The following is a 57671-nucleotide window of genomic DNA, read 5'->3' as shown; positions in this document are numbered from 1 at the left end:
TTTGAAGGAATACACCCAAGTCATCATCAAAGAATCAGATCGACTGCAGACCCTGGTGGATCGCTTGCTTGCCCCGCACCGCAAGCCGCACATCGCGGTGATGATGAATATTCACGAGGTGTGTGAACGGGTGCGCTCTGTGATTTTGGCTGAGCATCCAAAAGGTTTGCGCATCATTCGCGATTACGACACCTCGATTCCTGAATTTCTCGGCGATTTTGAGCAGCTCATCCAAACGGTGCTGAACATTGTTCGAAACGCAGCGCAGGCCTTGGCACCTCAAATTTCGGAGGGCACGGCCGAAATCCGTTTGTGCACCAGAGTGGTGCGTCGTGTTACCCTAAATCGCAAGCAACACCGCTTGGCATTAGACTTGCAAGTGATCGACAACGGACCCGGTATTCCGGCGGACATTGTGGACAGGATCTTTTATCCGTTGGTGTCGGGTCGCGAAGGGGGAAGCGGTCTGGGTTTGACACTGGCGCAAACATTTGTGCAGCAACACGAGGGCACCATTGAGTGTGCCTCACAACCCGGCCGAACATTATTCAAAGTCATACTGCCATTGCAATTTGAACACGCATCAAATTGAATGGCTTTGGAGAGCCACTACCGATGCGTCCTATCTGGGTTGTAGACGACGACCATTCCATTCGCTGGGTGCTGCAAAAGGCCATTTCGCGCGAGGGGATTCCTTGTGAAATATTTGCATCGGCCGCCGAAGTTTTAAGCCGCCTTGACCAGGAAACCCCGCAGGTCCTGGTGTCGGATATTCGCATGCCCGGTCAAAGCGGCCTGAATTTGTTGAACAAGGTTCGAGAAAGTCATCCGGATTTGCCGGTCATCATCATGACTGCCTATTCCGACCTGGACAGCGCTGTGGCTGCCTTTCAGGGCGGGGCGTTTGAGTACTTGCCCAAGCCGTTTGACATCGAAAAGGCGGTGGAGTTGATTCTTCGCGCAGTGCGGGAGTCTCAAACTGAAACGTTTTCTGAAGAGCCCGCTGAGGCCGCTCAGGAAATTCTGGGTCAGGCTCCAGCCATGCAGGAGGTATTTCGGGCCATTGGGCGTTTGTCGCAGTCCAATGTGACGGTGTTGATCACTGGTGAATCCGGGTCTGGCAAAGAATTGGTCGCCAGAGCGCTGCATCGGCACAGCCCACGGGCCTCCCAGCCGTTCATTGCATTGAACACGGCGGCCATTCCCAAAGACTTGCTCGAATCTGAATTGTTTGGCCATGAGCGGGGCTCCTTCACCGGTGCGCAGGCACAGCGCCGTGGACGCTTTGAGCAGGCCGAAGGTGGCACCCTGTTTCTGGATGAAATCGGCGACATGCCAGCCGAACTGCAAACCCGTCTGCTGCGGGTGTTGTCGGATGGCCATTTTTACCGGGTTGGCGGGCAACAACCCATCAAGGCCAATGTGCGGGTCATCGCCGCCACCCACCAAAATCTGGATGAGCGGGTCAAGCAAGGGCTTTTCCGTGAAGACCTGTATCACCGACTGAACGTGATCCGACTGCGTTTGCCGCCGTTGCGTGAGCGGCCTGAGGACATTCCGCTATTGGTCCGCCACTTCTTGAGCGTGTCGGCCAAAGAGTTGGGCACAGAGACAAAGCGGTTATCAGACTCGGCGCTGCTCAGCTTGCAGTCGTTCCCTTTTCCCGGCAATGTGCGGCAGCTTGAAAATGTCTGTCGCTGGATTACGGTGATGGCACCAGCCCAATTGGTGGAAGTGCGTGACCTGCCGCCCGAGATCAAGCCTGGTTTGTCGTCAGGCTCGCTCCACGAGCCCTTGGTGACTGCCCGAGGGGTTGAATCCCATCCTGCGCCCGATGTGTCTGCAACCTGGATCCCAGAGGTGGATTTTGCAGCCAATACGGCTTCGCAGCCTGGTGTTTCCGGCTATTCAGCGGGTCGTTATCCCGTCGTTGATGCACTGCCCGTCATGACCGCTGCAACACCGGTGGTCAGTGGTTGGCTGGATTTGCTGTTTGTTGAGGCAGAGAAAGCCTTGGAGCGGGGCGAGCCGCATGTGATGGACATGTTGACCGCCCAATTTGAAACCACTGTGATTCAAGCGGCGCTCAAGGCCACCCACGGCAAACGGATTGAGGCCGCCCAGCGGCTGGGCATTGGTCGAAATACCATCACCCGGAAAATCCAGGACCTTCACATTGATGTCAAGGACCTGGATTAAGCCGTTTTCACTTTTACTGTGATGAACCGCCTTTGACTTGGAAGCGTTTCAAAATCGCTGACAGGTCACTGGCCACACCTTTCAGACCATCCACCGCACCTTTGGCTTGGCGGGCCATATCCAGGTTACTTTCTGACAGGCGAGCCACTACCTCCACCTGCTGACCGATGCTGTTGGATGCTTGGTTCTGGTGTTGCAAGGCGGCGTGGATGTTTTCAACAGCATGGGCCACGGATGACGAGTCGGTGGTGATCTGCTGCATGGCGCTGCCAGCACGGTCTACCAGTTGCACGCCTTTCTCCACGCTGTTCACAGCCAGTTCCATGTTGTTCACCGCCACCTCAGAACTTTTCTGAATGGCTTCAATCATGCCGTGGATGTCATCGGTGGATTTGCGAGTTCGTTCAGCCAACTTACGGACTTCGTCTGCCACCACCGAAAACCCGCGACCCTGTTCACCCGCCCGGGCTGCTTCAATGGCCGCGTTTAAGGCGAGCAAGTTGGTTTGTTCTGCGATGCCCTTGATGATCAGTGCAATTTCCGAAATTTCACGGGACTGTTCACCCAGTTGCTGAATCACTGATGCGGTGCTTTGCACGTTGTCGGAGATTTGATGCATTTGCTGGTTGGCTGAATTAATGGCGCCCAGACCATCGTTGGCCAGTTGTCGTGCCTTGTAGGTGACGTCCTTGGCTTCGGTGGCGGAGTCGCCCACGCTGGCAATCGAAGACGACATTTCCTCCACCGCGGCGGCCATGCCCGATGCGGCATCACTTTCCGACGCAGCGCCACGACTGAGTTCTTCACTGGTTTCGACCAGGTTTTCAGAAGCCGATTGAACGCGCTCTGTGCTTTCTTTCACGGCAGCCAAGGCTTGTTCCATGCTGTCAGCCATGCGGTTCATGCTGCGAGCCAGCAGACTGATTTCGTTTTTGGTGGCAGTGGTGCCATTGGTGACTTGCTCATCGGCTCGGGCGGTCATATCGCCATTGCCCAAACGCAAGGCCAGGGCTGTCAAGCCTTTGGTGGAGGCGGTGAGGGTATTGGTTACCCAGTACAGTGCCACTGCGATCCCAATACTGGCAATCAAACCCAAAGCAATCAATAAACCACTGAGTTTGTAGATGGGGCCAAAAATTTCTGATTTCACGGCAGGGGCGATCACCGTGGCACCAGCCCACATGCTGCTTTTGCTGTAGGCCACCAGCAGGCTTTCCGATTTGTTCGTAACCGGGTTGTTCCAGTCCAGGTCCAGGGTACCGCTGCTGTCCTGCTTAATGCGCTCCATCAGTGCAGCCACTGCGGGTTGGCTTTCGGCTTGCTTGATCAATGCGTTGCCTTGCAGGCTCTCGTGGATCAGCAATTCGCCTGCTTTGGAGCCCTGCGTGTACAGCACGAACGGCACACCAGTGTCGCCCACGCGGGTCGAGAGCACTGTATTTTTCAACTGACCAAACAACTTGTCCATGTCGAAACCAATGAACAGAATCAGATCGTTTTTTCCATCGCTGCTTTTGACCGGCAGGTACTTGGTCATGTACCGTTTGCCGAACAACACGGCTTCACCAATGTACGTTTTGCCAGCCTTTACAGCGGCATACCCGGGGTGTTTGCGGTCCAGCATCGTGCCCACAGCCCTGGAGCCATCCTCTTTCTTCAGGCTCGTGGAGGCACGAAGGTAATCTTCGCCCACTTTGACAAATACTGTGGCAATACCGCCGGTGGTGTCGGTGAAATTGTCCACCAAGCCATATTGTCCGGTGATGGGTTGACCATTGACGACGATTTGCGGAATTTCTTTGCCGCCCAAACTGACGTTTTGCGTCGGATTGACCACAAATTCGCCTTTGAATCTGGATTCAAACAGGTCGGCCAGGCGGGTGGTTGACTCCTCGGACAATTGATAGGCAATTTCCATGGAGCGCCGCAAATTGTCGGCTTGACCAGCCACCGTGCGTTCAGCCGTCAGCTCCGCCTGATGGCTGCTGAACCAGGCTGCAGCGGCAACCAATCCGAAAACGATGAGCGCAACCAAGGCAGCGCCTGCAATGCTGATTTGTTTCGCCAGAGGCAAGGTTTTCAAGTTCATGATGCATGAAGGGGAGGGTGAACAACCTCATCATGCTCCCATGGGCTAGCTCGACCTAATACCTCGAATAAGGGGTAAAACCCAGGGTATTCAATGTCCTTGATTGTTTATTCCTGAATGGTGGCGATGGCGGGTGCGTGATCTGAAGGTTTTTCCCATTTTCGGGGTGCCCGGTCAATGATGCTCGCCGTACAACAGTTGGCCAAGGCCTCTGACAGCAGCACGTGGTCAATTCGCAGCCCTTTGTTTTTCTGGAAACCCAGCATGCGATAGTCCCACCAGGAAAAGGTTTTATCGGGTTGTTCAAAGAGACGGAAACTGTCGGTGAGCCCTAGGTTTAACAGGGCTCTCCACCGGTTTCGTTCCTCGTCCGAGCACAGCACCTGTCCTGCCCAGCTTGCCGGGTCATGCACATCCCGGTCGTCCGGGGCAATGTTAAAGTCGCCCACCAAGGCCAGTTTTGGATAGGTTTTTACCCACTGTGAGCAGTCCTGTAGCAGTGCATCCAGCCAGGCTTTTTTGTATTCAAACTTCTCAGAACCCACTTCTGAGCCATTCACCACATAGGCGCTGATAAAGCGAAGGTCACCAAAGGTTGCGGCAATCACTCGCTGTTGTTCGTCCGGGTAGGACGGCAGGTTCACTTCCACATCCACTGGTGTCGGCATGGTCGACCGTTTGTAGAGAATGGCCACGCCGTTGTAGGTTTTTTGGCCAGCGAACACGGCTCCATAACCGGCCATGGTTAACTCTTGGACGGGGAAGGCATCGTCGGTGAGTTTAAGTTCCTGCAGTCCCAACAGGTCTACCGGGTTTTTCTCCAGCCACTGGAGCAAGTGTGGCAGCCGTACCTTGAGTGAATTCACATTCCAGGTGGCCAGTTGAAGCATGCTCATGGGGTTCACCTCAAGCGATCTGGGGCTGTTCGATCATGCCTGTGTGGCGCAGCAGTGCATCCATGCTCGGTTCGCGCCCACGGAAGGCCTTGAATGATTCTGCGGCAGGCCGACTACCGCCGACAGCCAGAATTTCATTGAGGAACTTTTGCCCTGTGGCGGGATTGGTGACGCCGGTTTCCTCAAACATGGCGAATGCGTCAGCAGACAACACTTCGGCCCACTTGTAGCTGTAATAGCCCGCCGCATAACCACCTGCAAAAATGTGCGAGAAGGAATTGGCGAATCGGTTGTAGCTGGGTGGCGTGATGACCGCCACGTCCTGGCGCACCGTGTTCAGCAGGTCGAGCACGCTCTGTTGACCGTGAGGGTCGAATTCGGTGTGAACCAGCATGTCAAAGAGAGAAAACTCGATTTGTCGCAAGGTTTGCAAGCCGCTCTGAAAGTTTTTTGCTGCCACCATTTTGTCAAACAGCGCTTTGGGCATCGGTGCACCAGTGTCTTCGTGGGCTGTCAGGCTTTCCACCACGCTCCACTCCCAGGCAAAGTTTTCCATGAACTGGGACGGCAATTCGACGGCATCCCATTCCACGCCGTTGATACCCGCCACATCGAGCTCATCCACACGGGTCAGCATGTGATGGATGCCATGGCCAAACTCGTGGAACAGGGTTTGCACATCATCGTGCGATAACTGGGCTTGCTTGCCCGGTGCGGGCTTCGTGTAATTGCAGGTGAGGTAAGCCACTGGCGTTTGCACACCACTGGCTGTTTGTTTGCGTCCTCTGGCATCGTCCATCCAGGCTCCCGAGCGTTTGCTGCTGCGAGCGTAGGGATCGAGGTAAAAATGGGCCATGGCCGCACTGCCTTTGCGCACTTCAAAGAAGCGAACATCGGGGTGCCACAGTTCGGCTTTGGCTGGAACGATCGACACCTCAAATAGCTGTTCTGTCAATTTGAACAAACCATCAAGCACCCGGTCTTCCTGAAAATACTGTCGCACTTCCAGATCACTGAAGGCATATTTTTTTTCCTTCAATTTCTCGGACGCGTAGCTCATATCCCAGCTTTGAAGGTCGTTCAGGCCCAATTCCTCAGCGGCAAATTGACGCACCTCGGCCAGGTCGCGTTGTGCAAATGGCTTGGCTTTGCTGGCCAGTTCACGCAAAAACTGAACCACTTGCTCGGGGCTCTCCGCCATTTTGGGCACCAAGGACAAGTCACCAAAGTGCCGATAACCCAGCATGTGGGCTTCCTCTTGGCGCAGTTGGAGCAACTCTCGAATCAGGTTCGTGTTGTCCAGTTCGGCAGGCCCGAATTCTGACGCGCGCTTGGCGTAAGCCTCATACAGATGTTCTCGCAATTCCCGCTTGTGGGCGTATTGCAGCACTGGGAAATAGGATGGAAATTGCAGGGTGAACTTGAAGCCATTCTTTCCCTCCGCTTGCGCAGCAGCCCGGGCGGCTTCCAGCGCATAACCGGGCAGTCCATCCAAGTCCCCTTCGTCGGTGATCAACAGTTCGAATGCGTTGGTGGCATCCAAAACATTTTCCGAAAATTTCGCAGTGATGGCCGCCTGGCGGTCTTGAATACCTGAAAAACGCGGTTTTAGTTCTGCAGGCAACTCGGCACCACCCAGTTTAAAACCGCGCAAGGAATTGTGGAGAACTCGCTGGCGCGCTGCTGAAAAAGCGGTGGCTTCTGGGCTGTTGGCGATGGCTTTGGTAATGCCGTATAATCGTTCATCCTGACCCAGATTGGTCCAGAATTCAGTGATTTTCGGCAGGCAAGCGTTGTAGGCTGCGCGCAATTCTTCTGTGTCGGCCACGGAATGCAAGTGCCCGATCACCCCCCAAGCCCGGCTCAATTGTTCACAGGCGAGGTCCAATGGCGCTAGGGTCGCTTCCCAGGTGGCCTTTTCAGGGGGTGTGCCGGCAGTTGACTCCAATTGCTGGGTGGCCACGCTTAACAGGTGGTCAATGGCCGGTTCCATGTGTTCGGTCCGCATGGCTTCAAACCGGGGTAGTCCGCTGAAGTCCAGCAGGGGGTTGTTGTGCACACCGTCGTTGATGGAGTTGGGGGTCATGATGCTACACAGTCCTTCAAGTGTTGGGTAACCGCCAGATCGACCCTGGGTGACCATGGGTCTAGTTGGCTTAGTGTTGGCTCAGTCTTCTCTCGACCGCTTCAATCGTGTTTTGAAGCAGCATGGTGATGGTCATGGGGCCCACGCCACCGGGCACGGGTGTAATCCAGCCAGCCACAGCCTTTGCGCTTTCAAAATCAACATCGCCACACAACTGACCATTGGGAAGCCGATTGATTCCCACATCGATGACCACAGCACCCGGCTTGATCATGTCGCCCGTGACCATGTTGGGCCGGCCAACCGCCACCACCAGAACATCGGCCCGCTGGCAGTGCGCTTTGAGGTCTTTGGTTTTGCTGTTGCACAGGGTAACCGTGGCGCCTTGTTGCAAGAGCAGCATGGCTTGGGGCTTTCCCACAATATTGCTGGCCCCAATCACCACGGCTTCTGCACCGCGCAAGTTGATGCCGGTCAGTTCCAGCATTTTCATGACGCCGTAGGGTGTGCAGGGGCGGAACAACGGCTTACCGGTCATCAACAGGCCCGCATTGCTCACGTGGAAACCATCCACATCCTTGTGGGCTGCAATGGCCTCGATCACCGAATGGCTGTCCATGTGACTGGGCAGTGGCAACTGGACCAGAATGCCGTGAATGGTGTCATCGTGATTGAGCGTGTTCACCAACGCCAGCAGTTCGGTCTGCGTGGTGTTGGCTGGCAAGCGGTGCATGATCGATTTGAAGCCAGCCTTTTCGCACGCTGCCACCTTGTTGCGCACATACACCTGTGAGGCCGGGTCTTCACCCACCAGCACCACGGCCAGGCCGGGTTGATGGCCCAGTTCGGTCAGTTCAGCGGCGCGACGGGCAATTTGTTCGCGAATGGATGCGGCCAGTTCAGTACCGCTAATCAGTTGTGCAGGCATGGGAATGTGCGTCGAAAGTTGGGAAGACTGCCGCGCTCAGCCCATGGCCAACGCGGCAAACAGATGCTCCATTTTACAGGAGCATCTTGGGCAGAAGGCATTACGATTGGGCCAGTTCAGGGGATTTGCGCAGGGCAATTTTCAGGAGGTCTGCCACAGTCGTGACCTGCAGCTTGTCCATGATGTTGGCGCGGTGTGCTTCCACGGTTTTGATGCTGATGTTGAGGTCATCGGCAATCTGTTTGTTCAAACGGCCTGACACGATACGCTCCAACACCTGCAGTTCACGGGCGGTCAATTTGGAGTACAGGCGGTTGATGTGCTCATCCAGCCGAGCGTTTTCGGCCACCTCTTTGGCCTTTGCCATGTGTTGGTGGATCAGAGACTTGATCTTGGCCTCATCAAAGGGCTTTTCCAGAAAGTCTGCCGCACCATTTTTCATGGTCTCGACCGCCAAGGTGACGTCGCCATGGCCTGTAATGAATACCGTTGGAATCGGTATGCCTCGGTCATTCAAAATCTTTTGCACCTCAAGCCCCGATAACTTGGGCATCCGGATGTCCAGTAGCAGCACGCTGATTTGAGGCCATTGAAGCTGCTGCAAAAACTGTTCAGGGTCTTCAAAGCAGCGCACCTGGTAACCTTCCGTTTCAATCAGCCACTGCAGGGAATCCCGCACCGCCTCATCATCATCCACAATGAAAACCGTTTCGGGCAGCTCGTCGTTTCGGGTATTGGTGTGCAACATTATGGTTTTTCCGTGACGTGTTCAAGGTGTGACAGGGCATCAGTCTGGATAGCGAGTGGCAATGTGAACTTAAAAACACTGCCGCGGCCTGGTGCCGGTTCGACCCATAACTGACCTTGATGATACTCAATAATTGTCCTGCAGATGTTCAAACCCATGCCCATGCCCTCGCTTTTGGTCGTGAAGAAGGATTCAAACAGGCGTTGGCGAATGTCCTCCGGCACGCCGGTACCGTGGTCGCGCACTTCAACCCGAACAGGGTTTTGCGCTGCATGCACATCAATTTCAATCACCCGCTCATCTTTACTCAGGTGCTCCATGGCTTCCAGCCCGTTCTTGATCAGGTTCATCAACACCTGTTCAATTAAAATGGGGTCAGCCAGCACCTGAATGTTGGGGTCCGGCAGGGCACACTCGATGCGCGCACCCCGGTGGGTGGCTTCCAACTGGGAAAAGCCGATCGCATCGTCCACAATCTTGCTGAGCAAGCAGGGGCTGCGTTTGGGTTCCTGTTGCTTCACAAATTCTCGAATCCGCCGGATTACGTCACCCGCGCGTTGTGCCTGAACATTCACCTTCTCCAGCACCGGTAGCAACTCCTCTGGGCTTACGCGACCGGACTTCAATCGATTAACACTGCCCATGTTGTAATTGCTGATGGCCGCCAACGGCTGGTTGATTTCATGCGCCAGGCTGGAGGCCAGCTCACCCAGTGTGACTAGCCGGGAGGTGAATTGCAGCTTCTCTTGCTGCTGGCGGGTCATGTTTTCGGCCTCCTTGCGAGACGTGATATCGGTGGCCACCTGCATCACAACCGTGGCACCATCCACCCAGGAAATTGAGCGTCGCCGCACCTCATACCACCGTGTGCTCACCGGGTTGAACCATTCAAAAGGCTCGAAGGACGGTTGTTTGATGCGACCGGATTTGGGGTACTTCGGCGGGTAAGCCTTGGCAAACCATTCCCGATGAAGCTTGTTGACGAAAATGAATTCGTCTTCGGCTGATTCAGCAGAGCGAATGCTGACCGCAGCGTCCAGTTCTTCCAGAATGCGCACGAAGCGCCGGTGAGCGGCAGCCAGTTCATCCCGAATGCGACGTGGCTCGGTGATATCCGTCATGGAGGTCATCCAGCCGCTTTGGTTGCCCTCGCTGTCGACCAAGGGAGACACGTACATGCGCGCATCAAAGACCGTGTTGTCACGCCGGCGAACTTGCACTTCAATCCCTTTGGTGGGCGCTTTGCCCGTCAGAATGAGCTCCAAATGTCGGCGCTGTTCCTGCGAATTTTCAGGCCAGTAAGGGAAGGGTGGCGTCATGCCGACCAGTTCCGTTTCCGTGTATCCAGTCATTTTGCAAAATGCGGGGTTGACGTAGGTAATGCGCCCTTGCAGATCGATGGCACGCATGCCGGTCATCACCGAGTTTTCCATGGCGCGTCGAAATTTGGTCTCATCGAGCAAACGCTTTTCGGCGCGGCTACGCAACTTGGCGTGCCGGAACAACAGGCCAAAACTCCAGATGATGACGACCGACAAACCGAGAACTGTCCAGGCCAGCATATTGGAAAACAGTTCACTGCTGGTTTTGTAGAGAACAGCCCGCAGTTTGAGGCCGTGACCCGGTGGCTCCAAGGGAACTTCGTGGCTCAGTTTGGCGTTGTCCACCGAGCGGCTGACGTTGGACGCAATCGGGTTACCCCCCCCATCCACAATGCTGACCGAGTACAGCTTGATGAAGGTGTCCGGAAAAGCGTCTGCCAAGAGATCGTTTAGTGGGATGGTGGCCACCACGGTGCCCTTGAACTCGCCATCCTCCGAAATTGGGCTGTGAATTTCCATGTAGACCGCATTGGACTCTGCCAAAAAAGGCCGTGAAAACACAGGCAGACGGGTCTCCCGCGCCGTGTTGAAGGCCCAGTAACTTTCTGCATCTTCCACGGTTTGATACAAGGGGTGAATGGTGTCGGAGGAGCGCAAGGGTGGCAATGCCACTTGAGTGACCCGGCGCTCGAGATCAATCACCATGACGGAGTTGATTTCCGGATATTCAGCCAACAATGCATTGGCGGCGGTTTTGAAGGTGTCGGGTCCACCTTTCAATCGATGTTCAACTCCCCGAGCAATTTGTGTCACTCGGTCTTGCGTGGCCAGCAAACGGGAGCGAATGTTGTTGCGGGCATTTTCCACATCACGGGTCACCCGCAGTTGGGCCTGACTTTGGTCTTCTGCGTACAAATTGTAAAAAAAGGCGCCCATGGCCAGGATGAATAGAATCATCCCCACCAGCGGGGTAGCCCACACCAACGGGCTGGTACGAGGTTGATCGATCAGGCGCACGGGAACATCATCAGAAGTGGGTATACGCCAGTGTACAAAACCTGGTGACGCTCGTGCCAAGAATTGTGGATAACCCTAAATCATTCCATAATATGAAAATCAACATCGCGATTTGAAAAATTCAGAATTAGGCATGTTACTCTAATTGGAACATGATGGCCGAGCCACAAGCCTGAGCCGTCCAAACAGGAGAATCCCCAAGGAGGAAGGAATGTCTGCACTGCCCAATTTTCCACAATCAAACGATCCTGACTTTCAGGAAACCCAAGAGTGGCTAGATGCCCTGGAAGCTGTTTTGGAGCGCGAAGGCCCCGAGCGCGCGCATTTTTTGCTGGAGCAGTTGATTGACAAAGCCCGTCGCAGTGGGGCTTACATTCCTTTCTCGGCCAATACCGCTTACGTCAATACCATCCCCGTTCATCTGGAAGAGCGTTGCCCCGGCAACATGGAATACGAGGAACGTCTGCGCAGCTGGATGCGATGGAATGCCATGGCCATGGTGGTGCGGGCCAACCGCAAAGAGCCTGCCGACGGTGGTGACTTGGGTGGGCACATTGCGTCATTCGCTTCACTGGCCACCATGTTGGGTGTTGGCTTTAACCATTTTTGGCACGCCGAAGATGACAGCCACGGTGGTGATCTTCTGTATCTTCAAGGCCACGTGTCCCCCGGTATTTATGCTCGCGCTTTCCTGGAAGGCCGTTTGACCGAAGAGCAGTTGAACAATTTCCGCCAGGAGGTGGATGGCAAAGGGTTGTCCAGCTACCCACACCCCAAGTTGATGCCCGATTTCTGGCAGTTCCCCACGGTGTCCATGGGTCTGGGTCCTTTGATGGCCATTTACCAGGCCCGTTTCTTGAAGTACTTGCATGCCCGGGGCATTGCAGACACGTCCAAGCGCAAAGTGTGGGTGTTCTGCGGCGACGGCGAAATGGACGAGCCTGAATCGTTGGGTGCCATTGGTTTGGCTGCACGGGAAAAACTCGACAATCTGGTGTTTGTCGTGAACTGTAACCTGCAGCGTCTGGATGGCCCGGTGCGCGGCAACGGCAAAATTATTCAGGAATTGGAAGGTGAATTCCGCGGTGCTGGCTGGAACGTCTTGAAGGTGATTTGGGGCGGGTATTGGGATCCACTCTTGGCCCGTGACAAAGAGGGCCTGTTGCGAAAGGTGATGGAAGAAATGGTGGACGGCGAATACCAGAATTGCAAGGCCAATGATGGAGCTTATGTTCGCAAAAACTTCTTTGGCAAACACCCCAAGTTGCTGGAAATGGTCGCGCGCCTCACCGATGAGGACATTTGGCGCTTAAACCGCGGCGGCCACGACCCGCACAAGGTGTATGCCGCCTACAAGTCAGCCACGGAGCACCAGGGTCAACCCACCGTGATTCTGGCCAAAACCGTGAAAGGTTTTGGCATGGGTAAAATTGGTGAGGGCAAAAACACCACGCACCAACAGAAAAAGCTGGACGATCAGTCCATTCGTGAATTCCGGGATCGTTTCAATATTCCCATTCCGGATGACAAACTGCCCGAGGTGCCCTTCTACAAACCGTCCGAGGACACGCCGGAAATTCAGTACCTCCACGAACGCCGCAAAGCCTTGGGTGGATATTTGCCCAAGCGCCGCCGCGAGGCTGACGAAAAGTTGAAGGTGCCTGGATTGGATGCATTCCAGGCTGTGCTGGAACCCACCAAGGAAGGTCGTGAAATTTCCACCACACAGGCCTTTGTACGGGTGTTGACTGCACTGGTGCGTGACAAGGAGATTGGTTCCCGCGTGGTACCGATTGTGCCCGATGAAGCCCGCACCTTTGGCATGGAAGGCATGTTCCGCCAGTTGGGCATTTACTCATCCCAAGGCCAGTTGTACGAGCCAGTCGACAAAGACCAGGTGATGTACTACCGCGAAGACAAAGCCGGCCAAATTCTGGAAGAGGGCATCAACGAAGCTGGTGCCATGAGCAGCTGGATTGCGGCAGCCACCTCCTATTCCACCAACAACCGGGTGATGATTCCGTTCTACATCTACTATTCGATGTTCGGTTTCCAGCGCATTGGCGACCTGGCTTGGGCTGCCGGCGATATGCAAGCCCGTGGTTTCATGCTGGGTGGAACAGCCGGGCGCACCACGCTCAATGGCGAAGGCTTGCAACACGAAGATGGCCACAGCCACATTCTGTCCTCCACCATTCCCAACTGCGTGAGCTATGACCCTACTTTTGCCCACGAGTTGGCTGTGATCATTCAGCACGGTTTGAAGCGCATGGTGGAAGACCAGGAAAACGTGTTCTATTACCTCACCGTCATGAACGAGAACTATGCCCAGCCAGGCCTGAAGCCTGGCACTGAAGAGGGCATCATCAAAGGCATGTATGTGTGCCGTGAAGCGGGCATCAAGAGCGACAAGCGTGTGCAGTTAATGGGGTCGGGCACCATTTTGCGCGAGTCTTTGGCAGCAGCCGAGTTGCTGGAGCAAGACTGGGGCGTGGCCGCCGATGTATGGTCTGTCACCAGCTTTACTGAGTTGCGCCGTGAAGGACTGGATGTAGAGCGGCACAATTTGCTCAACCCCGAGCAACCCGCCAGGAAAGCCTATGTGACTGCTCAACTGGAGCAAAGTGCAGGTCCGGTGATTGCATCGACCGATTATATGAAGCTGTTTGCCGACCAGATTCGTCCCTTCATGCCCAAAGGCCGTGAATACAAGGTGCTGGGCACGGATGGGTTTGGTCGATCCGATTTCCGCTACAAGCTGCGCGAGCACTTCGAGGTGAACAAGCATTTTGTGGTGTTGGCCGCTTTGAAGGCACTGGCCGATGAAGGCAAACTGCCCGCCACAGCGCCCGCCGAAGCGATCAAGAAATACGGAATCAATCCCAACAAGGTCAACCCAGCTTACGCATAAGCTCGGGCAACAAGACAGTCGAGAGGAATGCCATGACCATTGAAATTCAAGTGCCCGACATTGGTGACTTTGACGGGGTTGAAGTGATCGAAGTGTTGGTGAAAGTGGGTGACACCGTGCAGGCCGAGCAGTCCATCATCACGGTGGAGTCTGACAAAGCCAGCATGGAAATCCCCAGCCCGCAAGCGGGTGTTATCAAGGAATTGAAGGTAAAGCTGGGTGACAAGGTGAAACAAGGCACCTTGATGATGTTGTTAGACCCAGTGTCTGCCTCAGGCTCAACAGCTGAGCCCGCCGCTGTCGAGACAGCCAAAGCGGTAGCGCCTGTTGTTGCCTCAGCGCCTGCGCCAGCGCCAGCCCAGTCGGCGGCACCCGCTGCTGCTGTGGTGGCCCCAGTCTTGTCTACACCCGCCGCCGTGGTTGAAGCCCACGTACCCATGCCCCCATCGGCCAATGCGCCACATGCCAGCCCATCGGTGCGCAAGTTTGCCCGTGAGTTGGGTGTGGACTTGCAAAAGCTGAGCGGCACGGGTCCAAAAGGCCGCATCACGCCCGATGATGTACGCAATTTCGTCAAGGCCGCTGTGGCGGGTGTGTTGGTTGGCGGTGGAACCTCTGGCTCGCCACAACGTGGCGGCGGTGCTGGGCTTGATTTGCTGCCCTGGCCAAAACTGGATTTCGCCAAGTTTGGTGAAACTGAAGAACTGGAACTGTCGCGGATCAAGAAATTGTCAGGCCCCAATTTGCACCGCAATTGGGTCATGATTCCGCACGTCACCCAATTCGACGAAGCCGACATCACCGACCTTGAGAAATTCCGGGTGGACACCAACGCCGCTTTGGCCAAGCAGGGCGTCAAGCTCACCATGCTGGCCTTTGTGATGAAGGCTTGTGTGGCTGTACTTAAGAAATATCCGGCTTTCAACAGTTCTTTGTCCGAAGATGGCAGCAAACTCATCCTGAAGAAATTCTGGAACATTGGTTTTGCTGCAGATACACCGCAGGGTTTGGTGGTGCCTGTGGTCAAGAATGTGGACCAGAAAGGGTTTTCCCAAATTGCGGCCGAGCTGGGTGAATTGTCTGCCCAAGCGCGGGACGGCAAGTTGAAGGGTGGCGACATGCAGGGCGCGACCTTCACCATTTCATCGCTGGGTGGCGTGGGCGGAACCTTGTTTACACCCATCATCAATGCACCCGAAGTGGCCATTTTGGGCTTGTCCAAGTCCGCCATGAAACCGGTGTGGAATGGCAAAGAGTTTACGCCGCGCTTGATGTTGCCGTTGAGCTTGAGTTATGACCACCGTGTGATTGACGGTGCGCAGGCGGCCCGTTTTACCACTGAGCTGGCGGCTGTGTTGGCCGACATGCGCAAAGTGTTGCTGTAAGGGGGCGAACATGAACAAATTGATTGTTCCCGATATCGGGGATTTCGACTCGGTTGAAATCATCGAGGTGTTGGTGAAAGAAGGCGATGTGGTCAGCAAAGAGCAGTCGCTGATCACGGTTGAATCCGACAAAGCCAGCATGGAAATTCCAGCGTCGACGAGCGGAAAAATTACCCGCTTGTTGGTCAAGCTGGGAGACAAGGTCAGCACAGGGTCAGAGATTGCAGAGATTGACGCGGACGCTGGCTCTGCCGACGCGGCCGCGGTGACTGCATCCCAAGCACAGGCACCTGCAGCCACACCGGCGGCTGTTGCAGTAACCGCCCCAGTGCCTGTTGCTGTTTTAGCATCTGCTGCGTCCAGTTATGCGGGCCATGTGGACATCACTTGCGACCTGCTGGTGTTAGGCGCTGGTCCTGGGGGTTATTCGGCTGCATTCCGCAGTGCTGACCTTGGATTGAACACGGTGCTGGTCGAGCGTTACAGCAGCCTGGGCGGCGTTTGCCTGAATGTGGGTTGTATCCCCTCCAAGGCCTTGCTGCACACAGCCCAAGTGCTGGAAGAAGCACAACACATTGGTGAACATGGCATTTCTTTTGCAGCACCCCAGGTTGATTTGGACAAGCTGCGCGCTCACAAGGCGGGTGTGGTGGGCAAGCTGACCAGCGGTTTGGCCGGTATGGCCAAGGCTCGAAAAGTTCAGGTGGTGCAGGGTGTTGGGGAGTTTGCAAGCCCCAATCACCTGACGGTGACCGCCGGTGATGGCAGCCAGAAGGTCATTCAGTTTGCCAAAGCCATTATTGCGGCTGGTTCGCAGCCTGTGCATTTGCCCTTCATTCCCGATGACCCCCGCATCGTGGATTCCACCGGGGCTTTGGAATTGCGGCAAATTCCCAAACGCATGTTGATTGTGGGCGGCGGCATTATCGGGCTTGAAATGGGCACGGTCTATTCCGCGTTGGGTGCCCGTCTGGACGTCGTTGAAATGCTGGATGGCCTGATGCAGGGTGCCGATCGGGATTTGGTGAAGGTTTGGCAAAAACGGAATGCCCCCCGGTTTGATCACATTCTGTTGAAAACCAAGACGGTGGCGGTGGAGGCCAAGCCAGAGGGCATTCTCGTGACCTTCGAAGGTGAGCAGGCCCCCAAAGAGCCACAGTTGTACGACATGGTCTTGGTGTCCGTGGGTCGAACACCGAATGGCAAGAAAATTGGTGCAGAGCATGCTGGTGTGGCGGTGACTGACCGGGGCTTCATCCCGGTGGACAAGCAAATGCGCACCAATGTGCCGCACATATTTGCGATTGGTGACATTGTGGGTCAGCCCATGCTTGCCCACAAGGCGGTGCATGAAGGCCATGTGGCTGCAGAGGCTGCTGCTGGTGAAAAGTCTTTCTTCGATGCACGGGTTATTCCGTCGGTGGCTTACACACACCCCGAAGTGGCCTGGGTTGGGTTAACGGAAGAACAGGCCAAAGACCAAGGCGTCAAAGTCGGCAAAGCGGTATTTCCTTGGGCTGCGTCGGGGCGGGCCATTGCCAACGGCGCAGACGACGGTTTTACGAAGTTGATTTTTGATGAGGCCACGCACAGGGTGCTGGGCGGCGGTATTGTCGGCATGGGTGCTGGCGATCTCATTGGTGAGGTTTGTCTGGCCGTTGAAATGGGGGCCGATGCCACCGATATCGGTAAAACCATTCACCCCCACCCCACGCTGTGCGAGAGTGTGGGCATGGCTGCTGAAGTGTTTGAAGGCCACTGCACGGATTTGCCACCGGCTCGAAAGAAGTAATTCTTTCGGTCGGGACCTTGAACAAGCCATTCCGCGGTGCGGGTGGCTTGCTTTTTTATAGGCTTGCTGGCTTTACAATACAGTTTTAGCGAGGCGACCATGCGATTGATTCTGGCCATATTCTTGCCCCCGGTGTTGTTTTTCACCATTGGTCGCCCATTGGCGGGCTTGATTTGCCTGGTTCTGCAACTCACGCTGATCGGCTGGGTTCCTGCCGCATTGTGGGCGGTGTATGCCTTGAGCCAGTACAAAACAGACCAACGCATCAAAGAAGCCCTGGGTCACCGGGGGTAATGCTTTCCAGGCTCTGCAACCCATCGGGTTGCGCACGCCACTCGGACCGATTGTTCTCATTCATATTCAGCACATTTCATGGACGCACACAGTCTCAAACAGCAAGTGGCCAAAGCCGCGCTTCAATACGTCACACCCAACACCATTTTGGGCGTGGGCACTGGTTCAACCGTGGACTGCTTCATTGATGCACTCGCCGAGGCGGGCATTGCGCTGAAAGGGGCTGTGTCCTCATCGGTGCGTTCAGAGAAAAAACTCCGTGACATCGGCGTGCCCATTGTCGACATGAACGATGTCACGGAACTGTCGGTGTATGTGGACGGTGCCGATGAAATTGACCCCGCCTACCACCTGGTCAAAGGGGGTGGTGGTGCGCTCACCCGAGAAAAAATTGTGGCCGATATTTCCCGCCAGTTTGTGTGCATTGCCGATGCTTCCAAGCTGGTGGATGTATTGGGGCGGTTTCCCTTGCCGGTGGAGGTGCTGCCCATGTCCCAACAGGCGATTGCACGAAAGTTAACCGCGCTGGGTGGTCAGGTGAAGTTGCGGGAAGGGTTCACCACCGACAATGGCAACGTTATTCTGGACGTATCTGGATTGCGCATTACTGACCCTGTGGCGTTGGAACAGACCATCAACCATTGGCCCGGTGTGGTCACCAATGGCCTGTTTGCCCTGCGCAAAGCCGATGTGGTGTTGATCGGTTCGCCCGAAGGCGTCAGGACGCTGCGCTAAGCTCTGCCAACCGCGTTGCAGCGGGCTTTAATCAGCCTTTCAGTAGCCTGAGGCCACACGCTTGGGGTGTTTACACCCCCCAACGCGCGAGAACGTGGCACAATTAAATCGCGTAACGTGTTGCATGTGACAAATTCCTGTCACACGGCTGTGACACAGTATCAGCGTGGCATTCACCCAAAAAATTGCACCCAAGGAAGAGACAATGACTGAACACACCTCCAAACAATACGACGCCGAGCTGGAATCGCTGCGCTCTCGCGTGCTGCAGATGGGTGGTTTGGTTGAGAATCAGATTGTGTCGGCCATCGAAGGATTGGGCGCATCCGACACGAATATTTTCAAGGAAGTGATTCGCCGCGAACAGGAAGTCAACCAGATTGAAATGGAAATCGACGAGCTGTGCAACCACATTCTGGCCCGTCGTCAACCGGCTGCCGTGGACCTGCGCTCGGTGATTGTGGCCATCAAGATGATTCGTGACCTTGAGCGCATTGGTGATGAAGCGGAGAAAGTGGCCCGCATGGGCATGATGATTGCCGATGCAGGCAAGAACTTTGTTCCCAAAGTGGATTTGCACCGCATTTCAAGCAGTGCGATTGCCATGCTGCGCAAGGTGCTGGACGCCTATGCCCGCGTGAATGCGGTGTCGGCGGCTGAAGTGGTGAAAGCGGACCTGGAAGTGGACGATGAGTTCAAGGCCATTTTGCGGCAGCTCATCACCTTCATGATGGAAGACCCACGAACCATCTCGCGCTCAATTGAAATTCTCTTCATCGCCAAGGCGATTGAGCGGATTGGCGATCACTCCAAAAACATGTCGGAGCATGTGGTGTACATGGTCAAAGGCCGGGATGTTCGCCATCGCGGTCCTGAGGCCATTGCCCAGGAAGCGTCTGACGAATAAACAGCAGCGGGGTTGGCCATTGAGGCCACCCACGGCTTACCAGTAGCCGGGTCTGCCCATCATCCACCAGGCGGTAAATACCCGAATGGTTGGGCTAACAGCCATCACCGACAACACGTAGAACACCGCGCACAGGCTTGAGCCGGTGGTCTCGATACCCATCCCAAGAAGAAAAAGGCTGCTGGTCAGCACCGACCAGCGGCGCATGTAGGTGAGCAAATGGCGGCGATGCGCTTTGTTGTGGGCGATCGCAGCGTGGCGTCTGAAGACTTCAGCCTGATTGACATCCTGAAACAACCAGTCGTAGAGCAGGTATTGTGCGAATCTGGATTTGGGCGCCATGTCCACCTCCGGCTAAATTCACCGAGTCAGTGACCAGTATGCGCCCGCTGGGCGGCCCTGAAAAGGCCGCCAATGCAACCCTGGGTGGATCAGTTGGCTGGCGGAACATAGCCCGCGGCTTGTACGTTTCCGTCACCAAAGAAATGCTTGTCCATTTGTTCCATCAGGTATTTGCGGGCGCGCACGTCGGCCAGGCTCAAACGGTTTTCATTGACCAGCATGGTTTGGATTTTCAGCCATTCCTGCCAGGCCTGTTTGGACACGTTTTCAAAAATTTTCTTGCCCAGTTCGCCCGGTGCGGGTGGAAAATCAAGACCTTCGGCTTCTACGCCAAGTTTGATGCAGTGTACGGTGCGTGCCATGTTGACTCCTTGTTACAGCGGCGCGGCTGTTTTTTCATATGTGACAAAATCGAAACCCCACGGCCGCTCGCCAGCCGGTGGGTTGTGTATGCGATGTGTTTCGTGGAACCGTGATTTTGGCCAGGCTGGAAACTGCGCATCGCCCGCGAAATCTGCATGGATCTCGGTCAGTAGAAGCGTGTCTACCCAGCCTTGTTCCACGGCCTGTGCATATAGGTTGCTGCCGCCAATCAAAAAAACTTGGTCAAACGGAGCTAACCATGCCAATGCCTGTTCCAGAGTGCTTGCGACGGCAATGGCTGTTTCCCCGCCAGCGGGCAATGCTTGTGGGGGGTGAATCACCGCACGGGGGCTGCCGTCTTTTGCGGGGGCAGGAGCCCAATCCGTTTGCTGGGTCAGGACCACATTCAAGCGCCCGGGCAATGGGCGGTTGATGGACTCATAGGTTTTTCGACCCATCAGCACAGGGCAGCCCAGTGTGGTTTGCTTGAAATAGGCCAAGTCTTCGGGCAGGTGCCAGGGCAAGCGGTTCTCAATGCCAATGACGCCATTGCGGGCCACGGCTGCGATCAGACTCACTTTCATTACACGGCCACCGGTGCCTTGATGTGGGGGTGGCTCTGGTAATTCACAATGTCGAAGTCCTCAAAGCGGTAGTCAAAAATGCTGTCCGGCTTTCGGTGAATAACCAACTGTGGCAATGGCAATGGTTCCCGCTGCAGTTGAGTGTCAACCTGCTCCATGTGGTTGCTGTAGAGGTGGCAGTCGCCACCGGTCCAAATGAAGTCACCCACGTCCAGGTTGCACTGCTGCGCCACCATGTGGGTGAGCAATGCATAGCTCGCGATGTTGAACGGTACGCCGAGAAAAATGTCGGCACTGCGCTGGTAGAGCTGGCAGCTCAGCTTGCCGTCGGCCACGTAAAACTGAAACAGGGCGTGGCAGGGGGGCAATTTCATGTTGTCAATTTCAGCCACGTTCCAGGCGCTCACGATGTGACGGCGGGAATCCGGGTTGTTGTTGATTTGTTTCATCAACTGCGAAATCTGGTCGATGTGTCGGCCATCGGCGGTGGGCCAACTGCGCCACTGCACACCATACACTGGGCCGAGGTTACCCTGTTCGTCGGCCCATTCATCCCAAATGCTCACCCCGTTTTCTTTCAGGTAGGCAATATTGCTGTCGCCTTTGAGGAACCACAGCAGTTCATGGATGATGGAGCGCAGATGCAGTTTTTTGGTGGTCACCATGGGGAAACCATCTTGCAGATTGAACCGCATCTGGTAACCAAACACCGAGCGTGTGCCTGTACCTGTTCGGTCCATTTTGTCGGTGCCGTGGTCGCGCACGTGGCGCATCAGGTCGAGGTATTGTTTCATGGGCGAAGTCAGCGGTCAGTGAACAGACGATACGTGGGTATACCAATGAATGATTTACCCACCAATGCCTCCAGTTTAACTGTTCAATCCCCCAGTTCGTTCAGGCAAGCAGGTGTTTTTCGGCCTTTTGGTCGATGAACTGCAGCGATGCCAGTTTTGCATACAGGCCTTGTCGCGCCATCAACTCCCGATGGGTGCCCATTTCCACGATTTGTCCTTCGTTCATGACCACAATCCGGTCCGCGGCCATGACGGTGGCCAAGCGGTGGGCAATGATCAATGTGGTACGCCCGTGGCGGGACTGCTCAATGGCCAGCTGCACCAAGCGTTCACTTTCGGCGTCCAGGCTGGCGGTGGCTTCGTCCAGCAGCAGCAGGCCTGCGTTGCGCAAAATAGCCCGTGCAATCGACACCCGCTGACGTTCGCCGCCGCTGAGCCGTACGCCTTTTTCACCCACGGAGGTGTTCAAGCCTTCTGGCAAGCGTGTCACAAACTGAATGGCTGCTGCATCGGTTAAGGCTTGCAGTACATCGGCCTCACTGGCTTGTGGTTTGCCATAGCGCACGTTGTCACCCAAGGTGCCTGAGAACACCACAGCCTCCTGAGACACGTAGGCGCAGTGTTCCCGCCAGCCGGTCACATCCAGATGCTCCAAGGGGGTGTTCTCGATCAGAATCTGGCCGCTGCGAACGTCATACCAGCGCAGCAAGAGGTTGAACAAGGTGGACTTGCCGGCACCCGAGGGGCCTACCACCGCGACAGTTTCACCCCGACGTATGGTCAGGTTGAAGTCACTGAGCACGGATTTGTCCGGGGCTGACGGGTAGGCAAAATCCACGTGGTTGAATTCAATGTGAAAGCCGCCCTGTTGTTGGGGCGAGGGTAGGCCGCGGCTGCGGATCATGGTGTTCAGGTTGAGCAACTCCACCAGGCGCTCTGCAGCGCCCGCGGCACGCTGAAATTCACCCAATACTTCGGATAGTGCGGCAAAACCACCGCCGACAAAAGCTGCGTACATCACGAACTGGGCCAATTCGCCACCGCTCATTTGGCCGTTGGCCACCGCTTTGGCGCCCATCCACAACACCACCACCAAGCCTGCAAAGGCCAAACCGATGGCGACGAACAGCAGGGCTGCCCGGTTGACCGTGCGGTGTTTGGAGGTGGTGTACATGCGCTCAGACGACGCGTTGAATTTGGCAGCCTCCGTGCCTTCCTGATTGAACGCTTGGACGGTGGTGATTTGGTTCAGTACTTCCTGCGCAATGGCGCTGCTGTCGGCTAGCTTGTCCTGACTGGCGCGCGACAAGGTCCGCACGCGGCGGGCCAGCACCACCACGGGCACCATCACGACCACCACCAGTACCAGCACTGCGCCCGACAAGTAGGGGCTCGTCAATACCAACATGACCAAACCGCCGAGGGTGGTCAGGCTGTTGCGCAGTGCAAAAGACAGGCTGCTGCCCACCAATGTTTGAATGAGTGTGGTGTCTGCGGTGAGCCGCGACAGCACTTCACCCACTTTCAGTGTTTCAAAAAATTCAGGCCGTTGAATCAACAGGTGCCCGTACACCCGGTTGCGCAAGTCGGCCGAGATGCGCTCGCCCAGCGTGGTCACCAAATAGAAGCGGCAGGCGGTGGCCACCGCCAGTATGAATACCACCAGCAGAATCAAACCAAAGGCCCGGTTCAGGCCCTCGGGGTGTTGGCCTTGAAGAAAGCCGCTGTCGATGAGCCAGCGAAACAGCATGGGCATGCTCAGTGACATGGCGGAGCCTGTGAGCAGCGCTGCCAGCGCTGCGCCAGCCCATGCTTTGTGGGGTTTCAGCAGGCTGGTCAGCGTATTCCCCAGTGTTTTAAACCGGTTGGCAGGCAAGGAGATCGGTGCGGTGGTCTGGTTCATGATTGGGGCTTACAAGGTCATGGGCCGATCATACCCGGTCATTTCGAGGTATCCATGCCCCCATCGTTGTCTGCCCGTGGTTTCTACCGTCACGGCACCTTCCCAATACAGTGTGCCAGTGCTGGTGCGGGCATCCAGTTCCTGGTCGGGCATCATGGGTTTCACATGGAAGCGTTGCCTGTCCAGAATCAACACCTGTTCGACGGGGTAAACCACGCCTGTGCGGGGTGATGTCCAGCTTTGCAAGGTTTGAAATTCCACTGTGTTAAAGGTGTGTACCTGGCCTTGCGCGTTGCGCAGTGCAGCATGGGTCCAGATGGGCTTTACCATTTTTCCAGGCACTGGTTTTGGGCGGATTTGAAACGCCATCAGCGATTCACCCGCTGTGCCTTGCAGCCCAACCCAGTCCCAACCCTGCGCATCGGGTGCCAGCACCGTGCTGGACCATTCATGGTCCATCCAGAAACTGCCTTCCACTGGCAGTGTCTTGCCATCCACTTGAACAGTGCCGCTGCTTTTCAAGTGGGGTAGGGTGATGTAGTAACTGGACTGGGTTTCACCGGGCCCTTTGCGTGAGTATCCGTTGTTGCCTTGAAACCAAGGCGTTTGGGTTTGTGCCATTTGAAGCATGAGGCTCATTTCTTGAGCCTGAATGTGACACTGCCATGCATCACCGTTCTGGCTGGACAAGGTCCAGCCTGGCATTTGCAGGTCCAGCACTTTGGCTGGTGTGTTTCGAATGGCTGACAGCCCCGAGCCCGCCCTGCGTATGGTTTGTGCGTGTACCAAGTGGCCTTGGCTGGGCATGGCAACGGCTGCATGTGCAAACAACAATTGGCTGGGATTGAACCGGCTTGGGTTGTCGACATCCACCTCGGGCGACGAGCGGAAGAAGGTGATTTGCAGGCCCAGTGGGCTTGCCAAACCGGGGCTGTTGAACCAACCGGTGAAATACCACCATTCGGTTCGAAAACCGGGATGTGGGCCGTGGTCTCGGGGTAGTTGGGGAGTCAGGTCGGCACGGGGCTGGTCGTACAGTCGGTTGGCCCTGCCCAGGGCCGGGTTTGCAAGCGGTACTGTCACGCCGGCAGCCGCCAAAAACTGCAAACAGGTACGCCTGTTCATCATCATGACCAGTCCTCTTTGAGTTGCATCAGCAATTGGTGTTGCAAATGGCTGCGCAGCGCCAGGGTGACCGTCAAGGTTGACATCACCATCAACACTGCCACCATGACCAGCAAATCCCGCCAAGGGGTAAACCATTCCATGGTCCAGTGAAAGGACTGTGGGTTGACCACGAAGACCAAAATAGCCGCAAATGACAAGCCGATTGCCAAGCCCATGCCTGCGGCCAGTGCACTGGACAGTAACGCTTCACGCACCAGCAGTCTTACCAATAGTTTGCGTGTAGCCCCCATGGCACCGAGCAATGCAAATTCGCGTCGCCGTTGCAAGGCCATGGCTGAAAAGGTGGTGCCCACACCAAACAGGCCGATCACCACAGCAGCCACTTCCAGCAAGTAGGTCACCGCAAAACTGCGGTCAAAAATCGCGAGGCTTGCTTGCCTGATCTCGCCCGGTTCGGCGAAGGTATACCGCGCTGATTCACCGGTGTTGACCAGTTGGGCTGTCAGGTTTTTTACAATGGTTTGAGGCGTTGTGCCTGCGCTGGGCCAGATGGCGCCTTGCGTGTCTCGCAGTGGGTTGTTGTTCTGTGTCGCCAGGCGCATGACCTGCGCCTTGGGTACCACGATGGCGCCGTGCTGGCGGGAATAGTCTCGCCACACACCCATCACCTGCGCGTTCAGTTGTAGCCCACCGTCCAGGTGCAAAGTGAAGGTACTGCCATTGTGCAATCGGTAAATATCCACCATGGGCTCACTGACCCACACCGGAATGTGGTCTGTTTTCAAGGCTGGGTGTTGAGCACCGATCAGGGGCAAGCGCTGGTCGGCTTGGGTCATGTCCAAGGGTCGAACAATTAACTCCACCGGTGGGCGCAGCGGGTCCAACACCATACTTTGGCTACCCCAAAACTCGGCGCGTTCAACACCTGCTGCATGCTGGATGAGTGTTTGCAGGTTTGGGGAAATAGACTGTGATTGCACATCGATTACTTTCATGTAAAGCGGTGCGGGCAGCACCTGGTTCAGCCACACATCCAGCGACTGGCGAAAACTGAAAATCATGACATGCATGGCCACCACCAGGGCAAAACTGGCTACCACACCCGACAGACCCACACTGAGCAAATTGGGTGTACTGGCCAGCCGAGAACGGGCCAATTGCCCGAGTGTGTGAAGTGCTTCGGGTGGACGCACAAACAACCGCACTGCCAAGCCCAACAATGCGATGCCACCAAACAGCCCCAGTGCCACCGCCAAATAACCACCCACGGGAATGTTGCCCACAGGCGGAATCCAAAGGCAGGCCACCGCCAGCGCACACAGGGCCAAGCCCAGCCAATGCGCCCGGTTGGCAAACCGAAGCCCCGCCTCTTCAGTGCCAGCCCGCATGCGCTGCGCAATCGCCATCTGGGCAGTGTGTTGAGACGGTGCCAGTCCGCCCAGCAGGGTGGCCAGCAGACCAAAGCCCATAAAGAGCAGGGCATCCAGGGGCTGCACTGTCAGTGCATGACTCGCCGTGTTGAAATAGCCAGCCCCCAGGTCTACTCCAAGTTTTTCAACCACCCCTTGGGCCAGACCAACCCCCAGTGCAACCCCAAGGATTGAGCCCACCAGGCCACACACGGCGCTTTCGAACAGCACCTGTAGTCGCAGCCGAGTGACAGATGTTCCCATGGCCGCCAGCAAAGCCCATTGGCGGGACCGTTGCGCCACGGCCAGCATCTGTGTTGAAAAGCTTAAAAAGCCACCCGTGAGAAGCGCCACCATCGCCAGAATGGACAGATTGGCCCGATATGCCTGCGAAACAGCGGCGCCACGGGTGGACTGTTCACGGGGTGTTTCAAACCGACCGACAGCTGAAAAGGTTTTGGCATGCGCTGCCATAAAGGCGTCCACTCGCACACCTTCCTGTAACTTGATGTCCACACGGGATATCTTGCCGATGGCGCCCAGCTTCCACTGCAGGGCCGCGATGTCGGACATGGCCAACAGTTGGCCGCTACCAGCAGCGGGTAAACTGCCGGCAATCATCCAGCGCACGGGTTTTCCGTTCATGTCGGCCAGCACAACGGGGCTTCGCTGGCTTTTTTGCGCATGGGCTTGCTGGTGAAGAGCCTCACGCAAACTGGCGCTGATAAATACGGTGTTGCTGGCAATCAGTGGTATTTCACCGCGTGTTGGTGCAGCGGCACTGCTGTCGACTTGGCCCACCAAGTTGGGCGTGATGGCTGCGGATTGAAACACATCCAGCCCCAGCCAACGCACCGTTTGATTCAAACCTTCCAAACGCACGCGCTGGTCAATCACGGGTGCTGCCGTGTGCACCTCGGGCAGTTCCGCGATGGTCTCCAACAGGGTGTCGGGCAGCCACTGGTTGTGGGGCAGCAGTTGAACATCCGCTTGCCCCGAAAACTGTTGAACACCCTGGTTGAACTGCGCCAAAGCTTCTTGGTGAATGAGGTGCACGGCCAGCCCCAGGCCCACGCCCACGGCAATGGACAATGTGGTGATTAACCATTTCACTGGTTGATCCCGCATAGCACCTTGCAACAGCAGAAGCATCAATCGCAAACGCGGCCCAAAGCCCTTCACGTTCAGCCTCCAGCCAAGCGGTGTTGGGTGAGATTCAGTTTGCGCTGCAAGCGGCCAGCGGCACGTTCGGAGTGCGTGACCATGACCAAGGCGCAGCCTTGTTGTTTGCAAGCGTCCAGCAGAACCGTCAATACATTGTCCGCATTGTCTTCGTCCAGGTTACCGGTGGGTTCATCCGCCAGCAGCAATGGCGGAGTCAAAGCAAGAGCCCGGGCAATCGCCACACGCTGCTGTTCGCCACCCGACAGTTCACGGGGGTAGCGCGATGTTTTGTCTGCCACACCCACCAGTTCCAGCAAGCGCATGCAGTGAGCCTCGTCGGGTGTTTTCCCTGCCAGTAAGAATGGCAACTCAACATTCTGACGTGCGGTGAGGTGGGGCATCAGGTAGTAGGCCTGAAATACCAGGCCCACATGCTCAAGCCGTCTGGCAGCTTGCTGATTGGCTGACCAGTGCTGAATGTTCTCGCCTTGCCACAACACATCACCGCTGTCGGCGCTGTCCAGACCCGCCATGAGGTGGAGCAGGGTGGACTTTCCAGAGCCTGATTCACCCACGACAGCCAGTGTTTCACCGGCCTGCAACTGCAAGCTGACATCCGAAAAAAGTTGGGCACCCCCCAATGACTTGCCCAGGTGCTGCACTTCCAGTGGCAGGTTGTTTAGCGGCTGCGGATGCTGCATGTCAGCGCCTTCAAGGTGATTACTCGGCCATGCCGCTGACGACGGTGCTGTACCCAGCATCCACATAGGTAATTTCGGCAGTCACTCCCCGTGCAAGGTCAGACAGCAAAAATGCCGCCACATTGCCCACATCCTGAATGGTCACATTGCGACGCAAAGGCGCAGCCTCCTCCACGGCATGCAGAATTTTGCTGAACCCTTTAATGCCGCTAGCCGCCAGGGTCTTGATGGGGCCAGCCGAAATGCCATTGACCCGAATGCCGCGTGGACCCAGGCTTTCAGCGAGGTATCGCACGGAAGCTTCCAGTGACGCCTTGGCCAAGCCCATGGTGTTGTAGTTGGGAACAGTTTTGACCGCACCCAGGTAACTCAATGTGAGCAGCGCGCCTTCTCGACCCTGCATCATGGGATAGGCAGCTTTGGCCAGCGCCGGGAAACTGTAGGCAGAAATGTCGTGCGCGATTTTAAAAGCCTCCCGAGAGATGCCTTCTAGGAAATCCCCCGCGATGGCTTCACGGGGTGCAAATCCGATGGCATGCACCAAGCCATCCAAACCATCCCAGTGTTTGGCCAAGTCTACAAACAGTTGGTCAATTTGGGCGTCTTCTGCCACATCCAGCGGGAAAGTCAGTGAGGAACCGAATTCGGCCGCCATGTCTTTCACGCGCTGCTCAAAACGTTCGTTTTGAAAGGTGAAAGCCAGTTCTGCACCTTGAGCCTTGCAGGATTCGGCAATGCCATATGCGATGGACCGGTTGGACAACAGGCCTGTAATGAGAATTTTTTTACCAGCGAGAAAACCCACGTTGCTTGCTCCTGAGAGAGGACATCCTGTGATTGAATTGTCCCGCTATTATAGGCGCGGCAGGCTTCGTGGGTTTGGTTTGTGCGGCGTTTCAGGGTGTCCGCACCGGCTTGCCTTGCAGCCGGGCGGGCTTGTTGATGGTTTTCAAGTGGGGGCCCCACTCAATCGGTGCAAGGTGCTCCAAAAACTGTCGTGCGCATTCGGCCCAGGTAAAGGTGCCTGCATGTGCCCGGGGAACGGACCTTCGGATGTGCAATGCAGCCAGTGCGGCTGTTCTCAGGTTGTCGTCCAATACACCCGCTCCGGACTGGCCTACCACGTCGATCGGTCCATTGACTGGAAAGGCTGCCACCGGGCATCCACAGGCCATGGCCTCCAGCAATACCAGCCCAAACGTGTCGGTTTTGCTTGGGAACACAAACACATCGGCCTGCCGATAAATTTCTGCCAGAGCAGCATGGTTTTGCATGCCAAACCAGCGTACATCGGGATGTTGTTTTTCCAGTTGTTTTTTGGCTGGCCCGTCCCCGGCCACCCACTTTTCCCCGGGCAAATCCAGGCTTAAAAAGGCCTCCAGATTTTTTTCGACTGCAACGCGGCCAGCGTATAAAAAAGCGGGTCGTTCAATCACCAGTGACTGCAGTGTTTTCAGAATCTCCACCTGCACCGGGTCATCTTCATGGGAGGCATCGGGGTTGTAGGCCAGGTTCCGTGCGGCTTGGCTGGGTTCAGGGTTGAAGCGGCTCAAGTCCACGCCACGTTGCCACAACACGCAGTTGGTCAGGCCGCGTTCACGCAGCGTATCAATCACACTTTGCGTGGGCACCATGACATTTCTGCTGGCGCCATGAAACCAGCGCAGCACGCGTGCGGTGAAGCGAATGGGTATGCCAGTCCGCGCCTTTACATATTCCGGAAACTGGGTGTGGTAAGCCGTGGTAAACGGCAACCGACGGGCTCGTGCGATGAGCCGCATCGCCAAGCCAATCGGACCCTCGGTCACAATGTGAATGGCTTGGGGCTTAAATTCGTCGATCGCCTTGCGAACACCCGCCCAAGGCCACACTGCCAAGCGAATTTCAGGGTAAGTGGGGCAGGGTACAGTCTTGAAAAACCCAGGGTGGATGACTTGCACTTCATGTCCCTGACTTTTGAGCTGCAAGCACAGTTGGGTCAATGTTTGCACCACACCGTTGATTTGAGGTGCCCAGGCATCGGTGGCGATTAAAATCCGCATTGGAATCTCCTTCAGAGGTGGCAATCCAGCCGGTTCACACCGTTTCAGCAGTCTGCGTTGCTGGTGATGCAAGCCGCTTGATCACGGGGTCCCTGTGTGGCCAGTGCACAATCTCCAAGGTGCCGCAGGGTTTTTCGACCAGGGCGGTGAGGCTTTCTACCCAGTCGCCATCATTGCAATACAACAGACCATCGACCTGTTTGATTTCTGCTTTGTGGATGTGCCCACAAACCACACCGTCGTAGCCTTGCTGCTTGGCTTCGTGAATCAACGCATTCTCGAATTCAAGAATGAAATTCACCGCGTTCTTCACTTGGTGTTTCAGGTATTGTGACAGCGACCAATAGGGGTAACCCAATCGAATCCGGATGTTGTTCAACACCCGGTTCAGCATGAGCGCAACGTTGTACAGGGTGTCGCCCAGGTAAGCCAGCCATTTGGCGTAGCGCACCACTTGGTCGAACTCATCGCCATGCACCACCCACAGGCGTTTGCCATCTGCCGTGGTGTGCACATCACGCTCCAGAATGGGAATGTCGCCAAAGGTCATTCCGCAAAATTGCCGCGCCGCCTCGTCGTGATTGCCGGGTATGAAGACCACGCGGGTGCCTTTTCTGGCCTTTCGAAGCACTTTTTGAATCACGTCATTGTGTGACTGTGGCCAATACCAGCCCTTGCGCAGCTGCCATCCGTCAATAATGTCGCCCACCAGGTACAGCGTGTCGCTCTCATTGTGCTTTAAAAAATTCAGCAGGGCATCTGCTTGGCAGCCTGGGGTGCCCAGGTGAATGTCTGAAATCCAGATGGTGCGGTAGTGCTGGTCTTTGCCACCGGTGTCGTTGAGCATGGTCTCTGTCTGTTTTGTCATCATGCAACGCATTACACGCGCGGGGTTTGACTGGCCTGTGACAAATTTGTGATTCTTTTTTTACAGTGATCCGGTGGGGCTGCGCATCACCTGGGCAGGATGACTTGCAATTGCCTGGGCTTTCTCTTATAGTTCGCCCACTCATTGGGGAGTAGCCGCCTTTCGATTGAAAAGGGCTGGTGTCAACACACTTGGTACCGAACTTGACCGTTCGACCATGGCACCCGCGGTCGCGATGTACACAGCGCTGTACGGCACGCACTTGGCAAGACCTTTGACGACTTCGCAGCCTGGTATGGCCCGGGTAGGCGAGGGAGTCATTGCGTTTACTCCGGGCCAGGAACTCTTCCATGTCATCCGCACTGCTTGTATCCACCGGCGTTATTGCCCTGGCCGAAATCGGCGATAAAACCCAATTGCTGGCATTTTTGTTGGCCACCAAATTCAAAAAACCCTGGCCCATTGTGTTGGGCATTCTGGCCGCGACGCTCATCAACCATGGTTTGGCTGGTGCGGTGGGCGCCTGGGTTACTGCCAGTGTTGGCCCGGACATCTTGCGCTGGGTGTTGGGTATTTCATTTCTGGGGATGGCTGTGTGGACCCTGGTTCCAGACCAAATTGAGAACGAGGAAGCTCAACTGGCCAGCAAATTCGGCGTGTTTGGTGCCACGTTCGTCACCTTCTTTTTGGCGGAAATGGGCGACAAAACCCAAATTGCGACAGTGGCCATGGCGGCGCACTATTCAGACGTGTTCATGGTGGTGGCTGGCACCACCCTGGGCATGTTGATTGCTGATGTACCCGCCGTGTTTGCTGGCGACAGGCTCGCCAGCAAGATCCCGATGAAGTTGGTTCACGGCGTTGCAGCTGCATTGTTTGCAGCCTTGGGCCTTGCGACCTTGTTGGGTGCTGGTGGGCGGTTTGGGTTTTAACGCGCTTCCAGGCTCTTGGGCAACCACCAGGTGAAGCCATACAACAAAGTCTTGGACACCACTTCCATGGTGGGCAGGTTTTTGCCGCGCAGGCGCAGGAATGCAATGGGCAGTTCCAGCGTGTGCGCGACCAGCAACAGCGCTGCCAAAATCAGGAAAATAGGCATGACCAAGCTCATCAGCATGTAGGCGGGTACAACAATCCAGAAGCCGTTCATGACTTTGCGCATGGATTCAAATGATTGGGGTGTCACTTTCATGGTGAGTCTGTCTCTCAGTGCGGTTGGTGATGTTTTTTGTATTGTGACAATAGGTCTTGTCAAAACTAATGTCAAGCCCGTTCCCAGCGCGCATTGACTTTCCGGTGTTCTGTTGTACAATCGCACCTCTTTCAGCGCAGGCGCGTAGCTCAGTTGGTTAGAGCACCACCTTGACATGGTGGGGGTCGTTGGTTCGAGTCCAATCGCGCCTACCACAACCTGATCCGGAATCACGTTGTGGCCTGATGGTAAAATGAAAGTGCGGCGGCTGAATTCGTCGCACTTTTTTTTTGCTCCAATCACTGCGCACCACAGCACATTGCAAGGGAAGTACTATGCCTGTCATCCGCCTGCCTGACGGATCCGAACGCGTTTTCGACAAACCTGTAACCGTGGCCGATGTGGCCATGAGCATTGGCCCCGGACTGGCCAAAGCGGCCCTTGGGGGTTATGTCGATGGCAAACAGGTGGACACCTCTCACACCATCACGCAGGACGCCAGCCTGGCCATCATCACCGAGAAAGATGATGCCGGGCTTGATCTGATTCGCCATTCCACAGCCCACTTGTTGGCCTACGCGGTGAAAAGCCTGTACCCGTCCGCCCAGGTCACCATTGGCCCGGTCATTGAAGACGGCTTTTACTATGATTTTTCCTACGAGCGGCCATTCACACCTGAAGATCTTGAGGCCATCGAGAAGAAGATGCTGGAACTGGCCAAGCTGGATGAAGTGGTCGTCCGGGAAGAATGGGACCGCGATCAGGCTGTGATGTTTTTCAAGGGCTTGGGGGAGCATTACAAGGCCGAAATCATTGCCAGCATTCCCACCAACGAGAAAATCTCCCTGTACCGAGAAGGCGATTTTATTGACCTGTGCCGTGGTCCGCACGTTCCATCCACCGGCAAACTAAAACATTTCAAGCTGATGAAAGTGGCGGGTGCCTACTGGCGTGGCGATTCCAACAATGAAATGCTGACCCGCATTTACGGCACCGCCTGGACCAAAAAAGAAGACCTGGCTGCCTACCTGCACCGCCTTGAAGAGGCCGAAAAGCGCGACCACCGAAAACTGGGCAAGCAGCTGGACCTGTTTCACATGCAGGACGAAGCGCCCGGCTTGGTGTTTTGGCACCCCAAGGGCTGGACCATTTGGCAGCAAGTGGAGCAGTACATGCGCAACGTATATCTGGACGGTGGCTACCAGGAAATCCGCTGTCCGCAGATTCTGGACCGCAAGTTGTGGGAAAAGTCGGGCCATTGGGCCAACTACAAAGAAAACATGTTCACCACCGAGTCGGAAAAGCGGGATTACGCGCTCAAACCCATGAACTGCCCCGGCCACATCGAAGTATTCAAGAGTGACTTGCGTTCTTATCGCGATTTGCCGCTGCGCTATGGTGAGTTCGGTGCCTGTCATCGCAACGAAAGCTCGGGCGCCCTGCACGGCATCATGCGGGTGCGTGGCTTCACCCAGGACGACGGTCACATTTTCTGCACGGAAGACCAGGTGCGTGACGAGGTCACCCTGTTTAACCAGGTGGCAATGAGGGTATACGCCGACTTTGGGTTCAGTGACATTGCCGTGAAGCTGGCCTTGCGGCCAGAAGCCCGCTTGGGCAGCGACGAAACCTGGGACAAAGCCGAAAACTCACTGCGGGATGCGTTGCGTGCGTGCGGCGTGGAATGGACGGAGTTGCCGGGAGAAGGCGCATTCTATGGTCCCAAAATTGAATACCACATGAAAGATAGCCTGGGCCGCTCGTGGCAGTGCGGCACCATCCAGGTGGATTTCCAGTTGCCAGGCCGGTTGGGCGCCGAATATGTTGCGGAAGACAACAGCCGCCGCACGCCCGTGATGCTTCACCGAGCCATCGTGGGTTCCATGGAACGCTTTATCGGTATTTTGATTGAAAACCACGCAGGGGCCATGCCCGTGTGGTTGTCGCCAGTGCAGGTGGTGGTGGCAACCATCACCGATGCGCACAATGAATATGCTCACACTGTGGTGCAAATGTTGAAGAAACAAGGCATTAGAGTCCAGGCCGATTTGCGTAACGAAAAGATCAATCGTAAAATCCGGGAGCAAACGCTTCAGAAGGTTCCGTATATTGCCGTGATTGGCGATCAGGAACGCGATTCTGGACAAGTTGCCGTGCGCCTGCGCGGTAACGACAACCTGGGTTCCATGCCAGTGGCCGAATTTGCACAACGCATTCTCGGCGACATTGCGGCCAGAACCTGAATTTTTATCTGACTTAAAAGAGGCACAACATCGTCGCGGAAAAGAAACATCGCACCAATGGGGAAATTCGCATTCCTGAGGTGCGTCTCATCGGAGTAGAAGGTGAGCAGCTGGGCATCGTTAAAACACTGGACGCCATTCGCATGGCCGAAGAAAACGATGTGGATTTGGTGGAAATAGCACCCCAGGCGGTGCCACCGGTGGCCAAGCTCATGGATTACGGCAAGTTCCGTTATCAAGAGCAGAAAAAGGCGCAGGAAGCCAAGTCCAAGCAGAAGCAGGTTCAAATCAAGGAAATCAAGTTCCGTCCTGGTACGGATGACGGCGACTACCAGGTAAAGCTGCGCAGCTTGACGCGTTTCCTGGAAGAAGGCGACAAGTGCAAGGTCACCTTGCGTTTTCGTGGCCGTGAAATGGCCCACCAGGAACTGGGCGCACGCCTGCTGGAACGTGTGCGGGCAGACCTGGAGGAATTGGGCACTGTGGAGCAAATGCCCAAGTTGGAAGGTCGCCAAATGGTCATGATGATCGGTCCGAAGAAGAAATAAGCGAATTCGGAGCCCTTCTGGGTGCTCCGCGTCTTGTGTAAATCGGCAGGTTCACGCTATAATCGTGGGCTTGCCGAATTTTTTTGGCAAGTAGTTTGCGCAACAGGTCTTAAAAGTATTTCAAATCAATGTGTTGAAATCACCTGCACGCACTCATTAGGAGCACCCAGATGCCCAAGATGAAGACCAAAAAGAGCGCCTCCAAGCGTTTCTTGGTCCGCTCCAGCGGATCGATCAAGCGTGGTCACGCCTTCAAGCGACACATCCTGACCAAGAAAACCACCAAGAGCAAACGTCAGCTCCGTGGTATGGAAACCGTGCATGCTTCCGACATCGGCCGCATTCGCGACATGATGCCTTACGCATAATTGAAGGAGTGAACTATGCCTCGCGTTAAACGTGGTGTTACGGCCCGTGCCCGTCACAAGAAAGTAATCGCGCAAGCCAAAGGCTTTCGCGGTCGTCGCAACAATGTATTCCGCATCGCCAAACAGGCGGTGATGCGTGCTGGTCAATATGCTTACCGTGACCGTCGCAACAAAAAGCGCGTGTTCCGCGCCCTGTGGATCACCCGCATCAACGCGGCTGTCCGCGAGCACGGCATCACCTACAGTGTGTTCATCAATGGCCTGAAAAAAGCAGCCATCGGTTTGGACCGCAAAGTGTTGGCTGACCTGGCCGTGACCGACAAGGCCGCATTTGCTGCCATCGTCGCACAGGTTCGCGCTGCTCAGGCTTAACGCCGAGTCGTCGCTGTCAGTAAAAACGGGGCCCTCGGGCCCCGTTTGTCGTTTCTGCACAGTACAATCTAAGGCTTCACTCAAAGCCGTTCCTCACACGCCAACACACCATGGATGCTTCGCTGCTCGCCATATTGACCGAGGCCAATTCGGCCATGTCACAAGCCTCAGACCCTGCTGCGCTTGAAAATATCAAAGCCCAGTTTTTGGGCAAGCAGGGCAAGGTGACTGAGCTGTTGAAGGGCATGGCAGCACTCAGCCCCGAGGAGAAAAAGACTCGGGGGGCGGAGATTAACCAGTTGAAGCAACAGGTGGAAGCCGTGTTGAATGCACGTCGCGAAGCCCTGGCCGACGCTGCCCTGCAAGTCAAGTTACAAGCTCAGGCGATTGATGTGACCAAGCCGGGTCGCAGCCGCGGAGTGGGTGGCTTGCATCCAGCCATGCGCACCCTGGAACGCATTGAAGAAATATTTACCTCCATTGGCTTCGATCTGGCCGATGGACCAGAAATCGAGACTGATTTTCACAACTTCACGGCGCTGAACACACCGGAAAATCACCCGGCCCGTTCCATGCATGACACTTTTTATGTGGAAGGTGGCAACCTGTTGCGCACCCACACCTCGCCCATGCAAGTGCGCTACATGCAAACCAGCAAGCCGCCCATTCGCATTATTGCGCCGGGGCGCGTGTACCGTGTGGACAGCGACGCTACTCACTCGCCCATGTTCCACCAGGTGGAGGGCTTGTGGATTGACGAGGGTGTTAGCTTTGCCGACTTGAAGGCGGTGTTCATCGACTTTCTGAAAACCTTTTTTGAAACCGACGACCTGACCATTCGGTTTCGCCCGTCCTTTTTCCCGTTTACAGAGCCTTCAGCCGAGATCGACATGGCTTTCACCAGTGGCCCCAACAAGGGCAAATGGCTGGAAATTGCCGGCTCCGGGCAAGTGCACCCCAACGTGCTGCGTCATGTGGGCATCGATCCCGAAAAGTACACAGGCTTCGCCTTTGGCGTTGGCCCAGACCGATTGACCATGCTGCGCTACGGCATCAACGACCTGCGCTTGTTTTACGAAAACGACATTCGTTTTCTGCAGCAATTCAACTGATTACCGCTTGGACGAGCAACAATGCAATTCACAGAATCCTGGTTGAAATCCCTGGTCAATACCGACCTTGACACGCAGGCTTTGGGCGAGAAGCTCACCATGGCCGGTTTGGAAGTGGAAGAGCTGGAGCCGCTGACGCCTGAGTTTTCAGGCGTGGTGGTTGGCTTGGTGGTCAAGAAGGACAAACACCCTGACGCAGACCGCTTGAGCGTGTGTCAAGTGCAGGTGGGCGAGGGCGATGTGCGTCAAATCGTGTGCGGTGCACCCAATGTGGCCGAGGGCCTGAAAGTGCCGTGCGCCTTGCCTGGTGCAGTGTTGCCGGGGGGCTTTAATATCAAGCCCACCAAAATGCGCGGTGTTGAAAGTGGTGGCATGTTGTGTTCAGGCAAAGAGCTGGGCATTCCCAGCGACGTGGATGGTTTGCACATTCTGGACACCAGCCTGCCAGTGGGAGGCAACGTGCGTGACTTGCTGGGTTTGAACGAAATGAAGTTCACCCTGAAGATGACCCCCAACCGTGCCGACTGCTTGAGCGTGTGGGGGGTTGCCCGCGAAGTGGCCGCACTCACCGGCGCAACACTCAACCCACCCGCATTCACACCGGTGGCGGCTGCCATTGGCGATACCCTGCCGGTTACCGTTGAAAACACCGACCTGTGCGGTCGCTTCGCGGGCCGTGTCATTCGAGGCGTGAACAACGCGGTGAAAACACCGCAGTGGATGGTTGAGCGGCTCGAGGGTGCCGGGCAGCGCAGCCTGAGCCCGCTGGTGGACATTTCCAATTATGTGATGCTGGAGCTGGGGCGCCCAAGCCATGTGTTCGACCTGGACAAAGTGCAGGGCGGTCTCACCGTGCGCTGGGCCCGTGAAGGTGAGCAACTGACATTGCTCAATGAGATGACCGTTACGCTGAACCCGCGTTTTGGCGTGATTTGCGACGCGCAGGGGCCCGAGGCCTTGGCTGGCATCATGGGTGGGAACCACACCGCTGTGAATGAGGCCACCACCAACATTTTTGTTGAAGCCGCTTTTTGGCACCCGGATGCCATCGTGGGGCGGGCACGGGAGTTCAATTTCTCGTCCGATGCGTCCCATCGCTTTGAGCGCGGTGTGGATTTTCAGAGCATTCCTGAGCACCTGGAGCGCATCACCTCGCTGATTCTTGAGATTTGTGGTGGCCAAGCCGGGCCAGTGCAGGACCAAGTGTTGAGCTTGCCCTTGCGACAGCCCGTGACGCTTCGCCATGCCCGGGCCGAAAGCGTGATCGGGATGCCGTTTACAACCGAACAGATTCAGACAGTATTCCGCCAGTTGGGCTTTGTCTTCGGCCTTGAGGGGCAGGGCGCCGATTTGCGTTACGTGGTTACACCACCCAGTTACCGATTCGACATCGAGATTGAAGAAGACTTGATTGAAGAAGTGATCCGCGTGGTGGGCTATGACAGCCTGCCCCTGCGTGCGCCCCTGGGCAAGCTCAGCATGTTGCCGGCCCCGGAAAGCAAGCTGAGCCGCCATGCCATTCGCCGGCAGGTGGCAGCCATGGGCTATCAAGAAGTGGTGAGCTATAGCTTTACGCCCGAGCAGTGGGAAACCGATTTCAATGCCAACACCGACCCTGTGCGCTTGCTCAACCCGATTGCCAGCCATTTGAGCGTGATGCGATCCACGTTGTTGGGAAGTCTGACCGGTGTGCTCAAACACAACCTGGGGCACCGTGTGGACCGACTGCGTGTGTTTGAAGTGGCCCGTGTGTTCGAGAAAAATGCCAAGGTGGGCAATGGCCCTCAAACTGTTGCGGGCTTCATGCAAACCTGGAAATTGGGTGGGCTGGCTTATGGCTTGGCCGACCAATTGCAATGGGGCGCTTCCAACAACCGTTTGCTGGATTTTTTCGATATCAAAGGTGACGTGGAGCAGTTGCTGGCTGGCAAAAAGGTGGAATTCAAGGCTTTCGAAGCCAACACGCCCCACCCAGCCTTACACCCAGGGCGCAGTGCCCAGGTGTTGGTGAATAACCGTGTGGTTGGGTTTGTGGGTGAGTTGCACCCCAAATTGGCCCATGCGCAGGACCTGCCCTTGGCGCCAATGGTGTTTGAGTTGCTGCTGGATGGTTTGAATACTCGAAAACTGCCTGCCTACACGGACATTTCCAAGCAACCGGCCGTGGTGCGAGACCTGGCTTTTGTTGTGGATCAGCAGGTGCGTGCTGCCGACCTGAAAAAAGCACTGACAGATGCCAAAGAAGGCAACCAGGGCTGGGTGAAATCGGTTATCCTTTTCGATGAATTTGTGCCGAAAGACGAAGGTAAGGGTCTGAAAGCAAATGAGAAAAGTTTGGCGTTCCGCTTGACCCTGCAGGCCAGCGACCGAAGCCTGACTGACGCTGACATTGAACCCCTGTTGAACCACATGATTGAACTGGCTGGCCAGCGTTGTGCAGCCCGTTTGCGCTGATTATTTAAGTTTGAAGGTATAACCGTGGACCAAGTTGTGTTGACTGACGACCGCTCGAATGATTCCAACACCCGAAATGACCGCCAAGACCTGATTGAAGATGGTTTGGCGTCGGGTTCGCTGACCAAAGCTGAATTGGCTGAGATGCTGTTTGACAGTTTGGGGCTGAACAAGCGGGAAGCGAAGGATTTTGTGGACGCATTTTTTGATGAAATCCGCAACACGCTGGAAGGCGGTGTATCGGTCAAATTGTCAGGCTTTGGCAATTTCCAGTTGCGCGATAAACCTCAGCGCCCAGGTCGAAACCCAAAAACCGGCGAGGAGATCCCCATTGCTGCACGCCGAGTGGTAACCTTTCATCCCAGCCAAAAACTTAAAGCATTGGTTGAATAAAGGGGCCTAACCTGCACAACAGCCGGGGTAAAAGTCGAGAATGATCCAGAAACCGCACGAATCCGAGAAAGTAGCACCCACCGCAAGCTTGCCGCCCATTCCGGCCAAGCGGTATTTCACCATCGGTGAGGTGAGCGACTTGTGCGGCGTCAAAACCCACGTGCTGCGTTACTGGGAACAGGAGTTCACCCAGCTAAAATCCATCACACGGCGCGGCAACCGGCGTTACTACCAGCACCATGAAGTGCTGTTTATTCGCCGTATTCGTGAGCTGTTGTATGAACACGGTTTTACCATCAATGGCGCTCGCAACCGCTTGGACCAGGAAAAAAATGGCCCTGCCAATGACCAGCCGTTGCCAGTGTTGATTGACCGTGAGGTTTTGAAAGAACAATTGTTGAATTTGCGCGCTGCGCTTCAAGACTAAGCGAAACACAGCTATAATCTCGCTTCTTCGGAATGTAGCGCAGCCTGGTAGCGCACTTGCATGGGGTGCAAGGGGTCGGAGGTTCGAATCCTCTCATTCCGACCAAATTGAAAAGCCCGAGTGTTGATTAGACGCTCGGGCTTTTTTCATGGACTGTTGTCTTCATTCCGCTGGGGCTCATCCCATCCGTTAAACATCTTTAACTATTAAATTAAGGGTGTTTTAACATTTCATTTCCCGTGATGGAACCCCATGCTGGACGGCGTAATCTGCAGGGTACTCACCCAAAATGCGGAGCCGGTTACACCATGTTGAATGCCTTGTTGATGGGTCGATGGACATTGGCCTGGGTTCTGGGGTTGTGTGCAGCGTTGGTGCAGCCAGCCCAGGCTGCACCTCTGACCCTTGCTTTGGCAGAGGTGGTGGGTTTTTATCCCGCCATTTTGGCCGCAGATCTGGGTTACTTCGCCAAAGAAGGCCTGGACGTTCGGGTGATTCGTTGCGTGAATGGCAAACGCTGTTTAAAGCACCTCATGGACGGTGAGGCCGACCTGTCCACCACGGCCGACATGCCCTTGGTGTTTGCAGCGCATCAGGGTAAAGCCTTCGATGTGGTGGCCACGTTGAGTACATCGACCAAAGACAACATCTTTTTTGTTCGATCAGATTCCGGTATTCAGTCTGTGCAGGACTTGAAGGGAAAACGGATTGGCTTTGTGGCAGGCACTTCAAGTCACTATTTCACGGACACATTCCTGAATTTTTACCGTGTGGATCCCGACAGTGTCCAAAAGGTGCAATTGGATCCAGCCCAAATTGAAACGCTGACGCGAGAGGGCCGATACGACGCCGCTGGCCTTTACGAACCGTTGGCCAGTCGTGCCAAAGCCGTATTGGGCGATCAATGGCGGGTGTTGCCCAATCCAAAGCTCTACACGCCGACGTTCAATTTAATCAGCTCGAAATCTGTATCGGATGCTGACCTGGTGAAGGTTCTGAAGGCGATTTCCAAAGCAACGGACTTTATCAACACCCATCCAGATCAGGCCAAGGCGCAATTGAAACAGGGGGTGTCGACCAGTGCGGCAGATCTGGTGTCCCTGGACCAATACGACTTTGATTTGAAGCTGTCCCAAACCCTGCTGAGTACGCTGGAGGCTCAGTCACGTTGGGCGCTGCGGGAGAAATTGGTGGACGCGAAGTCAGAACCGGATTTTTTGTCGTACATCCGTGTGGGACCACTGACGTTGCTCCACAAACGTGCGGTTTCTTTGATGAAGTGAGTGCAGATTGAAAATTCGACCCATGCTCATCAGTTTGTTGCTGATTGCGTTTGCCGCAGTGGGGTATCGCTTGACCATGTTGTACGCAGACCGGCAGGTGCAGCTGATGTTGAACCAGCAGCGGGAAGCCGTGGAGGTGATTTCGCGGGATGCCTCCGGGCTTTTGGTGCTGATGCAGGATTTCGCGATTCACCCGAGTAGCCGCCGTGCACTGCGGCAGTGGGACGCAACCCACCGGTCCATGCGTGAGGCCTTGGTGTTGTATGCCAGCACTGGGGATGTGTACCGCAAGCAAGTTGACGACATGCTGGAAAGCGCTGATGCGCTGCAGGCCATGCAGGCGCAAGTGAAGCAAACCCTGGACGATGGCGGGGCGAGCCTGCAAGGTGACCTGCGGGACACCTTGCTGGACCAATTGCTCAATGAGACCCGCCGCATCAGCGAGGCGGCGTTTGAATTGTCGACCGACCTGACACACCGTCGACAGTTGCAAAATGAAAGCCAGCGAAACCAAGCCTTGGTGGGGCAAGGCCTGTTGTTGCTGGTGATCTCGCTGTTGGCGGGCACCTTGTGGATGCGTGTGCTCAGGCCAATTGCATTGCTCAGCCGGTCTGCCCAGGCCTTGATCCGTAACCAGACTGGGGTGTTGTCGGGCTATCGAAGCCAAGATGAATTGGGTGAGTTGGCCGAAGTGTTTGATCGCATGATTGTCACGTTGCAGGCTCGAGAAGATTCTGCCCGGGAGGCCAAGGACCAAGCCGAACAGGCCAACCGTGCGAAAAGCGACTTTTTGGCCAACATGAGCCATGAAATCCGTACGCCCTTGAATGCCATCATCGGCATGGTCTACATGCTGGGATTTACCAAGCTTGACCATGACCAGCACAGTCAGCTGGACACGATTCACACCGCCAGCCAAAGTTTGTTGGGTTTGATCAATGACATTCTGGACTTGTCGAAAATCGAGGCGGGTGAGCTCAATCTGGAAATACAGCCATTTAGCCTGCAGCATTTGCTGGATGATCTGGAGGTGATGCTGGCGCCAGGTGCACGCCGCAAGGGCTTGAACTTGACGGTGGTGCCTGTGGGGGCCGCAGTGCCGCGGCTGTTGGAGGGCGATGCCAACCGGATCCGTCAGATTTTGATCAATCTGGCCAACAATGCCATCAAGTTCACCGAGCATGGTGGTGTCACTGTTTGCGCCAACCTCTTGAGTCAAACGTCCCATGAATCCAGCCCAGTGTGGGTTCGCTTTGAGGTTCAGGACACGGGCATCGGCATTTCTGCAGTGGATGCTGAAAAGCTGTTTACGCCATTTACGCAGGTGGACTCCTCATCGTCGCGTCGGCATGGTGGAACAGGGCTTGGCTTGTCGATTGTCAAAATGCTGACGGACAAAATGGGCGGGCGCAGCGGCTTGAACAGCGTACCGGGTGAGGGTAGTGTGTTTTGGGTGGAGATTCCGTTAACCGATGCTCAGCGTTTGTCGGATTTGTCGGACGAACGGACGCCGGTCCGGCATTTCAATATTCGTATTCTGGAGCCTGATCTGGCAGATCAGGACAGGCTTGAAACCATCGCGGCTGGATTTGGTTGGGCCGTGAAAGTGAGCACAACACCTGAGGCATTTGTTGCGGGTTTGGCCACCGACCTTGACGCTGGGGAGCGCGTTGACTGCTTGATGGTCGCTGAACAGTGTGGGCCTGTCGAACTGGGTCAACTGGTGGGTGATGTGGGGCGTCTATTTCAAGGACACATCATGCCGTATTGGGTGGTGCTTGGAGACCTGCAGACTGTTGAGCTTCAAGATGGTTTGCAAGCGCTGCCCCATGTGGTGCTGAACAAGCCCGTGTTTGCATCGGCCTTGTTCAACGCTTTAAACCGCCTGGTGACGCGCAACCAGCAGGATTTGGATTATTTGCTGAATTTCTCTGTACTGGATGTGAGCAATAACCTGTGGTTGAGCAGCCTGCATTTTTTGGTGGTTGATGACAGCCCGATGAATCTGGAGGTGTGCCGACGGATTCTGGAGAATCAGGGCGCTCAGGTGACCACCTGCGAATCGGGACATGCCGCATTGGCTCACCTGCAGGTCAATGCGCAGGCGTTTGATTTGGTGCTGATTGACATGCAGATGCCAGGACTGGATGGTCGAGAGACGACCCAACGTATTCGTGGGGAATTGAATTTGCACGATCTTCCAGTGGTTGCGTTGACTGCTGGTGTCATGACTGAGGAACGCGAACGCGCCATGCAGGCGGGTGTTAGCGGTTTTCTGGGCAAGCCGATTGATCCTCAGCAATTGGTGCGTTGTGTTCGAAATGCCGTGCAACGGTACCGCAGTGAACCATTGCCTGTATTGCCGCGGCAGCCTGTTCAGGATGTGGCGTCTTTGCAGTGGCCTACCTTAAGCGGTATTGATGCGCAGTCTGCTCAAATTCAACTGCAAGGCGATGAGCGGTTATTCCGCCAGTTGCTGATGCGTTTTTATGATGAATATCGAGACGCAAAAGCGGCTGTTTCGCAGCAGTTGGATGAAGCATCCAGGCCGGCATTGTTGGCCTATCTTCACAAGTTGAGAGGGCAGGCAGGCAGTCTGGGAGCGCACGCCTTGCGTGATGCCACGCAGGCGCTGGAGGAGTCACTTCAACGGGGTGAAGGGTCAGTCAAGCGTTGTCTTGAAAAGTTTTTCAATCGATTGGACGTGCTGTTGACCGCCATTCAGTCAGTGGCGTCGTTTGAAGCGGTCACTGTCAAACACAGCACGCACGGTGTTGATCTGGTCGTCTTGGCCCATCAGACCGATGAATTGTCGGTCCTGATTCAGAAGCATTCCATGTCAGCCCACAAGTTGAGTGAGGACATTGCAGACAGCCTTCGCGGCAGTGCATTGGAGTCGGTTTACAGTCCAGTGCATGCAGCACTCGACGATCTGAAATTCAAAGAGGCACAGAACTGGCTTGACGAGTTTGAACATGCCTTGAACCAACATCCGGAGGATGCATGACCCATCCCAAAACCCTGTTGATTGTGGATGACGCCATCACCAATATCCGGGTGCTCAATGGCATTCTGGAATCGACGTACCAGATTTGTGCTGCAACCTCAGGTGAGGAGGCTTTGGAGTTGGCGGCTGCCGTGCAAATGGATTTGGTGTTGCTGGATGCCAACATGCCGGACATGGATGGCTATGCTGTTCTTGAACAATTGCGCGCCAACCCGCGGTGTGCGCAATGGGCAGTCATCATGGTGACGGGGGATGACTCATCGGCCAGTGAATTGAGAGCACTGACCGCGGGTGCCTGCGATTTCATCGCCAAACCAGTGAACCCGTCGCTGCTGAAAATCAAGATTGAACGACAGTTGGCCATTCAAGGTTTGAACAGGGAGCTGGAGCGGCTCCGAAAAAGCCTGGCCACCCAATAAAGCACGCCTGGCTTTGCCCATTCACCAGGCAAAGTCATTTAGCTGACTGTGACCAGACCCGATGTGGCCCATAATCAAACCCATTATTTGTTTATTCACCACTTTCCTTGTATTGGGCCAACCATGATGACTCGGATCGCCGTATTTGGGGCTGGCAGCATTGGGTGTTATCTCGGTGGCTGTTTGGCTGCCGCTGGTGTCGATGTGACGCTGATCGGCCGTGACCGTATATTGCAGAACATTCGAACCCACGGTTTGACGGTGTCGGATTATCGAGGTCGCTTCCAGCGAGTGCCAGCAGATCAACTGGCCTTGTCCACGGACTACAGGCTGCTGTCCGAGGTTGATTTGGTGTTGGTGACTGTGAAGTCGGCTGCAACGCACCAGGCCGGTTTGGCGCTGGCAACCCATTTAAAGCCAGGAGTCCCTGTCATCAGTTTTCAAAACGGGGTCAGCAACCCAGAGGAATTGGCGGCCATGCTTCCAGAAAATCCAGTGCTGGCTGGCATGGTGCCCTTCAATGTGGTGGAACGCGAGAAAGCGACTTTTCATCAGGGCTCATCGGGTGAGCTGGAAGTGGATGAGGGCAGGTTACCCAGCGATGTGGAGTTGAGTTTTGAGTCTGCCAATTTACCCCTGCTACGCCGCCCCGACATGTTGGCCGTTCGGTGGGGAAAACTGCTGTTGAATTTGAACAATCCAGTCAATGCGCTGTCGGGGATTCCGTTGAAAGAGGAGTTGTCCCAGCGGGCTTACCGCCGCTGTGTGGCCTTGGCGCAGCGCGAGGCATTACAACTGATGCAGATGATGGGTATCCGGCCCGCCAAGGTGACGGCAGTGCCGTCCGATTGGTTGCCTGCCGCATTGGAGCTGCCGGATTGGCTCTTCACCCGTGCTGCAAAAAAAATGCTGGCGGTGGATCCTCTGGCCAGATCCTCCATGTGGGAGGACCTGCAGGCTGGGCGGCGAACCGAAATTGACTGGATCAATGGTGAAGTGGTGAACCTTGCCGAACGCTTGAATCAGAAAGCGCCAGTCAATGCCCGATTGATTGAATTGATTCGGGAAGCAGAGCGGCCGGAGGATCGCCGAGACTGGTCTGGGGAAGAATTGCTTCAAACCCTGACTGCTGCACGTCAGCAGGCGGCGCTGTCCTAATTCACAGTAACGGTGATGACCATGGCATCGGAGTAGCTGCCGGCCCGCACGAACTGCCCGGACGGGATGTGGATGAACGAATCTTGCGTGGTGGAAGCACAGCTGGCTAAGATGGCCACCGCACATTGCAGCGTGCCGCTTTGCGTCACCGTACCACCAGATCCGTCACCCAGGATGCTGGAGCTGGGGCTGCTGGTGGTGCGGATGCTGTAATTCAATTTGCTGTTGCTGTCTGTGGCGTGAACCAAGCTGCGTGCTGTTTGGTTGCCAGACGCACCGGCGCCGTATTGGATACTCCAGGTTTTCGTGGCCAGCAGCGTGAGTACACCAGTGCAGTCGATCACGATTCGACTGGCCTGCGCAGCCGAGGCGGTGGGTACGCTGTAGAGCACGGTGGGGTAAGACGTCAACGTGAATGAACAGCCACCCACCAGCGTAACGGCCAACGCTGGCCTTGGCGTTACACCCATCAACCCCAGCAGCAACAGCATCAATCCCAATTTATTGCGCACGGCCGTCCACCTTGTAAATGCCGGACAGCGCCGGGGATATTTTTAGGCGTATGGCGCCCATTGGTGAGTCCATGTCCACCGATTCCGGATTGACCAGAATTTGATTGTGCTGACCCACCAGCGCGCCGGAGTTCAGGTTGTTGATACTGACCTGCCCGTTAATCCGTGATTGCACCGCGCTATACCCCAGATCGCGGGCCGCTTGCAGCCCCTCCATGGCAACCAGGACATCGGCAGGGCTTGACGTGTCTTTGGGAAGCAAGCCCAGGATTTTGGGTTGTTGCCCATAATCCAAGCCCACAATGCCCGATATCGAGCCCTGTCCGCGCCCGGTGCTATCCAACTGGCCACCGAGCGAGATGTGCTGAAAATCGTGGCGAGTACGGGCGTAACTGAGTTGCTCGGACACCAGGAGAAAGCTGTCCCGAGTTTGTAGAAATCCATTGAGCGATTCCTGCCTGGCCTGCAAGTTGCGCGCATCGCCAGCATTGGCCTTGGAATAGGACAGTCCTCCCAACAACGGGTTGGGTGAATTGAAGCCACGGGCATCCAGTGCCATGTTGGCGTTAACGCCACAGTACTGGAGTGAAGCATTCAAACCATCCCGGCCTGTTTTACAATACAGGCTCATATACCCGCCATGGTAAAGTTCGGTGCGAAAAAATCGGGACACGGTGTATTCGAACTCAGGGCCTTGTAGGGCGCACATATAACCCACTCGCCAGCCGCTATAGGCTGAGTCGGGCTCGGCAGGTGAGCCTGCGCTTAATAGCCAGCGTGGATCCAAAGAAATTCCAATTTTCGCGGGCCCCAGTGCTTTTTCCAGATACAGCAGTTGGCTGCCGTGAGCGTACCCGATTCGCTGAACACCTGGACCATAGGCAGTTTCGGTCTGGTAGCCAGCACTTAAAAAACCGCCGCCCAACATGCTTCGAACGGCAAAGGCCAATTCCGTCGGTTTGATAGCTCGCATGGTTTGTAAAGCGCTGACTGGAGCCATGACCTCACCGGGGTGAATGTTGACTCGTGCGCCGGCCTGCACGGTCAGGGCTTGTGTAACTCCTTTTTCAATCTGTGCCTGGGCTGCCCAATGGTTCAATCGAGTATCGCGGTATAGACTGGCTGCACCTTCCCAACGTCCTTTGGGTTGCAGTGCCTGACTAAAGAAAATATTGCGATTGACTTGAACCAATTCACCCTTTTCATTTCGGTAAATGACAGCCACCTGGTTGTTTCCTTCTACCAAGGGTACGTTGTAGATGCTGACATCACCGGCTTGAACAGGCAAAGTAACCCGTGGCTGGTTGTTAACCAGAACTGTCAGCTCAGTGTCGGAAACCAGCCGTCCGCTGAACACCTGAACATTGTTTTGGGCCAGGCGGGATGATTTTCTCCATTCAACACCCTGGCCCAGCGATGAGGCCAATGGACCAGCATCGGTGACCATCTGACCGATACGCCATTGGCGAATGGCCACCGAAGAGCTGAATCCAAACTGCTCGGAATCCAGGCGATAAAGGTTCACGTAAGCTTGGCTGATGCTGCCCACCTGGCTCGCATTGAACTGAACACCAGGCCTCTGGTTGGCCATCAGTTCATAATTCAACGGATGATTTTGCGAGCCTGACACCAGTTCATAGTTCAGAATGGCTGTTCGGGGGCTGGGCAGATCGTATCCCTCCAGGCGGGCATTGCCATAACTTTGGCTCACCCGTTGAGCCTGGTCCTGAACGTTGAATAGCAGTTTGTCCGCATGATATTGACCGCACCATAGGTCACCCTGGTCAGTTTGTAGCAAGTGGGGCAGGGCACCGCATTCGGTTGGCTGTGCTTCCCGGATTTGATGGCTGCTCACTGTGCTGGAGACGCCATCCCGGTAGCGGATTTCAACGATGTCCTGCTCGCTCAGCACCGATGCTTTGCATCCGATCATCCAGCCCAGGACAACCATGGCAACGCAGACCTGGCGAGTTTTTTGGCGCATCATCGCGTATTCCGCTACCCATGCTTAAAACAGGGAGCCCAGCACGGATTGTTGTGTCTTGACCTTCAGGCCTAGCCGAAGACGGAATTCCAGTTGACTGCTGCTGGCCGTGCTGTTGTCGACTGTGGGCATTTCGGTGAAGTACAGCAGGCTATGTTCAGTGATGTCCTGCAAGGGGCAGTTGTATTGCAGACGGACGGTTTGCGAACCGTTGGGCGGCAGTGTGATCTGGCGTGGCGATACTTTGTAGCAGTGTGTCAGCGCCGGGTCGCCGGCTTCCACGGTAAACAGCCGGGTTTGGTTGCTTTGATTGCTCAATTCCAGATGAGCAAAACCGGTTTTTGGATTGATCATCACGGCGGTGGGAGCCACCGAAATGCCAAAAGCATGTGCAATCCCGAATGAGCAAGTCAGCAGCAAACCAGCGGTCCATCGAATCCTGTGTGTGGTGTTCATGATCACTCCTTAAGGGAATGTGACGGTGATGACCACCGAGTCGCTGTAGCTTCCCTGTTTGACACCCCACTGCGCAGAGGGGATTTTTCCTACCACTGTGAGGTTTTGGCTGGCACCTGTTCCCGTGGAAGACACCACCCCGGCCTGTCCTGGTGCTTGCCAAACGGTGGTTCCATCGCTTTGGTACAACTCGTAATTCATATACACGGTGTTGTCGGTGGCGTGCCGCAGGCGGCGGGTACTGCCGCTGGCATAGGTACCCAGGCCCAGGCCAACGTTGTAGGTGGTGCCCAGTGTGCAGCGAACCTGGATCACGGTGTTTTGGGTGCTGTCCGCTGCCGGTGTGTAACTGCCCAAATTCAAACTCACCGTGGTTGCACCCAATTCGCAATAGTCGGTGACGGTGGCTGAAACGTTAAGGGTGCCGGTTGTGGTGGCAGCCATGCTGGATTGGCCGATCAGCATCGCGATCAATGCAGTCAGCTTTGCAACAGTTTGTTGCCAGGTGGTGTGATGTGCCCGAGTTGCCATGATGAGACTCCGATCATTGGTGAACTGTCGAGTCGACTGATTGTTAATCGACTCGCATTTAAACTTTAACGATTTGAACGCAAGTCAATCCATGCATATCCGGGCAAAAAACCCCTCATTTAGGGGTCATGCTTTTGGAGGGGGGGTAGGCTTTACGAATCTTTACGCGATAGACAGTAGGCAGGCAGCGCAGATTCAACGTTAATACGCATAGGTACCAACACGGTATCCATCACATCAATTTAACGCTTAGGAGTTTTTGATCATGAAACTGAAAATGCTTGTAACCGGCCTGATCGCAGCAGCAGCTTTCCCTGTGTTGGCGCAAACCCCAGCGGCTGGTCAAGCGCCTGCTGAAAAACCTGCGGCCAAACAAACCCACCAGGTCAAGAAGCACACTGCCAAGCACAGCACCAAACACCACGCCAAAACTGCTGCCAAAAAAGCGGCAGAGTAAGCTGTCTCGCTGATCGCAGTCGATCAAAAGATACACACCGCACGAGGGCCTGGACACTGGGGTGTCCAGGCCCTTTGTATTTCTTTAGCCCCAATTTCCTCGCCCAATCAACCCGCTGACCCACCATTCAAACCGATTTGGAGGATTTCCTCCGATTTCGAAATTGACGGTGGTGATGGGTGTCGAGTGAAACGGCACACATCCAAATTGTCACTCCCCCAAAGGATTTAAAACTTTTCGTCTCAAATCTGGCACATATCAAGGTTCCAATCTTGGGTGGTCCCATGCTTTTTTTGCGTCTGTTCAATTCAGAATTGTTTCGACCATTGAGTGCTCACAAAGCGGCATGGTGGGCTTTGCTGGGGGTTTCAGCCGCCATCAATCTACTGGCTTTGGCACCCTCGATTTACATGCTTCAGGTCTACGATCGGGTAATGGTCAGCCAAAGCACAGAAACCCTGTGGATGCTCACCGCCTTGTTGACAGGCGTGTTGGCGATGAGCGGCGTGCTTGAGCAATTGCGTTCTGCCACCTTGATTCGGCTTAGCAACGCATGGGATGAAGATTTTTCGAGTCGCCTGTTCCGCATGGCGGTGGACAGTGCGGTGCATACCGGTGGCTCGGGCGCGCCCTCGCAAGCGCTGCGTGACTTCGCCAACATCCGACAGTTTGTGACCAGTCAAGGCGTATTGGCCGCGCTGGATGCGCCCTGGATCATCGTCTATCTTGCCGTGTTGTTTATGTTCCATGGCTGGTTTGGAATTTTTGGTGTACTGAGCATTGCCGTGTCTGTGTTGCTTACACTTATCAACAGCATCACTAGCCAAACCTCGTTACACCAGGCCAACAGCCATCAAATCAACAGTGCTTTGGCGGCTGACAGTGCGTTAAAGAACGGCGAATCCATTGCCGCCATGGGTATGCACAACGCACTGGAACAACATTGGTTGGCCGTCCACCGGCGGTTCCTTCAGGCACAAACCCAAGCGTCCGACATGGTGGGCTTGTGGGGCGCAACCTCTAAAACATTTCGTGTGCTGGTTCAAAGCCTGGTCCTGGGTCTGGGCGCTTGGCTTAGCCTGAAAGGGGAATTATCGGGCGGTCTGATGATTGCTGGCTCCATTTTGTTGGGCAAGGCCCTGGGCCCGCTGGACATGTTGATTGCCGCCAGCAAGTCATTCTCCGGCGCTCGGGAGGCTGCGCACCGTCTCTTGAGCTTACTGGAACAATTTCCTTCACCGAACGTCACCTTAACCTTGCCTGCACCCACACCCCATCTGCGCTTGGTGAATGTTTATGCAGTAGCCCCTGGCCAGCGGGAATGGATCTTGAGAGGCATCAACCTCCAAATACCCGCGGGCAGCGTGCTGGGGGTTATTGGCCCCAGTGGTAGCGGCAAAACAAGTTTGCTCAAGGTTCTTGCGGGTGTTTGGCTAGCGGCTGAAGGGCGTGTTTTTTTAGATACAGCCGATTTGCAGCACTATGGCCGCGAGCAACTCGGAAGCATCACCGGCTACCTTGGCCAGCACGTTGAATTATTCGAAGGCACGGTGGCACAAAACATTTCCCGCTTTCAGCGCTGCGAGGACGCAGACATCACATCGGCTGCAGCCGCTGCGGGTGTGCACGAGCTGATCGGTCAACTGCCTCACGGTTACTCCACAATGCTTGGCCCAGCGGGGCATGGTCTGTCGGGTGGCATGCGGCAACGCATTGGACTGGCGCGTGCGTTATTCAAAGGGCCTCGCCTATTGCTGCTCGACGAGCCCAATGCCAGCCTGGACAACGCTGGTGAACTCGCCCTTATCAAAGCGATTGCAACCCAGCAGCGGCAAGGCAGCACCGTGGTGCTGGTTACACACAGGCGTTCCATTCTGCAGGCCTGCACATTACTGCTGGCTATGGAACGGGGACAGATCAAACATGTCGGCCCTGCGGCGGATGTGTTGAAACAGCTGCAACCACCACGCCCCATGGGTTCCGTTCAAAGCAGTCTTGAAGCGATATGAATACTCTCAATTTAAACGCAGCCCCCACAGCCAGTGCGATCGACACCGACGTGCAACGCTTCACCCGTCGATGCGTCTTGGTTCTTCTAATCGGTGTGCTTGGTTTCTTCGCCTGGGCAGCGTTTGCTCCACTGGGGCAGGGCGTGTCGTTGGCTGGTGTGGTCAATGTGCAGGGTGAACGAAAAACAGTCACACACGCAATCGGCGGGGTGGTCAAGTCGATTTCTGTCCGAGAAGGCGACCGAGTGACAAAAGGACAAGTACTGGCCCACCTTGATCCCACCATGGCGCAGGCCACTGTGGATGAGCTCGGATTGCAACGGCTTAGCTGGGCAGCCCGGCTAAGTGCGTTGGGAATTGCAGTGCCAGCTGATGGGCCAAGCGATCTGTTGAGCAATCCATTTTTTCAGACACAGCTGCGCACCGAGCAGGCCACCCAATACAACAAAGCCGCAGCACTACATGCAGAACTCTCGGGCTTGCAACACGCTATAGACACAGCAATTGCCAGTATTCAAGCCATTCAGAAGGGCATGGATGCCAAGCAAGATCAACTCGCCCTACTGGATGCTAGGGTCAGTAAGCACAAGTCGTTACAGGCATCCGGATTCATGTCGGGCAATGCTGTGGCCGATTCTGAATTGCAACACGCAGCCATTCGGGTGGCGATTCAAGATGATGTCCAAAAAATAAGCCACTACAGAGGCCAAGTTGCTGAGGCCAGAACGCGAACAGCGCAACTGAAAGCGCAGTTCGAAGCCGAACAACAAGCGGGAATTGGCGAGGCAAAAAGGCAATTTGCCACACTGAGTGAGCAATACGAAAAAGCCCGATTTGAACGCCAGCAAACGGTGATTTACAGCCCGGTGGATGGTTTTGTACTGGGTTTGAAGCTGTTAACGGAAGGGGTTGCCATACCAGCGGGCGCACATTTGATGGACATTGCTCCTGCACAGGGGCAACTTGAAATTTCTGGCATGCTGGCACCTCAGTTTCGGGACCAAGTGCGCAGCGGCTTAACAGTAACAGTGCGGTTCTCGGCTCTTCAAACCGCAAAAACACTGGAGCTGCGTGGCGTGCTTGGCACGGTGGGGGCCGACGCGCTGCCCGACCCCAAAACTGGCCATGGCTATTACCCCTTGAAGGTGATTCTGGACGAAGCTAACCAGGCTGAACTAAAGCGTCATTACATCGCCCCAGGCGCACCTGCGGAGCTTTTGATAAATTCAGGCCAGCGAACATTGCTGAGCTATTTGCTACGGCCTTTGGGGGATAAGTTTTTTCATGCGCTGAAAGAGTATTGATGTATGCAGCGGTTTGGTGGTGTTGCCATGGAAAAAGTGAGAAAACGCAGTATCGGTCATTACCTGGTGTTTGCGTTGCTGGCCTTGCCGTGTTTAATTATCGGCGGTTGCGTGGTGATGATGGGCACTGTCCTGCGCGATTACATGTTCGGCCCAACACCACCGGCCATGGCCTTGGCCAGCATCAGCACCCAAGATGTTGTTGGAAACCTCAATGGCATGCCGATCAAAATCCCCCGGCACATGGCAGAGGATGTGGAATATGTTGGCGACCCTGGTTGGGGGGAAAGGCGCAAAGGGCCTGTGCCTGAGCGAACCTATGACTCGGCGCTGAAAAGCTTCGGTGTCACGTTTCGTTACCCCGACATGGCCACACTGTCGAGCATTGAGCTGCGCGATGACAAAAGAAAGAAAAGCATTTTCAGCACAGACTGGATCATGTTTGGGGTGAGCTCACCGAGTCTAATCGACTTTCCTGAGCGATATTACCGCTACAAGATGGAGCCAAATTCGGTATCCCAAGGCACTTACTACCAGCCCATGCAGGGTAAAAAATTTGGTTTAACTGGGTATTTGTTGGTCCGCAAAGCCACTGGTCTACCGCCAGACCCCATGCCCACCGTGGTTGAAGACACCCTGTATGTGGCTTACAGCAAGAATGGCAGTTTTAAAGCTATGATCAATTGCAGCACGGTGCAGCATGCGGCAGCGCCGTGCCGCCACGGCTTTAACCTGGCGCAAGCAGGTGGCCCCAGTGTGTATGTATACGCGAGGTACCGCATAGGCATGCTGCCACACTGGGAAGATATACAGGAAAAAATCACGCAGATGATTTTGGGGTTTAAGCTCAGTCCTGTTTAACGATTCGGGGCATCAAATGCAAGGTTTTTCGAAAGATCATTATTTAGTGCCTCCGCGCCGGTTGCAATTAATCCAATTCAACCGCCCCATTAAATAAATAACAATTGAATCTAATTTTTTTAACCAAAACAATCTCCAAATTGATTTTTAATTAAAACCTCGGAAGCAGGAGTATTCGTGAACTACGTGAAATGGTTGAGGCGCGCCGGACTCTTTCTTCTGATGGCTCTACTCATATTTATCGCCTGGTTTGGTCATCGATTTCTAGATCCTTTTGATCGGATGGTTTTAGTTAGCCAATCATTACAAAAGGCAAGCGATGGATCATTCTATTTAGAGCGTGAGTTTGAAGTAAGAAAAGAATGGTCTTATGAGGTTGTAGTGCGCTTTTCAAGAGACCAAATTGTTCGCGACAGCGAGGTATCTTCTAGAAAATTGGATGAGCATGCAGGATATGTGGATTTTGAATTGTATGAAAAAAAACAATCCAACTTGCCCACTCTTGTTTCATCCAGCTCAAACCATCTGATACGAATTAGTGGTCGCAGCACTCTCTCATTATCCAACACATTTGCATACTGCAAGCTCCACCCCGGCATCTACAAGCTGAAAATACGTGTATTCAATATTAATGAACCACTCAACAGAAGCCAGGTTGGATTGTACTTTGGCGCACCCGATCTTTTGAAATTTGGATACAACCCATCAACAGGAGTAATACCCCGATGCCGATACTCATAATCAAGGTTGCAGAGCCCAATGCCCCAATCAAAGATTCAGACCCATCAATCGCCGGTCACGCTTGGCTGTCCCTTGAGAAAGAGGGAGTTTCTACTCAATTGATTGGTTTTGGTAGAAATGAGGGGCATTATTTTATTGGCAAGACATATAATGATGACGATACGCGATACCAGGAGTATCACCAACGGCGGTTAGAGATTTCAGATGAACAATATCAAAAACTAATCGACTTTTATAACAATCCTCCTGCGTATGGCTTTGACTCATCATCCTACAACGTCCTCACCAACAGTTGTGTTGATTTTGTGTGGAAGGCATTGGAAGTTGCGGGTTTAAATCCATATGGTTTCGAAGGAAACCCCGTTCCAATTAGTAACTTGGGGGCATTGAGCGCATTGCCTTACTTCACCTCTTCATTCGGTGGAGACCCAGCCACTGGCCTTCCATGGCCAAATGACACCTTCGATTCCATCCGCTCCGACTTTCAGCGAATCACCACCGTGGGCTCACCGATTAAACCGATGTGTGGTTTCAAACCGATTTGATGTACACCAACAACCTGGATCGGGTTGCTGTGTCACCCGAAGTGGCGGGCATGCTGTACCTGCGCGGTGCCGGCAACCTGGCCGACCTTCACCAGGCCATGATGCGTGATGGCAGTGGTACTGGAACAGGCGCATCAAAATCATCGGTTGCTGGAACCTAAACCGCATTTGTAATACACAGAGAAAACTGTGTTCGGTATTGGTGTTGCCATGGAAAAAGTGAGAAAACGCAGTATCGGTCATTACCTGGTGTTTGCGTTGCTGGCCTTGCCGTGTTTAATTATCGGCGGTTGCGTGGTGATGATGGGCACTGTCCTGCGCGATTACATGTTCGGCCCAACACCACCGGCCATGGCCTTGGCCAGCATCAGCACCCAAGATGTTGTTGGAAACCTCAATGGCATGCCGATCAAAATCCCCCGGCACATGGCAGAGGATGTGGAATATGTTGGCGACCCTGGTTGGGGGGAAAGGCGCAAAGGGCCTGTGCCTGAGCGAACCTATGACTCGGCGCTGAAAAGCTTCGGTGTCACGTTTCGTTACCCCGACATGGCCACACTGTCGAGCATTGAGCTGCGCGATGACAAAAGAAGGAAAGGCATTTTCAGCACAGACTGGATTATGTTTGGGGTGAGCTCCCCCTACCCAAAGGAGTTTCCGGAGGGGCATTACAAGTACAAGATTCAACCCAATTCGGTATCCCAAGGCACTTACTACCAGCCCATGCAGGGTAAAAAATTTGGTTTAACTGGGTATTTGTTGGTCCGCAAAGCCACCGGGCTGCCGCGAGATCCAAGCCAAGCGTACATCGACGACACCCTGTATGTGGCTTACAGCAAGAATGGCAGTTTTAAAGCCATGATCAATTGCGACACGGTGCAGCATGCGGCAGCGCCGTGCATCCACGGCTTTAACCTGGCGCAAGCAGGCGGCCCCAGTGTGTATGTGTACGTAACGTACCGCATAGGCATGCTGCCGCACTGGGAAGATATACAGGAAAAAATCACGCAGATGATTTTGGGGTTCAAGCTCAATCATGTTTAACGATTTGGGGTATCAAATGCAAGATTTGCCTAAAGATCATTATTTAGTGCCTCCGCGCTGGTTGCGATACACGCTTATTCATGTTCCGCTTTTAATGATTGCATGTGTGGCCTTGTTTTGGCCGGCACACTCCTCGCCGTTTGGGTTGGATTTCACAACATCATGGTTGGTGGAAAATATCCCTCAGGTACAGAATCATGTTAAAAGGTCTAGCTTTCCTCATGCCACAGCCGCATATGCGGTGCTTTCAACTTACCTTTTGTTTCCAAGTTTTATAGGAAATTTTATTACTCCATTTTTTTGGGTTTCTTTTGGATTTGATTCTCGATTAAATAAAAAACCCATCCCAAAGTTTAAATTTATTTTGGTGGGCTGGGGTTTAATTTTTTTTGCGATGACTTTGATCATTTTATTATATGACTCCCCGGCATACAACGCTTTGAACATTTTTCCGGTTTCAGATAACAGGGTGGCATTGGCAACGTTAGGCCTCGCCCATCTATGGCCAACATTGACAGGAATAATGCTTTTTTCTTCATATTTATTTTTTTCGCTAATGCATACAAAATTTCAAAAAAAAGTAGAAAGGACCCTGGAAATAAATAATATGAAAAACCCACCTAATTTTTATTCTTTATTCTTTTAGGTTAACATTGAAATATTTATAATTTAAAAAAAATTTTAAAACGAGAAAATTCTTTTACTCAAATCAATCAGGGCGACATTGTTATTTTTGAAAGGTGAAATCAATGGCTTGGAATGATTGGAGTGGATTGGTAATCCCCCCATTTTTAACTGGGACGGATTTAAGCGGTCAGTGCAACGCTTCTTCAAAAACCTCTGATGGCGTCCTGAAACCTAGTATCTTTCTTGGTCTGTTGTTTAGTTTTTCTGCAATTTTGTCTAGGTCATGTTGCGAGAACACAGCTAAGTTTTTTCCTCGAGGGAAGTATTGTCGCAGTAGACCATTGGTGTTTTCGTTGGTACCTCGTTGCCAGGGACTACTGGGGTCACAGAAGTAGACTGATATTTTTGTATCACTAGAAAATGTCTTGTGCGCTGACATTTCTTGCCCTCGGTCCCAGGTCAGACTTTTCAATACAGAGACTGGCAGCTTGGTCATTTGTGAGGTCAATGAGGACACAACCGAACCCGATTTCTTATCCGAAAGCTTACAAAGCAAAGTGAATCTCGACTTACGTTCGACAACTGTCGCAATTGCGCTTGTAGTCGTTCCTACCAATAAATCACCTTCCCAGTGTCCGGTGACTTCACGACTCTCAACTTCTTTGGGCCTATCGTGAATGGGTACTGCTTCAACTATCTGGCCACGCTTGGTAATGCGGTGAGACCTAGCGTGGCGAAACATTCTCCTTGTGCGCAGGTGTTTCTTCAATTCTTCCCGGAACACATTCCGTGTTTGAATGTAAAGCGACTTGTATATCGTCTCATGAGAAACATACATCGAATCCGTGGTACCAGAAAGGCTTTTGAGTCGCCCTGAAATTTGTTCCGGTGGTAATACCCCCAGCAAATAAACGGGATCGGAAGTAGAATTTTCAACCTTAGAGGAAGAGAGTTCTGCAATGAAACAATCAAGATTTTCTGACAGCCAAATCATGGCAATCCTGAAGCAAGCGGAGA

52 protein-coding genes, 2 tRNA genes, 1 pseudogene and 1 riboswitch (1 of these 56 running past the window's edge) are annotated in these 57671 nt (G+C 54.7%); of the genes and pseudogenes, 32 read left to right on the top strand and 23 right to left on the bottom strand.

Annotation, left to right across the window (positions count from 1 at the left end):
- Positions 1 to 592: the 3' portion of a nitrogen regulation protein NR(II) gene (gene glnL / locus NQT62_RS11920; protein WP_256764943.1), read on the top strand. The gene continues 485 nt to the left of window position 1, outside the view; only the last 592 of its 1077 coding nucleotides appear in the window; the start codon falls outside the window, past its left edge; its stop codon occupies positions 590 to 592.
- Positions 593 to 615: 23 nt separating this feature from the next.
- Entirely contained in the window at positions 616 to 2199 is a 1584-nt protein-coding gene (gene ntrC, locus NQT62_RS11915) for a nitrogen regulation protein NR(I) (RefSeq protein ID WP_256764942.1), read from the top strand.
- Between the two features lie 13 nt (positions 2200 to 2212).
- Here the strand turns inward: ntrC and NQT62_RS11910 are convergent, their stop codons facing one another.
- The 6 genes from NQT62_RS11910 to NQT62_RS11885 form a co-directional block, all read right to left on the bottom strand.
- Positions 2213 to 4288: a methyl-accepting chemotaxis protein gene (locus tag NQT62_RS11910; protein WP_256764941.1), complete on the bottom strand. Its 2076-nt coding sequence runs from the start codon at positions 4286 to 4288 to the stop codon at positions 2213 to 2215.
- A gap of 107 nt (positions 4289 to 4395) precedes the next feature.
- Positions 4396 to 5184 (bottom strand): exodeoxyribonuclease III, encoded by a 789-nt coding sequence (gene xth / locus NQT62_RS11905; RefSeq protein ID WP_256764940.1) that lies wholly within the window; start codon positions 5182 to 5184, stop codon positions 4396 to 4398.
- Positions 5185 to 5194: 10 nt separating this feature from the next.
- Positions 5195 to 7270: a M3 family metallopeptidase gene (locus NQT62_RS11900; RefSeq protein ID WP_256764939.1), complete on the bottom strand. Its 2076-nt coding sequence runs from the start codon at positions 7268 to 7270 to the stop codon at positions 5195 to 5197.
- 70 nt (positions 7271 to 7340) lie between these two features.
- The gene (gene folD / locus NQT62_RS11895) at positions 7341 to 8198 is read right to left on the bottom strand and encodes a bifunctional methylenetetrahydrofolate dehydrogenase/methenyltetrahydrofolate cyclohydrolase FolD (RefSeq protein WP_256764938.1); all 858 of its coding nucleotides are present in this window, start codon (positions 8196 to 8198) and stop codon (positions 7341 to 7343) included.
- A gap of 100 nt (positions 8199 to 8298) precedes the next feature.
- Positions 8299 to 8946: a response regulator transcription factor gene (locus NQT62_RS11890; protein WP_256764937.1), complete on the bottom strand. Its 648-nt coding sequence runs from the start codon at positions 8944 to 8946 to the stop codon at positions 8299 to 8301.
- Positions 8946 to 11285 carry a PAS domain-containing sensor histidine kinase gene (locus tag NQT62_RS11885; protein ID WP_256764936.1) on the bottom strand — a complete coding sequence of 780 codons (2340 nt, stop codon included), beginning with the start codon at positions 11283 to 11285 and terminating at the stop codon, positions 8946 to 8948. Before NQT62_RS11885 ends, NQT62_RS11890 begins: the two co-directional genes overlap by 1 nt.
- 211 nt (positions 11286 to 11496) lie before the next feature.
- On the opposite strand from NQT62_RS11885, the gene aceE reads away from it, so the two are divergent.
- The 6 genes from aceE to phoU all read left to right on the top strand — a co-directional run bounded on the left by aceE (position 11497) and on the right by phoU (position 19309).
- The gene (gene aceE, locus NQT62_RS11880) at positions 11497 to 14196 is read left to right on the top strand and encodes a pyruvate dehydrogenase (acetyl-transferring), homodimeric type (protein WP_256764935.1); all 2700 of its coding nucleotides are present in this window, start codon (positions 11497 to 11499) and stop codon (positions 14194 to 14196) included.
- A gap of 32 nt (positions 14197 to 14228) precedes the next feature.
- The gene (gene aceF, locus NQT62_RS11875) at positions 14229 to 15581 is read left to right on the top strand and encodes a dihydrolipoyllysine-residue acetyltransferase (protein WP_256764934.1); all 1353 of its coding nucleotides are present in this window, start codon (positions 14229 to 14231) and stop codon (positions 15579 to 15581) included.
- A 10-nt stretch (positions 15582 to 15591) separates the two neighbouring features.
- Positions 15592 to 17373, top strand: a complete 1782-nt coding sequence (lpdA, locus tag NQT62_RS11870; RefSeq protein WP_256764933.1) for a dihydrolipoyl dehydrogenase — start codon at positions 15592 to 15594, stop codon at positions 17371 to 17373.
- Positions 17374 to 17472: 99 nt separating this feature from the next.
- Entirely contained in the window at positions 17473 to 17667 is a 195-nt protein-coding gene (locus NQT62_RS11865) for a YqaE/Pmp3 family membrane protein (protein ID WP_256764932.1), read from the top strand.
- 78 nt (positions 17668 to 17745) lie between these two features.
- A complete protein-coding gene (gene rpiA, locus NQT62_RS11860; protein WP_256764931.1) occupies positions 17746 to 18402 on the top strand; it encodes a ribose-5-phosphate isomerase RpiA in 657 nt (218 codons plus the stop codon).
- Positions 18403 to 18607: 205 nt separating this feature from the next.
- Positions 18608 to 19309 carry a phosphate signaling complex protein PhoU gene (gene phoU / locus NQT62_RS11855; protein ID WP_256764930.1) on the top strand — a complete coding sequence of 234 codons (702 nt, stop codon included), beginning with the start codon at positions 18608 to 18610 and terminating at the stop codon, positions 19307 to 19309.
- A 36-nt stretch (positions 19310 to 19345) separates the two neighbouring features.
- Here phoU and NQT62_RS11850 read toward each other — a convergent pair whose 3' ends face one another.
- The 11 genes from NQT62_RS11850 to NQT62_RS11800 form a co-directional block, all read right to left on the bottom strand.
- The gene (locus NQT62_RS11850; RefSeq protein WP_256764929.1) at positions 19346 to 19651 is read right to left on the bottom strand and encodes a hypothetical protein; all 306 of its coding nucleotides are present in this window, start codon (positions 19649 to 19651) and stop codon (positions 19346 to 19348) included.
- Positions 19652 to 19740: 89 nt separating this feature from the next.
- Positions 19741 to 20013: an oxidative damage protection protein gene (locus tag NQT62_RS11845; protein WP_256764928.1), complete on the bottom strand. Its 273-nt coding sequence runs from the start codon at positions 20011 to 20013 to the stop codon at positions 19741 to 19743.
- Between the two features lie 12 nt (positions 20014 to 20025).
- Positions 20026 to 20598, bottom strand: coding sequence for a dihydrofolate reductase (locus tag NQT62_RS11840; RefSeq protein WP_256764927.1), 573 nt, complete (start codon positions 20596 to 20598; stop codon positions 20026 to 20028).
- A complete protein-coding gene (gene thyA / locus NQT62_RS11835; protein ID WP_256764926.1) occupies positions 20598 to 21392 on the bottom strand; it encodes a thymidylate synthase in 795 nt (264 codons plus the stop codon). Before thyA ends, NQT62_RS11840 begins: the two co-directional genes overlap by 1 nt.
- Before the next feature lie 100 nt (positions 21393 to 21492).
- On the bottom strand, positions 21493 to 23295 hold the full coding sequence (locus tag NQT62_RS11830; RefSeq protein ID WP_256764925.1) for an ABC transporter transmembrane domain-containing protein: 1803 nt from the start codon (positions 23293 to 23295) through the stop codon (positions 21493 to 21495).
- Positions 23296 to 23304: 9 nt separating this feature from the next.
- Positions 23305 to 24426, bottom strand: a complete 1122-nt coding sequence (locus NQT62_RS11825) for a lipocalin-like domain-containing protein (RefSeq protein WP_256764924.1) — start codon at positions 24424 to 24426, stop codon at positions 23305 to 23307.
- Positions 24423 to 26960, bottom strand: a complete 2538-nt coding sequence (locus tag NQT62_RS11820; RefSeq protein WP_256764923.1) for an FtsX-like permease family protein — start codon at positions 26958 to 26960, stop codon at positions 24423 to 24425. Before NQT62_RS11820 ends, NQT62_RS11825 begins: the two co-directional genes overlap by 4 nt.
- 56 nt (positions 26961 to 27016) lie before the next feature.
- Positions 27017 to 27697 (bottom strand): ABC transporter ATP-binding protein, encoded by a 681-nt coding sequence (locus NQT62_RS11815; protein WP_256764922.1) that lies wholly within the window; start codon positions 27695 to 27697, stop codon positions 27017 to 27019.
- 19 nt (positions 27698 to 27716) lie between these two features.
- Entirely contained in the window at positions 27717 to 28502 is a 786-nt protein-coding gene (gene fabI / locus NQT62_RS11810) for an enoyl-ACP reductase FabI (protein WP_256764921.1), read from the bottom strand.
- Between the two features lie 91 nt (positions 28503 to 28593).
- Positions 28594 to 29739 (bottom strand): glycosyltransferase family 4 protein, encoded by a 1146-nt coding sequence (locus tag NQT62_RS11805; RefSeq protein WP_256764920.1) that lies wholly within the window; start codon positions 29737 to 29739, stop codon positions 28594 to 28596.
- Positions 29740 to 29773: 34 nt separating this feature from the next.
- Positions 29774 to 30610 carry a UDP-2,3-diacylglucosamine diphosphatase gene (locus NQT62_RS11800; RefSeq protein ID WP_256764919.1) on the bottom strand — a complete coding sequence of 279 codons (837 nt, stop codon included), beginning with the start codon at positions 30608 to 30610 and terminating at the stop codon, positions 29774 to 29776.
- A 131-nt stretch (positions 30611 to 30741) separates the two neighbouring features.
- Positions 30742 to 30953, top strand: a riboswitch (yybP-ykoY riboswitch).
- Between the two features lie 4 nt (positions 30954 to 30957).
- Here NQT62_RS11800 and NQT62_RS11795 point away from each other — a divergent pair.
- Entirely contained in the window at positions 30958 to 31539 is a 582-nt protein-coding gene (locus NQT62_RS11795) for a TMEM165/GDT1 family protein (protein ID WP_256764918.1), read from the top strand.
- Here NQT62_RS11795 and NQT62_RS11790 read toward each other — a convergent pair.
- The gene (locus tag NQT62_RS11790; protein WP_256764917.1) at positions 31536 to 31799 is read right to left on the bottom strand and encodes a hypothetical protein; all 264 of its coding nucleotides are present in this window, start codon (positions 31797 to 31799) and stop codon (positions 31536 to 31538) included. The two genes, NQT62_RS11795 and NQT62_RS11790, sit on opposite strands and share 4 nt — an antisense overlap.
- Before the next feature lie 138 nt (positions 31800 to 31937).
- On the opposite strand from NQT62_RS11790, the gene NQT62_RS11785 reads away from it, so the two are divergent.
- The 14 genes and pseudogenes from NQT62_RS11785 (at position 31938) to NQT62_RS11720 (ending at position 45583) form a co-directional block, all read left to right on the top strand.
- Positions 31938 to 32014, top strand: a tRNA-Val gene (locus NQT62_RS11785).
- A 120-nt stretch (positions 32015 to 32134) separates the two neighbouring features.
- On the top strand, positions 32135 to 34042 hold the full coding sequence (gene thrS / locus NQT62_RS11780; RefSeq protein ID WP_256764916.1) for a threonine--tRNA ligase: 1908 nt from the start codon (positions 32135 to 32137) through the stop codon (positions 34040 to 34042).
- Between the two features lie 29 nt (positions 34043 to 34071).
- Positions 34072 to 34590 carry a translation initiation factor IF-3 gene (infC, locus tag NQT62_RS11775; protein WP_256765187.1) on the top strand — a complete coding sequence of 173 codons (519 nt, stop codon included), beginning with the start codon at positions 34072 to 34074 and terminating at the stop codon, positions 34588 to 34590.
- Between the two features lie 170 nt (positions 34591 to 34760).
- Positions 34761 to 34958 carry a 50S ribosomal protein L35 gene (rpmI, locus tag NQT62_RS11770; protein WP_256764915.1) on the top strand — a complete coding sequence of 66 codons (198 nt, stop codon included), beginning with the start codon at positions 34761 to 34763 and terminating at the stop codon, positions 34956 to 34958.
- 15 nt (positions 34959 to 34973) lie between these two features.
- Complete coding sequence (gene rplT / locus NQT62_RS11765; RefSeq protein ID WP_256764914.1) at positions 34974 to 35330, top strand: 50S ribosomal protein L20; 357 nt, start codon at positions 34974 to 34976, stop codon at positions 35328 to 35330.
- A gap of 155 nt (positions 35331 to 35485) precedes the next feature.
- Entirely contained in the window at positions 35486 to 36442 is a 957-nt protein-coding gene (gene pheS / locus NQT62_RS11760) for a phenylalanine--tRNA ligase subunit alpha (RefSeq protein WP_370569186.1), read from the top strand.
- A 21-nt stretch (positions 36443 to 36463) separates the two neighbouring features.
- A complete protein-coding gene (gene pheT / locus NQT62_RS11755) occupies positions 36464 to 38896 on the top strand; it encodes a phenylalanine--tRNA ligase subunit beta (RefSeq protein WP_256764912.1) in 2433 nt (810 codons plus the stop codon).
- Positions 38897 to 39013: 117 nt separating this feature from the next.
- Positions 39014 to 39289, top strand: a pseudogene (locus NQT62_RS11750) (integration host factor subunit alpha); the annotation flags it as partial.
- Positions 39290 to 39329: 40 nt separating this feature from the next.
- A complete protein-coding gene (locus NQT62_RS11745; protein ID WP_256764911.1) occupies positions 39330 to 39716 on the top strand; it encodes a MerR family transcriptional regulator in 387 nt (128 codons plus the stop codon).
- Between the two features lie 28 nt (positions 39717 to 39744).
- Positions 39745 to 39821 (top strand) — tRNA-Pro (locus NQT62_RS11740).
- Positions 39822 to 40024: 203 nt separating this feature from the next.
- Positions 40025 to 40999, top strand: coding sequence for an ABC transporter substrate-binding protein (locus tag NQT62_RS11735; RefSeq protein ID WP_256764910.1), 975 nt, complete (start codon positions 40025 to 40027; stop codon positions 40997 to 40999).
- Between the two features lie 7 nt (positions 41000 to 41006).
- Positions 41007 to 44006 carry a HAMP domain-containing sensor histidine kinase gene (locus NQT62_RS11730; protein ID WP_256764909.1) on the top strand — a complete coding sequence of 1000 codons (3000 nt, stop codon included), beginning with the start codon at positions 41007 to 41009 and terminating at the stop codon, positions 44004 to 44006.
- Positions 44003 to 44425, top strand: coding sequence for a response regulator (locus NQT62_RS11725; RefSeq protein WP_256764908.1), 423 nt, complete (start codon positions 44003 to 44005; stop codon positions 44423 to 44425). Before NQT62_RS11730 ends, NQT62_RS11725 begins: the two co-directional genes overlap by 4 nt.
- Before the next feature lie 126 nt (positions 44426 to 44551).
- Positions 44552 to 45583 (top strand): 2-dehydropantoate 2-reductase, encoded by a 1032-nt coding sequence (locus tag NQT62_RS11720; protein WP_256765185.1) that lies wholly within the window; start codon positions 44552 to 44554, stop codon positions 45581 to 45583.
- On the opposite strand, the gene NQT62_RS11715 is transcribed toward NQT62_RS11720, so the two are convergent.
- Genes NQT62_RS11715 through NQT62_RS11700 form a run of 4 tightly spaced genes read right to left on the bottom strand, consistent with a single transcriptional unit; the run spans position 45580 to position 49066 of the window.
- Complete coding sequence (locus tag NQT62_RS11715; RefSeq protein WP_256764907.1) at positions 45580 to 46095, bottom strand: spore coat protein U domain-containing protein; 516 nt, start codon at positions 46093 to 46095, stop codon at positions 45580 to 45582. The genes NQT62_RS11720 and NQT62_RS11715 overlap by 4 nt on opposite strands.
- The gene (locus NQT62_RS11710) at positions 46085 to 48082 is read right to left on the bottom strand and encodes a hypothetical protein (RefSeq protein WP_256764906.1); all 1998 of its coding nucleotides are present in this window, start codon (positions 48080 to 48082) and stop codon (positions 46085 to 46087) included. Before NQT62_RS11710 ends, NQT62_RS11715 begins: the two co-directional genes overlap by 11 nt.
- 21 nt (positions 48083 to 48103) lie before the next feature.
- A complete protein-coding gene (locus NQT62_RS11705) occupies positions 48104 to 48535 on the bottom strand; it encodes a fimbrial biogenesis chaperone (RefSeq protein WP_256764905.1) in 432 nt (143 codons plus the stop codon).
- A 9-nt stretch (positions 48536 to 48544) separates the two neighbouring features.
- Positions 48545 to 49066 carry a Csu type fimbrial protein gene (locus NQT62_RS11700; RefSeq protein ID WP_256764904.1) on the bottom strand — a complete coding sequence of 174 codons (522 nt, stop codon included), beginning with the start codon at positions 49064 to 49066 and terminating at the stop codon, positions 48545 to 48547.
- A 265-nt stretch (positions 49067 to 49331) separates the two neighbouring features.
- On the opposite strand from NQT62_RS11700, the gene NQT62_RS11695 reads away from it, so the two are divergent.
- The 9 genes from NQT62_RS11695 (at position 49332) to NQT62_RS11655 (ending at position 56673) form a co-directional block, all read left to right on the top strand.
- A complete protein-coding gene (locus tag NQT62_RS11695) occupies positions 49332 to 49523 on the top strand; it encodes a hypothetical protein (protein WP_256764903.1) in 192 nt (63 codons plus the stop codon).
- Between the two features lie 284 nt (positions 49524 to 49807).
- The gene (locus tag NQT62_RS11690; RefSeq protein WP_256764902.1) at positions 49808 to 51532 is read left to right on the top strand and encodes a type I secretion system permease/ATPase; all 1725 of its coding nucleotides are present in this window, start codon (positions 49808 to 49810) and stop codon (positions 51530 to 51532) included.
- The gene (locus NQT62_RS11685; RefSeq protein ID WP_256764901.1) at positions 51529 to 52836 is read left to right on the top strand and encodes an HlyD family type I secretion periplasmic adaptor subunit; all 1308 of its coding nucleotides are present in this window, start codon (positions 51529 to 51531) and stop codon (positions 52834 to 52836) included. Before NQT62_RS11690 ends, NQT62_RS11685 begins: the two co-directional genes overlap by 4 nt.
- A gap of 27 nt (positions 52837 to 52863) precedes the next feature.
- A complete protein-coding gene (locus NQT62_RS11680; RefSeq protein ID WP_256764900.1) occupies positions 52864 to 53697 on the top strand; it encodes a hypothetical protein in 834 nt (277 codons plus the stop codon).
- A gap of 177 nt (positions 53698 to 53874) precedes the next feature.
- The gene (locus NQT62_RS11675) at positions 53875 to 54438 is read left to right on the top strand and encodes a hypothetical protein (RefSeq protein WP_256764899.1); all 564 of its coding nucleotides are present in this window, start codon (positions 53875 to 53877) and stop codon (positions 54436 to 54438) included.
- The gene (locus NQT62_RS11670; RefSeq protein WP_256764898.1) at positions 54423 to 54983 is read left to right on the top strand and encodes a carboxylesterase family protein; all 561 of its coding nucleotides are present in this window, start codon (positions 54423 to 54425) and stop codon (positions 54981 to 54983) included. Before NQT62_RS11675 ends, NQT62_RS11670 begins: the two co-directional genes overlap by 16 nt.
- Positions 54983 to 55144 (top strand): hypothetical protein, encoded by a 162-nt coding sequence (locus NQT62_RS11665; RefSeq protein WP_256764897.1) that lies wholly within the window; start codon positions 54983 to 54985, stop codon positions 55142 to 55144. Before NQT62_RS11670 ends, NQT62_RS11665 begins: the two co-directional genes overlap by 1 nt.
- Before the next feature lie 49 nt (positions 55145 to 55193).
- Positions 55194 to 56027: a hypothetical protein gene (locus NQT62_RS11660; protein ID WP_256764896.1), complete on the top strand. Its 834-nt coding sequence runs from the start codon at positions 55194 to 55196 to the stop codon at positions 56025 to 56027.
- Positions 56020 to 56673, top strand: a complete 654-nt coding sequence (locus tag NQT62_RS11655; RefSeq protein ID WP_256764895.1) for a hypothetical protein — start codon at positions 56020 to 56022, stop codon at positions 56671 to 56673. Before NQT62_RS11660 ends, NQT62_RS11655 begins: the two co-directional genes overlap by 8 nt.
- Positions 56674 to 56841: 168 nt before the next feature.
- Here NQT62_RS11655 and NQT62_RS11650 read toward each other — a convergent pair.
- The coding region (locus tag NQT62_RS11650) for an IS30 family transposase (protein ID WP_256764894.1) at positions 56842 to 57671 on the bottom strand (830 nt) is incomplete at its 5' end.

This window comes from Limnobacter humi, from assembly GCF_024518835.1.
In the GTDB taxonomy this organism is placed as follows: domain Bacteria; phylum Pseudomonadota; class Gammaproteobacteria; order Burkholderiales; family Burkholderiaceae_B; genus Limnobacter; species Limnobacter humi.
This window is presented reverse-complemented; position numbering and strand designations above follow the sequence as displayed.

What these genes read in the sequence shown, in the direction of transcription:
- NQT62_RS11790 (WP_256764917.1), bottom strand. Translation starts at nt 31,799, where the DNA reads ATGAAAGTGACACCCCAATCATTTGAATCCATGCGCAAAGTCATGAAC.
- rpmI (WP_256764915.1), top strand. Translation starts at nt 34,761, where the DNA reads ATGCCCAAGATGAAGACCAAAAAGAGCGCCTCCAAGCGTTTCTTGGTC.
- NQT62_RS11685 (WP_256764901.1), top strand. Translation starts at nt 51,529, where the DNA reads ATGAATACTCTCAATTTAAACGCAGCCCCCACAGCCAGTGCGATCGAC.
- NQT62_RS11820 (WP_256764923.1), bottom strand. Translation starts at nt 26,960, where the DNA reads ATGCGGGATCAACCAGTGAAATGGTTAATCACCACATTGTCCATTGCC.
- NQT62_RS11690 (WP_256764902.1), top strand. Translation starts at nt 49,808, where the DNA reads ATGCTTTTTTTGCGTCTGTTCAATTCAGAATTGTTTCGACCATTGAGT.
- folD (WP_256764938.1), bottom strand. Translation starts at nt 8,198, where the DNA reads ATGCCTGCACAACTGATTAGCGGTACTGAACTGGCCGCATCCATTCGC.
- NQT62_RS11825 (WP_256764924.1), bottom strand. Translation starts at nt 24,426, where the DNA reads ATGATGATGAACAGGCGTACCTGTTTGCAGTTTTTGGCGGCTGCCGGC.
- NQT62_RS11665 (WP_256764897.1), top strand. Translation starts at nt 54,983, where the DNA reads ATGTACACCAACAACCTGGATCGGGTTGCTGTGTCACCCGAAGTGGCG.
- phoU (WP_256764930.1), top strand. Translation starts at nt 18,608, where the DNA reads ATGACTGAACACACCTCCAAACAATACGACGCCGAGCTGGAATCGCTG.
- xth (WP_256764940.1), bottom strand. Translation starts at nt 5,184, where the DNA reads ATGAGCATGCTTCAACTGGCCACCTGGAATGTGAATTCACTCAAGGTA.
- pheT (WP_256764912.1), top strand. Translation starts at nt 36,464, where the DNA reads ATGCAATTCACAGAATCCTGGTTGAAATCCCTGGTCAATACCGACCTT.
- NQT62_RS11720 (WP_256765185.1), top strand. Translation starts at nt 44,552, where the DNA reads ATGACTCGGATCGCCGTATTTGGGGCTGGCAGCATTGGGTGTTATCTC.
- pheS (WP_370569186.1), top strand. Translation starts at nt 35,486, where the DNA reads ATGTCACAAGCCTCAGACCCTGCTGCGCTTGAAAATATCAAAGCCCAG.
- aceE (WP_256764935.1), top strand. Translation starts at nt 11,497, where the DNA reads ATGTCTGCACTGCCCAATTTTCCACAATCAAACGATCCTGACTTTCAG.
- NQT62_RS11660 (WP_256764896.1), top strand. Translation starts at nt 55,194, where the DNA reads ATGGAAAAAGTGAGAAAACGCAGTATCGGTCATTACCTGGTGTTTGCG.
- NQT62_RS11840 (WP_256764927.1), bottom strand. Translation starts at nt 20,598, where the DNA reads ATGAAAGTGAGTCTGATCGCAGCCGTGGCCCGCAATGGCGTCATTGGC.
- NQT62_RS11695 (WP_256764903.1), top strand. Translation starts at nt 49,332, where the DNA reads ATGAAACTGAAAATGCTTGTAACCGGCCTGATCGCAGCAGCAGCTTTC.
- lpdA (WP_256764933.1), top strand. Translation starts at nt 15,592, where the DNA reads ATGAACAAATTGATTGTTCCCGATATCGGGGATTTCGACTCGGTTGAA.
- NQT62_RS11830 (WP_256764925.1), bottom strand. Translation starts at nt 23,295, where the DNA reads ATGAACCAGACCACCGCACCGATCTCCTTGCCTGCCAACCGGTTTAAA.
- NQT62_RS11845 (WP_256764928.1), bottom strand. Translation starts at nt 20,013, where the DNA reads ATGGCACGCACCGTACACTGCATCAAACTTGGCGTAGAAGCCGAAGGT.
- NQT62_RS11725 (WP_256764908.1), top strand. Translation starts at nt 44,003, where the DNA reads ATGACCCATCCCAAAACCCTGTTGATTGTGGATGACGCCATCACCAAT.
- NQT62_RS11850 (WP_256764929.1), bottom strand. Translation starts at nt 19,651, where the DNA reads ATGGCGCCCAAATCCAGATTCGCACAATACCTGCTCTACGACTGGTTG.
- NQT62_RS11670 (WP_256764898.1), top strand. Translation starts at nt 54,423, where the DNA reads ATGCCGATACTCATAATCAAGGTTGCAGAGCCCAATGCCCCAATCAAA.
- NQT62_RS11680 (WP_256764900.1), top strand. Translation starts at nt 52,864, where the DNA reads ATGGAAAAAGTGAGAAAACGCAGTATCGGTCATTACCTGGTGTTTGCG.
- NQT62_RS11890 (WP_256764937.1), bottom strand. Translation starts at nt 8,946, where the DNA reads ATGTTGCACACCAATACCCGAAACGACGAGCTGCCCGAAACGGTTTTC.
- NQT62_RS11710 (WP_256764906.1), bottom strand. Translation starts at nt 48,082, where the DNA reads ATGATGCGCCAAAAAACTCGCCAGGTCTGCGTTGCCATGGTTGTCCTG.
- NQT62_RS11800 (WP_256764919.1), bottom strand. Translation starts at nt 30,610, where the DNA reads ATGATGACAAAACAGACAGAGACCATGCTCAACGACACCGGTGGCAAA.
- NQT62_RS11655 (WP_256764895.1), top strand. Translation starts at nt 56,020, where the DNA reads ATGTTTAACGATTTGGGGTATCAAATGCAAGATTTGCCTAAAGATCAT.
- NQT62_RS11735 (WP_256764910.1), top strand. Translation starts at nt 40,025, where the DNA reads ATGTTGAATGCCTTGTTGATGGGTCGATGGACATTGGCCTGGGTTCTG.
- NQT62_RS11700 (WP_256764904.1), bottom strand. Translation starts at nt 49,066, where the DNA reads ATGGCAACTCGGGCACATCACACCACCTGGCAACAAACTGTTGCAAAG.
- thrS (WP_256764916.1), top strand. Translation starts at nt 32,135, where the DNA reads ATGCCTGTCATCCGCCTGCCTGACGGATCCGAACGCGTTTTCGACAAA.
- NQT62_RS11805 (WP_256764920.1), bottom strand. Translation starts at nt 29,739, where the DNA reads ATGCGGATTTTAATCGCCACCGATGCCTGGGCACCTCAAATCAACGGT.
- aceF (WP_256764934.1), top strand. Translation starts at nt 14,229, where the DNA reads ATGACCATTGAAATTCAAGTGCCCGACATTGGTGACTTTGACGGGGTT.
- NQT62_RS11795 (WP_256764918.1), top strand. Translation starts at nt 30,958, where the DNA reads ATGTCATCCGCACTGCTTGTATCCACCGGCGTTATTGCCCTGGCCGAA.
- NQT62_RS11865 (WP_256764932.1), top strand. Translation starts at nt 17,473, where the DNA reads ATGCGATTGATTCTGGCCATATTCTTGCCCCCGGTGTTGTTTTTCACC.
- ntrC (WP_256764942.1), top strand. Translation starts at nt 616, where the DNA reads ATGCGTCCTATCTGGGTTGTAGACGACGACCATTCCATTCGCTGGGTG.
- rpiA (WP_256764931.1), top strand. Translation starts at nt 17,746, where the DNA reads ATGGACGCACACAGTCTCAAACAGCAAGTGGCCAAAGCCGCGCTTCAA.
- rplT (WP_256764914.1), top strand. Translation starts at nt 34,974, where the DNA reads ATGCCTCGCGTTAAACGTGGTGTTACGGCCCGTGCCCGTCACAAGAAA.
- thyA (WP_256764926.1), bottom strand. Translation starts at nt 21,392, where the DNA reads ATGAAACAATACCTCGACCTGATGCGCCACGTGCGCGACCACGGCACC.
- NQT62_RS11705 (WP_256764905.1), bottom strand. Translation starts at nt 48,535, where the DNA reads ATGAACACCACACACAGGATTCGATGGACCGCTGGTTTGCTGCTGACT.
- NQT62_RS11900 (WP_256764939.1), bottom strand. Translation starts at nt 7,270, where the DNA reads ATGACCCCCAACTCCATCAACGACGGTGTGCACAACAACCCCCTGCTG.
- NQT62_RS11745 (WP_256764911.1), top strand. Translation starts at nt 39,330, where the DNA reads ATGATCCAGAAACCGCACGAATCCGAGAAAGTAGCACCCACCGCAAGC.
- NQT62_RS11815 (WP_256764922.1), bottom strand. Translation starts at nt 27,697, where the DNA reads ATGCAGCATCCGCAGCCGCTAAACAACCTGCCACTGGAAGTGCAGCAC.
- NQT62_RS11910 (WP_256764941.1), bottom strand. Translation starts at nt 4,288, where the DNA reads ATGAACTTGAAAACCTTGCCTCTGGCGAAACAAATCAGCATTGCAGGC.